53 protein-coding genes and 1 riboswitch (1 of these 54 running past the window's edge) are annotated in these 57,671 nt (G+C 39.0%); of the genes, 41 read left to right on the top strand and 12 right to left on the bottom strand.

The features are described 5' to 3' along the window. A protein-coding gene (locus AC3E9U_RS06990) for a deoxynucleoside kinase (protein WP_325201461.1) crosses the window boundary here: on the bottom strand, positions 1 to 135 show its 5' portion. It extends 480 nt beyond the left edge of the window; only the first 135 of its 615 coding nucleotides appear in the window; its start codon is at positions 133 to 135; its stop codon lies beyond the left edge, outside the window. Further along, positions 135 to 926 (bottom strand): hypothetical protein, encoded by a 792-nt coding sequence (locus AC3E9U_RS06985; RefSeq protein WP_488746193.1) that lies wholly within the window; start codon positions 924 to 926, stop codon positions 135 to 137. The genes AC3E9U_RS06990 and AC3E9U_RS06985 overlap by 1 nt, the downstream gene beginning before the upstream one ends. A 176-nt stretch (positions 927 to 1,102) precedes the next feature. On the opposite strand from AC3E9U_RS06985, the gene AC3E9U_RS06980 reads away from it, so the two are divergent. Both AC3E9U_RS06980 and AC3E9U_RS06975 read left to right on the top strand, forming a co-directional pair. Continuing rightward, a complete protein-coding gene (locus tag AC3E9U_RS06980; RefSeq protein ID WP_488746192.1) occupies positions 1,103 to 2,008 on the top strand; it encodes a GLPGLI family protein in 906 nt (301 codons plus the stop codon). 49 nt (positions 2,009 to 2,057) lie between these two features. Further along, the gene (locus AC3E9U_RS06975; protein ID WP_488746191.1) at positions 2,058 to 4,835 is read left to right on the top strand and encodes a carboxypeptidase regulatory-like domain-containing protein; all 2,778 of its coding nucleotides are present in this window, start codon (positions 2,058 to 2,060) and stop codon (positions 4,833 to 4,835) included. Between the two features lie 373 nt (positions 4,836 to 5,208). Here AC3E9U_RS06975 and metK read toward each other — a convergent pair whose 3' ends face one another. After that, positions 5,209 to 6,459 carry a methionine adenosyltransferase gene (gene metK / locus AC3E9U_RS06970; protein ID WP_488746190.1) on the bottom strand — a complete coding sequence of 417 codons (1,251 nt, stop codon included), beginning with the start codon at positions 6,457 to 6,459 and terminating at the stop codon, positions 5,209 to 5,211. A 697-nt stretch (positions 6,460 to 7,156) separates the two neighbouring features. On the opposite strand from metK, the gene AC3E9U_RS06965 reads away from it, so the two are divergent. The 12 genes from AC3E9U_RS06965 to AC3E9U_RS06910 all read left to right on the top strand — a co-directional run bounded on the left by AC3E9U_RS06965 (position 7,157) and on the right by AC3E9U_RS06910 (position 20,595). Next, positions 7,157 to 7,333, top strand: a complete 177-nt coding sequence (locus tag AC3E9U_RS06965; RefSeq protein WP_488746189.1) for a hypothetical protein — start codon at positions 7,157 to 7,159, stop codon at positions 7,331 to 7,333. 25 nt (positions 7,334 to 7,358) lie between these two features. Further along, the gene (locus AC3E9U_RS06960) at positions 7,359 to 7,544 is read left to right on the top strand and encodes a hypothetical protein (protein ID WP_488746188.1); all 186 of its coding nucleotides are present in this window, start codon (positions 7,359 to 7,361) and stop codon (positions 7,542 to 7,544) included. Between the two features lie 24 nt (positions 7,545 to 7,568). After that, positions 7,569 to 8,027 carry an OsmC family protein gene (locus AC3E9U_RS06955; protein ID WP_488746187.1) on the top strand — a complete coding sequence of 153 codons (459 nt, stop codon included), beginning with the start codon at positions 7,569 to 7,571 and terminating at the stop codon, positions 8,025 to 8,027. A gap of 419 nt (positions 8,028 to 8,446) precedes the next feature. Then, on the top strand, positions 8,447 to 9,445 hold the full coding sequence (locus tag AC3E9U_RS06950) for an alpha/beta fold hydrolase (protein WP_488746186.1): 999 nt from the start codon (positions 8,447 to 8,449) through the stop codon (positions 9,443 to 9,445). Further along, entirely contained in the window at positions 9,442 to 11,859 is a 2,418-nt protein-coding gene (thrA, locus tag AC3E9U_RS06945; RefSeq protein WP_488746185.1) for a bifunctional aspartate kinase/homoserine dehydrogenase I, read from the top strand. The genes AC3E9U_RS06950 and thrA overlap by 4 nt, the downstream gene beginning before the upstream one ends. A 23-nt stretch (positions 11,860 to 11,882) precedes the next feature. Beyond that, a complete protein-coding gene (locus AC3E9U_RS06940; RefSeq protein ID WP_488746184.1) occupies positions 11,883 to 13,055 on the top strand; it encodes a trans-sulfuration enzyme family protein in 1,173 nt (390 codons plus the stop codon). A 124-nt stretch (positions 13,056 to 13,179) separates the two neighbouring features. Continuing rightward, positions 13,180 to 13,282: riboswitch (SAM riboswitch) on the top strand. A 168-nt stretch (positions 13,283 to 13,450) separates the two neighbouring features. Next, positions 13,451 to 14,437, top strand: a complete 987-nt coding sequence (locus tag AC3E9U_RS06935; RefSeq protein ID WP_488746183.1) for a homocysteine S-methyltransferase family protein — start codon at positions 13,451 to 13,453, stop codon at positions 14,435 to 14,437. Continuing rightward, positions 14,437 to 17,115, top strand: coding sequence for a methionine synthase (gene metH / locus AC3E9U_RS06930; RefSeq protein ID WP_488746182.1), 2,679 nt, complete (start codon positions 14,437 to 14,439; stop codon positions 17,113 to 17,115). Before AC3E9U_RS06935 ends, metH begins: the two co-directional genes overlap by 1 nt. Before the next feature lie 28 nt (positions 17,116 to 17,143). Beyond that, on the top strand, positions 17,144 to 18,100 hold the full coding sequence (gene metF / locus AC3E9U_RS06925; RefSeq protein WP_488746181.1) for a methylenetetrahydrofolate reductase [NAD(P)H]: 957 nt from the start codon (positions 17,144 to 17,146) through the stop codon (positions 18,098 to 18,100). 111 nt (positions 18,101 to 18,211) lie between these two features. Next, positions 18,212 to 18,652 carry a hypothetical protein gene (locus tag AC3E9U_RS06920; RefSeq protein WP_488746180.1) on the top strand — a complete coding sequence of 147 codons (441 nt, stop codon included), beginning with the start codon at positions 18,212 to 18,214 and terminating at the stop codon, positions 18,650 to 18,652. Positions 18,653 to 18,766: 114 nt separating this feature from the next. After that, entirely contained in the window at positions 18,767 to 19,858 is a 1,092-nt protein-coding gene (locus AC3E9U_RS06915) for an acyloxyacyl hydrolase (protein WP_488746179.1), read from the top strand. After that, positions 19,855 to 20,595 (top strand): head GIN domain-containing protein, encoded by a 741-nt coding sequence (locus tag AC3E9U_RS06910; protein ID WP_488746178.1) that lies wholly within the window; start codon positions 19,855 to 19,857, stop codon positions 20,593 to 20,595. The genes AC3E9U_RS06915 and AC3E9U_RS06910 overlap by 4 nt, the downstream gene beginning before the upstream one ends. A 114-nt stretch (positions 20,596 to 20,709) precedes the next feature. Here AC3E9U_RS06910 and gldA read toward each other — a convergent pair whose 3' ends face one another. Beyond that, positions 20,710 to 21,612, bottom strand: coding sequence for a gliding motility-associated ABC transporter ATP-binding subunit GldA (gene gldA, locus AC3E9U_RS06905; RefSeq protein ID WP_488746177.1), 903 nt, complete (start codon positions 21,610 to 21,612; stop codon positions 20,710 to 20,712). Positions 21,613 to 21,897: 285 nt separating this feature from the next. Between gldA and AC3E9U_RS06900 the strand changes: the two genes are divergently transcribed. From AC3E9U_RS06900 to AC3E9U_RS06855, 10 genes are all read left to right on the top strand, one after another. Next, positions 21,898 to 22,725 carry a prephenate dehydratase gene (locus AC3E9U_RS06900; protein WP_488746176.1) on the top strand — a complete coding sequence of 276 codons (828 nt, stop codon included), beginning with the start codon at positions 21,898 to 21,900 and terminating at the stop codon, positions 22,723 to 22,725. Next, the gene (locus AC3E9U_RS06895) at positions 22,722 to 23,867 is read left to right on the top strand and encodes a pyridoxal phosphate-dependent aminotransferase (protein WP_488746175.1); all 1,146 of its coding nucleotides are present in this window, start codon (positions 22,722 to 22,724) and stop codon (positions 23,865 to 23,867) included. Before AC3E9U_RS06900 ends, AC3E9U_RS06895 begins: the two co-directional genes overlap by 4 nt. A 17-nt stretch (positions 23,868 to 23,884) precedes the next feature. Then, positions 23,885 to 24,751 carry a prephenate dehydrogenase gene (locus AC3E9U_RS06890; protein WP_488746668.1) on the top strand — a complete coding sequence of 289 codons (867 nt, stop codon included), beginning with the start codon at positions 23,885 to 23,887 and terminating at the stop codon, positions 24,749 to 24,751. Continuing rightward, entirely contained in the window at positions 24,751 to 25,833 is a 1,083-nt protein-coding gene (locus AC3E9U_RS06885) for a chorismate mutase (protein ID WP_488746174.1), read from the top strand. The genes AC3E9U_RS06890 and AC3E9U_RS06885 overlap by 1 nt, the downstream gene beginning before the upstream one ends. A gap of 344 nt (positions 25,834 to 26,177) precedes the next feature. Beyond that, positions 26,178 to 27,158: a ribosome small subunit-dependent GTPase A gene (gene rsgA, locus AC3E9U_RS06880; RefSeq protein WP_488746173.1), complete on the top strand. Its 981-nt coding sequence runs from the start codon at positions 26,178 to 26,180 to the stop codon at positions 27,156 to 27,158. Between the two features lie 18 nt (positions 27,159 to 27,176). After that, on the top strand, positions 27,177 to 27,629 hold the full coding sequence (dtd, locus tag AC3E9U_RS06875) for a D-aminoacyl-tRNA deacylase (protein ID WP_488746172.1): 453 nt from the start codon (positions 27,177 to 27,179) through the stop codon (positions 27,627 to 27,629). A gap of 27 nt (positions 27,630 to 27,656) precedes the next feature. Then, positions 27,657 to 29,558, top strand: coding sequence for a DUF3858 domain-containing protein (locus AC3E9U_RS06870; protein ID WP_488746171.1), 1,902 nt, complete (start codon positions 27,657 to 27,659; stop codon positions 29,556 to 29,558). Between the two features lies 1 nt (position 29,559). After that, positions 29,560 to 31,491 (top strand): DUF3858 domain-containing protein, encoded by a 1,932-nt coding sequence (locus AC3E9U_RS06865; RefSeq protein ID WP_488746170.1) that lies wholly within the window; start codon positions 29,560 to 29,562, stop codon positions 31,489 to 31,491. Position 31,492: 1 nt separating this feature from the next. Further along, entirely contained in the window at positions 31,493 to 31,819 is a 327-nt protein-coding gene (locus AC3E9U_RS06860; RefSeq protein ID WP_488746169.1) for a nucleotide pyrophosphohydrolase, read from the top strand. A gap of 2 nt (positions 31,820 to 31,821) precedes the next feature. After that, positions 31,822 to 33,045 (top strand): 3-phosphoshikimate 1-carboxyvinyltransferase, encoded by a 1,224-nt coding sequence (locus AC3E9U_RS06855; RefSeq protein WP_488746168.1) that lies wholly within the window; start codon positions 31,822 to 31,824, stop codon positions 33,043 to 33,045. Here AC3E9U_RS06855 and AC3E9U_RS06850 read toward each other — a convergent pair whose 3' ends face one another. Both AC3E9U_RS06850 and AC3E9U_RS06845 read right to left on the bottom strand, forming a co-directional pair. Continuing rightward, entirely contained in the window at positions 33,046 to 33,792 is a 747-nt protein-coding gene (locus AC3E9U_RS06850) for a LytR/AlgR family response regulator transcription factor (RefSeq protein WP_488746167.1), read from the bottom strand. A gap of 4 nt (positions 33,793 to 33,796) precedes the next feature. Continuing rightward, entirely contained in the window at positions 33,797 to 36,682 is a 2,886-nt protein-coding gene (locus AC3E9U_RS06845) for a sensor histidine kinase (protein ID WP_488746166.1), read from the bottom strand. Between the two features lie 569 nt (positions 36,683 to 37,251). On the opposite strand from AC3E9U_RS06845, the gene queA reads away from it, so the two are divergent. The 4 genes from queA to AC3E9U_RS06825 all read left to right on the top strand — a co-directional run bounded on the left by queA (position 37,252) and on the right by AC3E9U_RS06825 (position 42,400). Further along, on the top strand, positions 37,252 to 38,301 hold the full coding sequence (gene queA, locus AC3E9U_RS06840; RefSeq protein ID WP_488746165.1) for a tRNA preQ1(34) S-adenosylmethionine ribosyltransferase-isomerase QueA: 1,050 nt from the start codon (positions 37,252 to 37,254) through the stop codon (positions 38,299 to 38,301). A gap of 267 nt (positions 38,302 to 38,568) precedes the next feature. Continuing rightward, a complete protein-coding gene (gene kynU, locus AC3E9U_RS06835; protein WP_488746164.1) occupies positions 38,569 to 39,864 on the top strand; it encodes a kynureninase in 1,296 nt (431 codons plus the stop codon). Between the two features lie 13 nt (positions 39,865 to 39,877). Continuing rightward, a complete protein-coding gene (locus AC3E9U_RS06830) occupies positions 39,878 to 40,954 on the top strand; it encodes an agmatinase family protein (RefSeq protein ID WP_488746163.1) in 1,077 nt (358 codons plus the stop codon). Between the two features lie 102 nt (positions 40,955 to 41,056). Then, entirely contained in the window at positions 41,057 to 42,400 is a 1,344-nt protein-coding gene (locus tag AC3E9U_RS06825; RefSeq protein WP_488746162.1) for an FAD-dependent oxidoreductase, read from the top strand. Positions 42,401 to 42,421: 21 nt separating this feature from the next. Here AC3E9U_RS06825 and AC3E9U_RS06820 read toward each other — a convergent pair whose 3' ends face one another. Genes AC3E9U_RS06820 through AC3E9U_RS06805 form a run of 4 tightly spaced genes read right to left on the bottom strand, consistent with a single transcriptional unit; the run spans position 42,422 to position 45,153 of the window. After that, on the bottom strand, positions 42,422 to 42,784 hold the full coding sequence (locus AC3E9U_RS06820; RefSeq protein WP_488746161.1) for a cupin domain-containing protein: 363 nt from the start codon (positions 42,782 to 42,784) through the stop codon (positions 42,422 to 42,424). Positions 42,785 to 42,813: 29 nt separating this feature from the next. Further along, positions 42,814 to 43,260 carry a DUF4440 domain-containing protein gene (locus AC3E9U_RS06815; RefSeq protein ID WP_488746160.1) on the bottom strand — a complete coding sequence of 149 codons (447 nt, stop codon included), beginning with the start codon at positions 43,258 to 43,260 and terminating at the stop codon, positions 42,814 to 42,816. Between the two features lie 7 nt (positions 43,261 to 43,267). Beyond that, entirely contained in the window at positions 43,268 to 43,636 is a 369-nt protein-coding gene (locus AC3E9U_RS06810; RefSeq protein WP_488746159.1) for a DMT family protein, read from the bottom strand. Further along, positions 43,636 to 45,153 carry a helicase HerA-like domain-containing protein gene (locus AC3E9U_RS06805; RefSeq protein ID WP_488746158.1) on the bottom strand — a complete coding sequence of 506 codons (1,518 nt, stop codon included), beginning with the start codon at positions 45,151 to 45,153 and terminating at the stop codon, positions 43,636 to 43,638. The genes AC3E9U_RS06810 and AC3E9U_RS06805 overlap by 1 nt, the downstream gene beginning before the upstream one ends. A 352-nt stretch (positions 45,154 to 45,505) precedes the next feature. Between AC3E9U_RS06805 and AC3E9U_RS06800 the strand changes: the two genes are divergently transcribed. The 10 genes from AC3E9U_RS06800 to AC3E9U_RS06755 all read left to right on the top strand — a co-directional run bounded on the left by AC3E9U_RS06800 (position 45,506) and on the right by AC3E9U_RS06755 (position 52,986). After that, positions 45,506 to 46,339, top strand: a complete 834-nt coding sequence (locus AC3E9U_RS06800) for a MotA/TolQ/ExbB proton channel family protein (protein WP_488746157.1) — start codon at positions 45,506 to 45,508, stop codon at positions 46,337 to 46,339. 89 nt (positions 46,340 to 46,428) lie between these two features. Continuing rightward, a complete protein-coding gene (locus tag AC3E9U_RS06795) occupies positions 46,429 to 47,043 on the top strand; it encodes an ExbD/TolR family protein (RefSeq protein ID WP_488746156.1) in 615 nt (204 codons plus the stop codon). A gap of 19 nt (positions 47,044 to 47,062) precedes the next feature. Next, entirely contained in the window at positions 47,063 to 47,623 is a 561-nt protein-coding gene (locus AC3E9U_RS06790; RefSeq protein ID WP_488746155.1) for an ExbD/TolR family protein, read from the top strand. Positions 47,624 to 47,653: 30 nt separating this feature from the next. Continuing rightward, positions 47,654 to 48,481 (top strand): energy transducer TonB, encoded by an 828-nt coding sequence (locus AC3E9U_RS06785; protein ID WP_488746154.1) that lies wholly within the window; start codon positions 47,654 to 47,656, stop codon positions 48,479 to 48,481. A 1-nt stretch (position 48,482) separates the two neighbouring features. Further along, on the top strand, positions 48,483 to 48,704 hold the full coding sequence (locus AC3E9U_RS06780; RefSeq protein WP_488746153.1) for a hypothetical protein: 222 nt from the start codon (positions 48,483 to 48,485) through the stop codon (positions 48,702 to 48,704). After that, positions 48,705 to 49,112 carry an energy transducer TonB gene (locus AC3E9U_RS06775; protein WP_488746152.1) on the top strand — a complete coding sequence of 136 codons (408 nt, stop codon included), beginning with the start codon at positions 48,705 to 48,707 and terminating at the stop codon, positions 49,110 to 49,112. 16 nt (positions 49,113 to 49,128) lie between these two features. Next, positions 49,129 to 50,043, top strand: coding sequence for a PstS family phosphate ABC transporter substrate-binding protein (locus AC3E9U_RS06770; RefSeq protein ID WP_488746151.1), 915 nt, complete (start codon positions 49,129 to 49,131; stop codon positions 50,041 to 50,043). Between the two features lie 31 nt (positions 50,044 to 50,074). Further along, entirely contained in the window at positions 50,075 to 51,745 is a 1,671-nt protein-coding gene (locus tag AC3E9U_RS06765; protein WP_488746150.1) for a tetratricopeptide repeat protein, read from the top strand. Between the two features lie 177 nt (positions 51,746 to 51,922). Continuing rightward, the gene (locus AC3E9U_RS06760) at positions 51,923 to 52,555 is read left to right on the top strand and encodes a 7-carboxy-7-deazaguanine synthase QueE (RefSeq protein WP_488746149.1); all 633 of its coding nucleotides are present in this window, start codon (positions 51,923 to 51,925) and stop codon (positions 52,553 to 52,555) included. Positions 52,556 to 52,578: 23 nt separating this feature from the next. Next, positions 52,579 to 52,986, top strand: a complete 408-nt coding sequence (locus tag AC3E9U_RS06755; protein WP_488746148.1) for a DUF2059 domain-containing protein — start codon at positions 52,579 to 52,581, stop codon at positions 52,984 to 52,986. 54 nt (positions 52,987 to 53,040) lie between these two features. On the opposite strand, the gene AC3E9U_RS06750 is transcribed toward AC3E9U_RS06755, so the two are convergent. Beyond that, on the bottom strand, positions 53,041 to 53,760 hold the full coding sequence (locus AC3E9U_RS06750; protein WP_488746147.1) for a class I SAM-dependent methyltransferase: 720 nt from the start codon (positions 53,758 to 53,760) through the stop codon (positions 53,041 to 53,043). A 92-nt stretch (positions 53,761 to 53,852) separates the two neighbouring features. Between AC3E9U_RS06750 and AC3E9U_RS06745 the strand changes: the two genes are divergently transcribed. Next, positions 53,853 to 54,350: a YkgJ family cysteine cluster protein gene (locus AC3E9U_RS06745; RefSeq protein WP_488746146.1), complete on the top strand. Its 498-nt coding sequence runs from the start codon at positions 53,853 to 53,855 to the stop codon at positions 54,348 to 54,350. 10 nt (positions 54,351 to 54,360) lie between these two features. Beyond that, on the top strand, positions 54,361 to 54,729 hold the full coding sequence (locus tag AC3E9U_RS06740; protein WP_488746145.1) for a VOC family protein: 369 nt from the start codon (positions 54,361 to 54,363) through the stop codon (positions 54,727 to 54,729). Between the two features lie 26 nt (positions 54,730 to 54,755). Here the strand turns inward: AC3E9U_RS06740 and AC3E9U_RS06735 are convergent, their stop codons facing one another. Then, entirely contained in the window at positions 54,756 to 55,985 is a 1,230-nt protein-coding gene (locus tag AC3E9U_RS06735; protein ID WP_488746144.1) for an exo-beta-N-acetylmuramidase NamZ family protein, read from the bottom strand. Positions 55,986 to 55,990: 5 nt separating this feature from the next. Between AC3E9U_RS06735 and AC3E9U_RS06730 the strand changes: the two genes are divergently transcribed. Next, a complete protein-coding gene (locus tag AC3E9U_RS06730) occupies positions 55,991 to 57,223 on the top strand; it encodes an ABC transporter permease (protein WP_488746143.1) in 1,233 nt (410 codons plus the stop codon). Positions 57,224 to 57,671 lie beyond the last annotated feature (448 nt).

Below are 57,671 nucleotides of genomic sequence, written 5' to 3'. Positions count from 1 at the left end.
GGAATGGTAAAAATCATCCAGATAGGGATTGTCAACCACATCTTCAAAATGCGGTTCCCATTTAAAATGTTTGGATAGAAGTCGGGTTAAAGTTGTTTTTCCGGCACCAATGTTTCCTGCTACAGCTATATGCATTATGGTAATATTAATTTATAATTCCTGATTTCGTCGTCGGTAAAAATAGATAAAATTTGTTCTCTGTAATAGAAACTTTCAATGCTTTTTTCATGAAGCGGAAGGATTTCTGAAGTTTCTTTTTCCAGATTATAAATACTCAAAACAGTGCCCTTTTTTAGCAATAGTTGTTTTGAAGATAAAATTTGAATACTGTCATATTCCGGGACATTGCCAAGGAAATTGATTTTACCGAAAATATTGGAGGCGAACAATTGATGCTCCTTATTGATCCAGTAAAAATAGTTGTAATCGGACTGTGTTTTTACGATAGGGACTTCAAAAGTTACGGTAATAGGGTTAAAGGTTCTTTTGAGATAATTGTAAAGGCCTAATTTCTGTGTGGCGAAATCAAACAACCAGAGTTGGTTTTGAGAAGCCATGCTTACCCATTGCGGCTGAAGCTCCGTATTGGTTTCCGAAAAATTGATTTTGACGGTTTCGTTCAGTTGGTTGTCCAATAAAACAACAGAATTCATTTCCTTGTAAAAAACCACCAATTGCAATGGGTTTTGCAGATCGATCCGATCTATTTTGCCTAAAGCGACATTCTTATATTCCAGTTTTTTTTGATTGTTCTCTTTTTTAAGGACATTGTCTTTTATGGTATAATAAAAACCAAACGCATCCTGACCGACAAATGAATCCGCTTCTTTTTTTTCGGAAGCGATAAATGTGACGGTGTTGTTTTTATCCTGACCGAAGCCAAAGAAAAAAAATAAAAGAAAGGCGATGTTCAGAAAATTGCGCATAGACGACCAAAGTACAAAAAATTGGTGTGAAAATTTAATGAGATGAGAAACAGGCTTTAATTATCATATTTTTTTTGGCGGATTAAACCTTTTGTTAAAGTGGCGGTCTAATAAAACAATTTGTAACAAAGCGATGTTATAATCGTCTAATCTGTTCTATATTAATTTAAAAAATTATGAAAAAACTTTCGTTAGCATTAATAGCAATATTTTGTTCTTCAGTGACTTCATTTGCTCAGGATTTTCAGGGTATGGCCGTGTATGAATCCAAAACAAGTACTGCCGAATTCAAATCCAGAATGGACGGGAACAAAGACATTACTCCGGAAATGAGAAAAATGATGGAGGAACGGATGAAGAAAATGTTTGAAAAAACATTCATTCTTAATTTTGATAAAACCACTTCGATCTATAAAGAAGAAGAAAAACTGGAAGCTCCGGGACAAAACGCCGGGCGATTCAGAATGATGAGCTCTATGATGGGTGGTGGCGGAACTTACTATAAAAATGTAAAAGAGAAAACGTATACCGTAGATAAAGAATTCATGGGAAAAGAATTTTTAATCGTCGATTCTTTGCCGAAACTGAAATGGAAAATGACAGGTGAAACCAAGAAAATCGGTGATTACAATTGTTTTAAAGCTACTGCGGTCATGCCGGTAAGCGCTTCCGATTTCAGAAATGCACGTCTGAAAAAAGAGGAAGAGGCTAAAAAAGGAGATGAAGCGAAGAAAGAAAGTGATAAAGAAAAGAAAACAGGTTTTATGACCGAATTCGATATGCCGAAAGAAATCGAAATCACGGCATGGTATACGCCTGAAATTCCTATTAACCAAGGACCTGAAGGTTATTGGGGATTACCGGGGTTAATCCTTGAGGTTAACGACGGAAAAACAGTAATCATGTGTTCGAAACTGGTTATGAATACTAAAGATAAAGTGGAAATAAAAGCACCTAAAAAAGGTAAGGTTGTCAAACAAAAAGAGTACGATGAAATCGTAACCAAGAAAATGGAAGAAATGCGTGAGCAATGGCAGTCGCAAGGTGGAAACAGAGGTGGCGGAGTAAGAATGGTACACTAATTCATAAATTGTTTAAAAACCATTTAATCTGTTATTTCAAAACCACTTTATGAAGAATATTTTTCTTGTTGTTATACTATTTGCGACAACAATCGCTTTTTCACAAGATGTGAAATTTGAAGGTGTAATCAAAGATACTACCGGAGTTGCTTTGGAGATGGCTAACATTATGGCTGTCAACCAGGCAACAAAAGCAATGGATGGCTACTCCATTACCAATGAAAAAGGACGTTTTCAGATTGTATTGAGTCCCAATACTACTTACGATATAAAAGTAAGTTATGTGGGGTATCAGCCTTATGAAACCACAATAAAAACAGGAACGCAAAACATCGTAAAAAATATCACTCTGAAAGAGGGAACGATGCTTAAGGAACTTGAAATTGTAAAAGAGATGCCCGTTTCCATTAGTGGAGATACTATCATTTACAATTCGGATTCCTTCAGAAACGGGACGGAGCGAAAGTTAGAAGACGTTCTGAAAAAGCTTCCCGGGGTTGAGGTAAACAAGGATGGCGAGATTCAGGTTGAAGGTAAAAAAGTGCAAAAAATAATGGTAGAAGGCAAGGATTTCTTCGATGGAGATACCAAAATTGCTACCAAAAATATCCCTGCCGACGCATTGGATAAGATCCAGGTGCTCCGAAATTATAATGAAGTGACCAATCTGAAAGGTCTTGAAAACAACGAAGAAAATGTTGCGATCAACATCAAGCTAAAAGAAGGGAAAAAGAACTTCTGGTTTGGGGATATGACTGCGGGTATTGGTGTCGGCCATGAAGAAGACCGGCATATCATCAATCCGAAGTTGTTTTATTACAATCCGAAATACAGCGTGAATGTCATCGGAAACTTCAATAACATAGGGGAATTACCACTCACCATGCAGGATTATTTCAAGTTTACCGGCGGATTCAAGAACATGATGCGAAGAGGAGGGACCAGCTTTAATGTGGCTTCCAACGATTTGGGGATTATGGGCTTACGAAACAATCAGGCGAAGGAAATCGATACGAAATTCGGAGCAGCCAATTTCAGTTACAATCCTTCAAAAGCTTGGACCATAAGCGGTTTTGGTATTTTAATGGGAAGTCAGACTGATTTGCTCACCAATGTAAAATCAACCCGTGTTGATGAAAGGCCAAATGAGGCCGGAGGAGTCGATAAATCAACCACCTTCAATGACGAAACTTCCGCCACAAAACAAGATAGTAAGTTAGGGTTTTTAAAATTGAGTTCGAGTTATGTGCCTTCGGAAAAAGTACATTTCGACTACGATGCTTTGGTTAAAGGCTCTAAACAGGATGAAAATACAGTATTGCTTTCCAATGCGACTACGACGGATAATACAGGATCGGTTACGTTTTTTAATGATATTTATTCGAAAAAGAAACAAAATCCGTTCTCTTTTAATCAGAACCTGAATTACTATTATACGCTGGATGACAAGAATGTTTTTGCTTTCGAGATGCAACATTTGTATCAGGACGAAGATCCTTTTTACAATGCGAATCTGGCCATTCAACCATTCGTCTTACCGGGTTACATTACCGGACAGGATCGTAATGATGTAAGTCAGAATCGCTTTGTGAAAACCAACAAGGTTGATGCTAAATTTGATTATTACTATATGGTAACGCCAAAAAGTAATATTAATTTCACTGCTGGTAATACGTATTCGTATCAAAACTTCAACTCCGGTATTTTCCAGATTTTGGATAACGGTTCACAAAACGACCTGACTGATCCTGCCAATAACAATGATGTGAATTATGCATTTAATGATGTGTTTCTGGGACTTCATTACAAGTTTATAACCGGTAAGTTTACCTTTAATCCCGGATTCAGCATGCATAATTATCATACGAATGATGAGCAGTTAGGAACATCAAATACAAATTCATTTAACAGAATCCTTCCTGATTTCTACGCGTTATGGCAGTTGAAGAAGTCGGAAACGCTGACTTATAATTATTCCATGACGAATAATTTTACCGATATCAACAAATTGGCTGAAGGTTTTGTGTTCTCAAATTATAACAGTTTGTTTAAAGGTAACAGAATGTTGGAAAATTCACTTTCTCAGGTGCATTCCCTGCGTTATTTCAAATACAACATGTTCAATTTTGAAAATATCTTCGCCAATCTTACTTATACCAAACAGGTGGATGCAATTAAAAACAGAGTTTTGTTTGCGGGAATCAACCAGATTTCCTCGTCCACGAATATGAGTTCGAATTTTGCGGATGAAACGATATCAGGAAGTGGAACTTACGGGCGTTCGTTCCTTCGCTATTATAAGGCTTCGTTCGGTGCGAGTCTGAATTGGAGTAAGTTTAACAATATTCGCGTGTTCCCGGATGCGGACACCAACCCGGATAACAATCCAAGTGAGGTACAGACAACGGAATCGTATACGCAAAACTATAACCTGAAGTTTTCAACTAATTTCAAAAAAATTCCGAATCTGGAGTTAGGGTATAATTATACGGTTAATGATTTTTCGAATGATACGTATTATGTTGACAGTCCGTCGGTGACTTTAGAATACTATTTCCTTGACGCCTTCTCATTTACATCGGAATATTCATTCTACCACAACCGAAATAAATCGGAAACCTCGGATACGGAATATGATTTCCTGTCGGCAACTTTAATGTATCAGAAGAAAGACAGTAAATGGGAGTGGAAATTATCAGGCACGAATTTATTGGATACAAAATCGATTAACGACAGTAGTTTTAATCAGTTAGGAGGAACAAGCAGTTTCTCCAGTTATGCAGTGCAGCCAAGATATCTGATTTTAAGTCTTAAATACGCATTGTAAATTGTAAAGGTTATCGAAAAACGTCATGAAATAGTCGTAAGTACTACTCGTGTGGTAGTGTTTGTGAATTTAGGATTAATAGTTTTGATTCAGTTTTTAGACAGAGGGAATTATTCTGAAATCAATTTGAATATTACCATGGGATTGGCAAGCTTATCTTTTTCAGCATTCCTGTATAGGCTTTATTTTGAGGTCCGGAACGGGATATTTGATTTAAAAAAGAATTGGCCCTTATTGGCTTTTTTAGTACTGACGATCGTGGTCTTCGTATTGTTTTATTTTTTTTCGAATCTTTAATTTTTGAATTAGTTATATAAAAACAAAAAACCATTCGCCGCGACGAATGGTTTTTTTATTTGAACTAATGATTAAATTATAATCCGAAAGCGGCTTTTACCTGATCAACATAGTCAAGTTTTTCCCAAGTAAATAACTCAACAGTTACTGTTTTTTCTTCACCTCCCGGAGATTTGAAAGTTTTGGTAACTGTTTCTGGTTTACGTCCCATGTGGCCGTATGCTGCAGTTTCACTATAGATAGGATTTCTTAATTTTAAACGTTGTTCGATGAAGTAAGGGCGCATATCAAAAATAGCTTCCACTTTCTTAGCGATTTCTCCATCGGTCAAACTTACTTTAGCAGTTCCGTAAGTGTTAATGTAGATTCCCATTGGTTTTGCAACACCGATAGCATAAGAAACCTGAACTAAAATCTCGTCAGCGATTCCTGCAGCCACAAGGTTTTTAGCAATGTGACGTGTGGCATAAGCTGCCGAACGATCTACTTTAGAAGGGTCTTTTCCAGAGAAAGCACCACCACCGTGAGCACCTTTTCCGCCGTACGTATCTACTATGATTTTTCTTCCCGTTAATCCTGTGTCACCGTGAGGTCCGCCAATAACGAATTTTCCGGTCGGGTTGATGTGGTACTGGATTTTGTCATTGAATAAATGAGCGTACTGAGGATATTTTGCAATAATTCTCGGAATCAAAATTTCAATAATGTCTTTTTTGATTTTTGCCAACATTTCTGCTTCTGCATCGAAATCGTCGTGTTGTGTAGAGATTACGATAGCATCAATACGAACCGGTCTGTTGTTGTTATCGTATTCTAATGTTACCTGAGATTTTGCATCAGGACGCAAATAAGTGATTGCCGAATTTTCTCTTCTTAAACCTGCAAGCTCCTGTAATAATTTATGAGACAGATCCAAAGCCAAAGGCATGTAATCGGCAGTTTCGTTGGTTGCGTAGCCAAACATCATTCCCTGGTCACCTGCACCTTGCTCTTCTTTGCTGGCACGGTCAACACCCTGGTTGATATCCTGAGACTGCTCGTGAATTGCAGATAATACACCACACGAGTTGGCTTCAAACATATATTCGCTTTTTGTATATCCGATTTTACGGATTACATCACGCGCAATTTGCTGAACATCCAAATAGGTTTTAGATTTTACTTCTCCTGCAAGTATAACCTGTCCTGTTGTAACTAAAGTTTCACAGGCTACTTTAGAATCGGCGTCAAAGGCCAAGAAATTATCGATTAATGCATCTGAAATTTGATCCGCAACTTTGTCCGGATGCCCTTCGCTCACTGATTCTGACGTAAATAAATAAGCCATAATTTAAGTTTTTTAAATTTTAAGCGAGGAAAAATAATTGCAGGGATTGCCTAAAGGAGTAGTGGTTACTGCTTTAGCATTTTTTATTGAGGTTGCAATCAGTTCAAATTTTTCCTCTGTTTCGGATGCAAATGTATGAAAGAAATTTAATATTTAGATAAAACTTGTCTTTTTTTTAATTTTTGTGAATTCGCAATAAAAGAGTCGTTATGAAGGGTTTGAATGCGTTTCTGTAAGTGAAAATGTTAAAATTTGTTTTTTTATTTGGTGGTTTGAAAAATAGTTTCCAATTTTGCACCATCAAAACGAAGAAAAAATGAACTCAATTAAACGAAATATGCATACTTGTAAGTGGAATATATCCGCAGGGGACGCTATTGTTTAAATTGAAAGTAAAATTTAAAATATAGAATCAAGCCTCTGCTAACCGCGGAGGCTTTTTTTTTGAATCAAATCGACGTAAAGCGATACAACAACAACAACAACATAGAAGTTAAAAAATGAAAACGACAACCATCAATAATAAGTTTATGAAACGAATGAAGTGGAATTGTAAACACTCCATGCATCATTATTGTTACCGACATCGGATGAGTTAATCTCAAGTTATAGTTCAAACTGTAAAAGTCCTTTTGGTAGCAAATCCGAAAGGACTTTTTTATTTACAATTAATATCAATCATATAAAAAATAAAATCATGACAGCTTTAAAAAATAAAATCAGAAGAATACAATCTATAGTTTCATCAATAGAAAATGCACCAAACGCTTTGTTAGAAGCTCAATTTGTGGAAGTAAGTGAAGATTTGGTATCGGATTCAGAACTACTGATCGTGCAAATCAATGAAGAGGAAAATGAATTCCTGTTCATCTAATAACAATCAATAAAAAATTAATATCATGACAGTTTTAGAAAATAAAATAAAAAGAATTGAATCGATAGTGTCGTCAATCGAAAATGCGCCAAGTGTTTTCTTTGGAAGCCTATTTACTACAGTTGCTGCAGTAAGTGAAGGATTGCTTGCTGATTCAGAATTGTTGATCCTTAAAATCAACGCGGAGGAAAACGAATTCCTGTTCATCTAATTGTTAAATAATAATCCAGAAGGTATGAGTAACAGAACAGTAATAATAACAGGGGTTTCCGGAAATGACAATCAGTTTTTGGTAAAAACCAACGGTTTTAATGTGACAATAGGTAACTCAGTTTCGTCACAATCCGGTGAGGTGCCAAGTCCAACCGATTTCCTGCTGGCAGGTTTTGCAGGGAGTATCAATGCAGTGGGCTTGCTTGTTGCGAAGGAACTCGGAATTGAATTACAATCCCTGGAAGTGGAAATCGCCGGTGAACTGGAAACAAAAAAAACAGAAGGCGTCCAAACGCGTTCAAGAGCGGGTTTCCGAAAAATTGAAGTGGTAGTGAAACCAATTTCGGAAGCGCCATTAGCGTTGTTAAAAGAATGGATCGATACCGTGAAAGAAAGGTGTCCGCTACGTGATAATCTGATCAATTCCACGCCGGTCATGCTGACTTTAGTAAAAGAATACAATCAGCACAATGCTGCTTAGTTAAAAATTGTTTGTTTGTTTTTTAAACTGCCTCCTGATGTGTATTTATGGGAGGCAGTTTTATTTTAAGGGAGTAAATGAATTACTTGTCAATAGAAAAAATAACTACAAAATGACTTCAAAAGATATTTTTTTAGAAAAAATAACTGTTTTATTTTTTTATTTAGAAAAAACATCTAAATTTGTCGCGAAATTAAAATAATGGAAATGAAACGAAATGAGCAAATGATGATGCATATGATGTGGAGAACCAATCCGCAGGGGATGCTTTTTGCTTAATTCGAACTTCATAGAATTTACAGCTGAAACCTCTGCACCTGCAGGGGTTTTTTGTTACCATAAAATGAGTTAAGAAATTGAAGAAGTAAACTAATAGTCGGGTCTCCTTTGAAGGCGGCAGTTTTAAAAGAGAAATAAAAATGAGCACATTAAAGAAAACAGATATTTTCGATTTTACATTGCAAAATGGCGTTGGCAAAAGTTGGTTGCCATTGTATTATCAGGTGTTCGGACGGTCAATCGGGACAGCTCCGGTGGTTTTGGTCAATCATGCGTTAACCGGAAATTCTGAGGTAACAGGAGAAAAGGGCTGGTGGGCAGAAGTGATCGGAGAAAATAAAACTATTGATACAACTATTTATACAGTAATCTCTTTTAATGTTCCCGGAAATGGTTTTGACGGAAATCCGGAAAATCTGATTGAAAACTATAAAGATTTCTCCATGAAGGATATCGCTAAACTCTTCTGGAAAGGGCTAAACTCGCTAAATATAAAACAACTTTTTGCAGTAATCGGCGGAAGTGTTGGTGGAGCGATTGCTTGGGAAATGGCTTTTTTACAACCTAAGAACATTCAGCATCTCATCCCGGTTGCATCCGACTGGAAATCCTCGGACTGGCTGATTGCGAACGTGCTCGTTCAGGATAAGATTCTGAATAACTCCAACAATCCGATTCACGACGCCCGAATGCACGCCATGTTGCTGTACCGAACACCTGAATCATTAAAAGCCAAATTCAACCGAAGCAAAAATGAAAATCAGGAAATGTATCAGATTGAGAGTTGGCTGAGACATCATGGAAAAAAACTGGAAAACCGATTTGAATTGGCCGCTTACAAACTAATGAATCATCTGTTGAAAACCATAGGAGAAGATATGGACAGCGAACAGTTTTTAGCTTTCGCAGAAGAAACATCCGTTAAGATCCATTTAATAGCCGTGAATTCGGATTATTTTTTTACGGCTGAAGAGAATAGGGAAACGTATAAAATTCTGAAAACAATAAAAAATGACGTCGAATACAACGAAATACAATCCATCCACGGACATGATGCTTTTCTAATTGAATTCGAACAGCTGAACAGCATTCTCAAAAATATATTTACAACAACTAAACTGGAAATACTACAAGCATGAAAATTTTAAAATTTGGAGGAAAATCATTAGCCTACGGTGAAGGTTTTGATAAAGTAATCAATATCATTTTAGATAAAGTCAAGAAGCAGGAGAAAATCGCGGTGGTCGTTTCGGCCATCGGAAATGCAACGGACGAACTGGAAGAAATTCTGGAGAAAGCAAAGAAAAATGAAGTTTATCGGGAGCAGTTGGAGAACTTCAAGAACTATCAGAAAGGGAATTCTTCGGTGGATCTGACATCGGAATTCACCTTATTGGAAAAACTTTTCGAAGGAGTTGCACTTTTAGGCGATTACAGTAAAAAGATAAAAGACAATGTGTTGGCTCAAGGCGAAGTGATTTCAGGAAAAGTTGTAACTCAAGCGCTGAAGGAAAAAGGGATCAACGCAAACTTCTCCGACACACGTAATCTGATTAAAACCGATGGTAAATTCGGGAATGCTCAGCCGGTCGACATCGTTTCGCGTAAAAATGTGCAAACGCACTTCAAAAGCAATAACGGCACGACGGTAAATATAGTGACAGGTTTCATTGCTTCTACCATCGATAATGAAACAACTACGTTGGGTAGAAACGGAAGTAATTTTACAGCTTCTTTATTGGCCAATTACCTCGAAGCCGAAGAACTGCAGAGTTTTACACATGTCGACGGAATCTTTACCGCCAATCCGGATTTAGTGCCGGACGCCCAAAAAATAGATCAATTGTCTTTTGAGGAAGCCAATGAGATTGCCACTTTCGGCGCAACGATTCTCCATGCCAAAACCATCATCCCACTTATCGAAAAGAAAATTCCGCTTCGAATTTTAAACACCTTCAACAGCACACATAACGGGACATTGATCAATTCCGAGAATTCAAGAAAGGGAATCAAATCGCTTTCGGTTTTGGAGAACGTTACTTTGGTGAATTTAGAAGGTCGTGGTCTGTTAGGGAAACCAGGTATCGATGCTAGGATTTTCAGGGCTTTGGCTCAGAATAATATTAGTGTGAGCATCATTTCGCAAGGTTCGTCCGAACGCGGTATCGGTTTGGTGGTGGAGTCGAAAGATGCGCAACGGGCCAAAGACGCGATTGAATCCGAATTCGAACTTGATTTTTACACGCATGACGTAAGCAGTGTTTATCTGACTGAAAATGTTTCGGTTATTTCCATCATCGGACAGGAACTGGCGACTTTCAACAAGCCATACGATGCTTTAATCCGCAATCAGATTATCCCGATTTTGTTCAACAACACCGTTACCGGAAAGAATGTGAGTTTGGTGGTGGAAAGAAGCCAGCTGAAAAAAGCCTTGAACGTGATTCATAGCGAGATTTTCGGAATCTCCAAAAAAGTGAATCTGGTGATTTTCGGACACGGGACAGTGGGAAAAACCTTGATAGATCAGTTGTTGGAAAGCCGTGAAAACATAATCCAGCGCAAGGGAATCGAATTAAATATTGTGGCGATTGCTAATTCACGTCAGTTTATTTTTGATGCCAAAGGTGTTTCGGGAGCATGGCAGTCGGAATTACAAAATGCCGGAAAGGAATCCTCGGTTGAAGCGATTTTAAGCGCTGTGAAAGAACATCATCTGGGGAATTTAATCGCGATTGATACGACGGCCAGTAAAGATTTTGTAGCCAATTATGTGGAACTCATCAAAAATGGTTTTGATTTGGTTTCAGCCAATAAAATTGCCAATACGAAAGAATACAGTTTCTACAAAAACCTACGCGAAAACCTTAATTTCTATCAGAAGAATTATTTATACGAAACCAATGTGGGCGCCGGATTGCCATTGATTGATACAATCCGTTTATTACATCATTCGGGCGAAAACATTACCAGAATCCGTGGCGTTTTCTCGGGAACGCTAAGTTACCTTTTTAATGAGTTTTCGGTTTCGGATAAAAAATTCAGCAATGTGTTGAAGGAAGCAATTGAAAAAGGATTCACCGAACCCGATCCGCGTGAAGATCTGAATGGAAATGATGTCGGTCGAAAACTATTGATTCTTGCCCGAGAATTGGATTTGATCAATGAATTCTCCGAAGTGAAAATCCAAAACCTGATTCCGGAAAACCTGCGAGAAGGCAGTGTGGTGGAATTCCTTGGCCGATTGGAAGAATTGAACCCGATTTATCAAAACACTAAAGTAAACCAATCCGAAAATCATGTATTGCGTTATGTTGGTGATTTGTCGGGCGATTTATCAGTGGAAAATGGTGCGAATCTGGAAGTGAGCTTGGTATCGGTTCCGCAGGAAAGTTCGTTGGGACAACTCAAAGGTTCGGATTCGATTTTTGAAATCTACACCGAATCCTACGGCGAACATCCGATAGTGATCCAAGGCGCAGGAGCGGGAGCGGCAGTAACAGCCCGCGGAGTCTTTGGTGATATATTGCGATTAGCCGAAAAAATTAAATAAGTATAATAAACAACAGCAATATAATGAGTAATACAGAATTTGGTTTCGAAACCCTAGCCATACGTACCCAAACAGAGCGCTCGCAATACCTGGAGCATTCCGTTCCGCTTTATTTAACTTCAAGCTTTGTTTTTGAAGATGCGGAAGATATGCGTGCCTCTTTTACCGAAGAAAAGGATCGTAACATTTACAGCAGATTCACCAACCCGAATACCAGCGAATTTGTGGAGAAAATTTGCCAGATGGAAGGTGCAGCGGCAGGTTATGCTTTTGCCACGGGAATGGCAGCTATTTATTCGACTTTCGCGGCGTTGCTGGAATCGGGTGACCACATTGTTTCGGTAGGTAGTGTTTTCGGATCGACGCATACGTTGTTTACGAAATACTTCCCGAAATGGAATATCACAACCAGTTATTTCGATATCAACCAGCCTGAAACTATAGAGGATTTTATACAACCCAATACTAAAATCCTTTTTGCCGAATCACCAACCAATCCGGCTGTCGATATCATCGATTTGGAATTGTTAGGGCAGATTGCTAAAAAACACAGCCTGATTCTGATTGTCGATAACTGTTTCGCAACACCTTATATTCAGCAACCGATAAAATTCGGAGCCGATTTGGTAGTGCATTCAGCGACAAAATTAATCGACGGACAAGGACGTGTTTTGGGTGGAATTACGGTAGGTCGCGAAGATCTGATCCGTGAAATTTATCTGTTTTCAAGAAATACCGGACCTGCTTTATCACCGTTCAATGCGTGGGTATTGTCCAAAAGTTTGGAAACCTTGCCGATTCGTGTGGAAAAACACTGCGAAAATGCATTGAAGGTAGCCGAGTTTCTGGAAAGTCATCCCAATGTGAATAAAGTAAAATACCCGTTTTTAAAATCGCATCCGCAGTACGAAATTGCAAAAAAACAAATGCTTTTGGGAGGAAGTATTGTGGCTTTTGAAATCAAAGGCGGAATAGAAGCAGGAAGACAGTTTTTGGATAAAATCCAATTGTGTTCTTTGTCGGCGAACCTTGGCGATACGAGAACCATTGTTACCCATCCGGCTTCGACAACGCACAGCAAATTGACTGAAGAAGAACGTCTGGCAGTAAGTATCACCGATGGTTTAGTGCGAGTGTCTGTTGGGCTGGAAACTGTTCAGGATGTTATCAATGATTTAAAACAGGCTTTAGGATAAAAATCTGTAATAATTAAAAATTGCGGAATAAAATTCTAAATCGACTCCACACATTGTCAATATGTAGAAAATATTTCTAAATTTAAAAATTATTGTTAGCTTTGCAGCGTTCTTAAACATGCTGATGTTATCACGAAAGGCAGAGGGAATAGACCCGATGAAGCCTTAGCAACCCTACTCTTGTAGAAGGTGCTACATTCTACCTCGCTATGCGGGACAGATAACAGGATACTTTTTTCGGTATCTCTCTGATTTCACGATAACATACATTTTTAGGATTTGAAGCGAAAGGTCTCGATAGCTATCGGGACGGGGCTAAATAATAAACAAATCGATTTTTGGTAACAATTTTCAGGACTGAGAACTGTTAACCGTAAACTGAGAACTCAAAAGTTATGTCAAAAATAAACGAAGCGATAAAAGAAAGAATCCTCGTGCTCGACGGAGCGATGGGAACTATGCTGCAACGCTACAAATTCGAAGAAGAAGATTTTCGAAGTGAGCGTTTCAAAGATTTTCCGCATCCGTTAAAAGGGAATAACGATTTGCTTTCCCTTACCCAACCTGAGGCAGTAAAATCAGTACACCGTGCTTATTTTGAAGCGGGTGCCGATATTGTGGAAACCAATACGTTCTCAGGAACGACTATCGGTATGGCAGATTATCACATGGAGGATCTGGTATACGAGCTTAACTACCAATCGGCAAAAATCGCCAGAGAAGTAGCGGATGAATTCACAGACCGACCGCGATTTATAGCCGGTTCCATCGGACCAACAAACCGAACCGCCTCCATGTCGCCCGACGTGAACGACCCGGGCTATCGTGCCGTAACGTTTGACGAACTTCGAATTGCCTACAAAGAGCAGGTAGAAGCTTTAATCGATGGAGGTTGTGATGTGTTGTTGGTGGAAACAATTTTTGACACCTTAAATGCAAAAGCAGCTTTGTTTGCCATCGAAGAAGTGAAAGAAGAACGCAATATCGATATTCCCATCATGGTTTCGGGTACGATTACCGATGCGTCGGGTAGAACCTTATCGGGACAAACCGTAGAAGCGTTCCTGATTTCCATTTCGCATATACCATTATTGAGCGTTGGTTTCAATTGCGCTTTGGGAGCCGATCAGCTAAAACCGTATTTGAAACGGTTGGCGCACAATACTTCGTTTAACATTTCTGCGCATCCGAATGCCGGTTTGCCAAATGCTTTTGGACAATACGATCAAACGGCAGAAGAAATGCAGGCATTAATCAAGGAATATCTGGACGATAATTTAATCAACATAATAGGCGGTTGCTGCGGAACTACTCCGGAGCACATCAAGCTAATTGCTGAAGTAGCCGCCAATTACAAACCAAGAGTACTGGAGGAAGCATAATGAGCGAAGGAGTAAGCCACAAATATTTAAAACTATCGGGGTTAGAGCCCTTAATTGTTACGCCCGAGACCAATTTCGTGAATGTAGGGGAACGTACCAACGTAACCGGTTCGCGAAAGTTCCTGCGTTTAATCAAGGAAGAAAAATACGAGGAAGCATTGGACATCGCCCGTGCCCAGGTGGAAGGCGGTGCGCAGATCATCGATATCAATATGGATGAGGGAATGTTGGACGGCGTTTATGCGATGACCAAATTCCTGAACCTGATCGCTTCTGAGCCTGATATTTCACGTGTTCCTGTGATGATCGACAGTTCCAAATGGGAAATCATTGAAGCAGGACTGAAAGTCGCACAAGGAAAATGTGTGGTGAATTCCATCAGTCTGAAGGAAGGTAAAGAAGCTTTTCTTCATCATGCAAAACTGATAAAACGTTACGGAGCCGCTGTAATTGTCATGGCGTTTGATGAGATGGGACAGGCGGATACTTATGAGCGCCGCATCGATATCTGTAAACGTTCGTATGACATATTGGTAAATGAAATCAACTTCCCTGCGGAAGACATCATTTTCGACCCGAATATTTTTCCGGTAGCGACCGGTATGGAAGAACACCGCCGCAATGCGTTGGATTTCTTCTTAGCGACCAAATGGATCCGTGAAAACCTTCCGTATGCAAATATTTCGGGAGGAGTAAGTAATGTGTCATTCTCATTCCGTGGTAACGATAAAGTTCGTGAAGCAATGCATTCGGCGTTTTTGTATCATGCCATAAAACACGGTATGACCATGGGAATCGTGAATCCGGAAATGCTGGAGGTGTATGATGAAATCGATGCTACGTTATTGGAATATGTAGAAGATGTTTTGTTAGACCGACGTGATGATGCTACCGAAAGACTTTTGGAGTTAGCTGAAAGTTACAAAGGCGATGTCAAATCTCATGAGAAAGCGGTGCAGGAATGGCGCAGTGGTTCGTTACAGGACCGAATTACACACGCGTTGGTAAAAGGAATCGATGAATTTATCGAAATTGATGTGGAAGAAGCACGTCAGTCCGTAACCCGTCCGATCGAAGTCATTGAAATCAATCTGATGGCCGGAATGAACGTAGTGGGCGACTTGTTCGGAAGCGGAAAAATGTTCCTACCGCAAGTGGTAAAATCCGCCCGAGTGATGAAAAAAGCCGTGGCTTATCTTCTACCCTATATAGAGGCAGAAAAAGACGGGGCAACTTCTTCAGCCGGAAAAGTATTGATGGCGACCGTTAAAGGAGATGTGCACGACATCGGAAAAAATATTGTTTCGGTGGTTTTGGCCTGTAACAATTTCGAAATCATTGATTTAGGGGTGATGGTACCGCCGGAGAAAATCATTGAAACAGCTATTAATGAGAATGTAGATATCATCGGTTTGAGTGGACTGATCACGCCATCATTGGATGAAATGGTTTATCTTGCTAAGGAAATGGATAAACGCAACATCAAAATTCCGATCATGATTGGTGGTGCGACAACATCCAGAGCGCATACAGCGGTGAAAATTGCACCAGAATACAGAGAAACTGTGGTGCACGTAAACGATGCATCTCGTGCGGTAACCGTAGCCGGAAATTTATTGAATAAGGATAAAAAGATATACGCCAGCACGATTCGGGCGGAATACGAAGCCTTTCGCGAAACCTTTTTGAACCGACAACGTGACAAGAGTTATCTGAAGATCGAGCAGGCAAGAGCCAATAAATTAAAACTGGATTGGGAAGCCTATCAACCCAAAAAGCCAAATTTCATCGGAGTAAAAACCATTGAATTGAAATTGGAAGAATTGGTTCCGTACATCGACTGGACGCCGTTTTTCGGATCGTGGCAGCTTTTCGGAAAATATCCGGCGATATTGACGGATAATGTGGTAGGCGAACAGGCGACGATTTTGTTTGCTGACGCTCAGAAAATGCTTCAGCAGTTACTGGAAGAAAATTGGCTAACGGCAAAAGGTATTTACGGGATTTTCCCGGCGAATCAGGTGAATGATGATGATATTGAATTGTATGACGAAAACGGAAAGGTGTTGGAAACTTTCTTAACACTTCGTCAGCAATCACAAAAAACCATAGGGGCGCCTAACATCGCTTTGTCTGATTTCATTTCCCCAAAGGAACTTAGTAAAGAGGATTACATGGGCGCCTTTTGTGTTACAACCGGTTTTGGTGTGGATGAAAAAGCCAAAGCCTTTGAAGACAATAACGACGATTACGCTTCCATTATGGTTAAAGCTTTAGGAGATCGATTTGCAGAGGCTTTTGCGGAATATCTGCATGAGAAGATCCGTAAGGAAATCTGGGGTTATGCTTCAGAAGAAAAGCTTTCCAACGAGGATCTGATTAAAGAAGAATATAAAGGGATACGTCCGGCTCCGGGCTATCCTGCCTGTCCGGATCATTTGGAGAAACCTACGATCTGGAAATTGTTAAACGTAGAAGAAAACATAGGGGTAACATTAACGGAAAGTATGGCCATGTGGCCGGCTTCTTCGGTTTCGGGATATTATTTCGGACATCCTGAAAGTAAGTATTTCGGACTCGGAAAGATCAAAGAAGATCAGGTACGCGATTATGCCAAAAGAAGAAATTGCACCTATGAATATGCGGAGAAATGGTTGAATCCGAATATTGCGGATTAGCCATAAACCATAAACTGTAAACTAAGAAATGAAAGTTACACAACATTTAGAAAAAGCCAACGGGAAACCTTTGTTCTCCTTTGAAATATTGCCCCCGTTGAAGGGCCAGAACATCAAATGCATTTTTGATAACATTGAACCTTTGATGGAATTCAAACCGCCTTTCATCGATGTTACGTACCATCGCGAAGAGTATGAATTCAAAGAACTTCCAAGCGGATTACTGGAAAAGAAAATCGTAAAGAAACGCCCCGGTACGGTTGGAATCTGTTCGGCGATTCAGAATAAATACCAGGTAGATGCCATTCCGCATATTTTGTGCGGCGGGTTCACAAAGGAAGATACCGAGAATTTTCTGATTGATATGGATTTTCTTGGGATTGACAATGTAGTTGCACTTCGAGGTGATGCCGTGAAAAGCGAAATCTACTTCAAACCCGAAAAAGAGGGACATTCCTATGCTTCGGAATTGGTAACGCAAATCAACGATCTGAATAATGGCGTTTATCTGGATGCGGATCTGCAAAACACCAACAAGACAAACTTCTGCATCGGTGTGGCCGGTTATCCGGAGAAACACATGGAAGCGCCAAGTTTGGACAGCGATATTTATTTCTTGAAACAAAAAATTAAGAATGGAGCCGATTATATTATCACACAGATGTTTTTCGACAACAAGAAATTCTTTGATTTTGTGGATAAATGCCGTGCTGCCGGAATTACAGTGCCTATTATTCCCGGGTTGAAGCCAATTTCAACCAAAAAACAATTGAATCTTATTCCCCACCGCTTCAAAGTGGATTTACCGGATGATCTGATTATGGAAGTGGTGAAAGCAAAAGACAATGAAGCGGTTTCGCAAATCGGGATCGAATGGTGTATTCAGCAAAGTAAAGAATTACAACAGGCCGGAATTCCGGTTTTGCATTATTATTCTATGGGTAAGTCGGAGAATATCAGGCAGATAGCGTCAAATGTGTTTTAATTGTAAGATTTGTCGACTTTTCAAGTTGCTTGTCGTAAATTAATTGTTTTTGAGATTTAGTTTAATAAATTTATTTCGTACAAGAAGAAAATTAATCTAAATTTTGTGGCTATGAGATTAACGATTCTAATGACGACCGTCTTATTGTTTGCGGCAGGGTTATACGCAAATAATTACGATCCAGTGTACGAACAGGCGTTGAAGTTGAAGAAGGAGGCTAAGTATTTTGAAGCAGTCAGATGTTTTTTAACGGTTTTGAAACAAAATCAGCAAAATCATGATGAAGCAAAGAAAATTTGTTTTGAAATTGCAGATTGTTACGTTAAAGAAGGGAAAGAAGGGCGAGCCCTTTATTTCATGAAGATTGCCATTTACGATTACGGAGCAACGTTCGAAGACTTTAAACAAGCCGGAATTCTGGAAACAGATTTTTTAGCGTTCGCCTGGAACAGTATCGCGCCGGATTATAACGATTTGCGGCGAGATTACGTATCTGGATTGAAAAACGTGGACGAGTACATGAACAAAAAACAGGCGACTGTGTCGAAATGATTTTTGTTTTTGTATTCTCCTTTAAAACCGCTGAAACCAGCGGTTTTTTTTATTTCATAAAAAGAAGGGTAAACCGAAATATCTGCTATATTTGCCTGATTTTCAAAACCCGAAATGCGATTACTAACCTACATTCTACTTTTTATTTCCGTTACCCTCTTTGCTCAGGAAGAAGAAATGAAGCAATATTCGGTGGATGCAAACTACTTTTACGGAAGTATTCTGCCGCATCATACCAACATCATGCACTTGATCAAGGGGCATCCGGAAGGAACCGTTTTAAGTTTCAATAGAAAAACCTTCGGCTCGCAAAAATGGGAATCCTGGTATAATTATCCGGATTACGGAGTCTCGTTTCAATATCAGGACAATAAGAACCCAGAGTTGGGCAACTTATATGGCTTGTACGGACATATGAACTTTTACTTTTTCAGCAGAAGAATGCAGCTGCGTGTTGGACAAGGCATTGCGTACTGCACTAATCCGTATGACAGGGAAACCAATTACCGGAATTTGGCTTACGGGGCACGATATATGCCGTCGACCTATTTTATGCTGAATTACCATCAGCCCAATATCTGGAAAGGTTTTGGCGTTCAGACGGGTATCAATTTCATACACCATTCCAATGCTAATCTTCAGGCGCCAAATACGAGCACAAATACAATCGCTTTCAACATAGGTTTGAATTATGATATTGAGACTAAAGATTCAGTTAAGTATATAGTACATCCGAAAGAGAAATTCACGGAACCAATTCGTTATAACATTGTTTTCAGAAGCGGAGTAAATGAAAGTGATGTGGTGAACAGCGGACAATATCCGTTTTATGTGGCTTCGTTTTATGCGGATAAGCGAATCAATCATAAAAGTGCGATTCAGTTCGGGACCGACTTTTTCTGGATGCTGTATCTGAAGGAATTTATCCGATACCAATCGATTGCCTATTTTGAAAATAATTATGATGCCAATACGGATTACAGAAGAATCGGTGTTTTTGTCGGTCATGAGCTATTTATCAATAAATTAGCGGTCGATACGCAATTCGGATTCTACGTATATGATCCTTCTGATAAATTTGGGCCATTGTACCAGCGTTTGGGATTGAAATATTATATTGCTAAAAAGATATCGGCCGGAGTGAGTCTGAAAACCCACGTTTCCCGCGCGGAAGCCCTTGAATTTAGTTTAGGAGTACGATTATGAGAACAAAAATAGTTTCAATTATCCTGCTAGTTTTTCTGTCGTTTTCGTGCAGTTCGGATATCGTTCCGGATTGTTATCGCGAGCCGGGAGCTACTATTTCACGAATTGATGTTGTTGCGACCTTCAATCAGATCAATATCGGGGAAGGAATCAATTTAGTGGTGAAGCAGGGAGAAACTGCTGAGGTAAAAGTTGAAACCGGAGAAAATATCATTAGTGATGTTACTACAGAAGTAAAAGACGGAGTTTTGTACGTGAAAAACAATATGCAATGCTCGTTGGGAACTACTGTGCCGGCCCGTGTTACCGTTACCGCTCCGGATCTCATTAAAATTTATTCGGCATCGCAATATGATGTGGTGTCGGAAGGTGTTCTGAATTTTCCATACCTCAATCTGCAACAAGGGCTGTTTGGAAAAACCGCTTCAAATATTTTTGATCTGAATCTTAATTGTGAGACCGTGGTGGTTGAAAATAACAATACGACCATCTTTAGGATCAAGGGAACTGTTAATTCTCTGAATGTTTCTTTTTATGCTGGCGATTCCCGCTTTGAAGGGGGCAATTTGTCGGTTCAGGATGTGTTTGTTTTTCAGCGCAGTTCAAATGACATGATTCTGAAACCAAGCAATAAAATTGAAGGGAATATCTATAGTAACGGAAATATTATCTTATTGAGTCGACCAACGGTAATGACTGTTGTACAGCATTACACCGGGCATATTATTTATCAGTAATTTGTTTATGGTTTAACCGCAAAGCGCGCAAAGTACGCGAGGGTTTCATCGATTACTAAAATCCGTAAAAATCCGCGTTGCCCGCATCCGTTTTATCCGCGTTCCAATAAAAAACTATTTCTTCTTGGTTTTCTCGCGGAAGATCTGCTCCAGGTTTTTACTTTTTAGGGTAAGCTGTAAGGTACGGTAACCGTTGTTATGCGCAAAATCGAAAACCTTCGGACGCATGTCGTCATTGGTTTCAAACGTAAGTTCCCAAGTAGTGTTCTGAATGTTTTTTGAAGATTTCAGGTTCGGAATCGTAGCCAGTAATTCGGAGGAGATCTCTTTGTCGAACTCCACTTCAAGAACCTGTTCGGTCACATCTGAAACTAAGTTTTCCAGATTTTTGTCGGTAACGATTTTTCCGTTGTTGATAATGATTACACGGTCACAAATCGCTTCCACTTCCTGCATAATGTGCGTGGACAGGAAAACGGTTTTGTCTTTTCCGATGTTGCGGATCAAATCACGGATTTCAACCAATTGGTTCGGATCCAGACCCGTGGTAGGTTCGTCTAAAATCAACACATCAGGATTGTGAAGCAAGGCTGTGGCCAATCCCACACGCTGGCGATACCCCTTAGATAATTCACCAATTTTTTTATGACTTTCAGGCGTAAGACCTGTTAAAGCAATCACTTCGTCAATGCGTGATTTGGCAACTTTATATACATCGGCATTAAAAGCCAAGTACTCACGAACGTACAAATCCAGATACAACGGATTGTGTTCCGGCAAATAACCTACCGATTTTTGTACGTCTTTCGGAGTCGTTGCTACATCATGTCCGTTAACGGCAGCTGTGCCTTCATCTGATGTAATATAGGTAGTCAGAATTTTCATTAAGGTCGATTTTCCGGCGCCATTCGGACCCAAAAATCCTACGATTTCTCCTTTTTTTACCGAAAATGAAACGTTATCCAGCGCTTTTTGATCGCCGTAATTTTTTGAAATATTCTGAACTTCAATAGACATAACTCGTGATTTGACGCAAAAATAAGAAGAAAACCAAGTACAAGATTTCGAAAAAACCTAAAATTTTGTAAAAAGATGCAATCAAAACAATTTTTTACTAAGTTTGTAATTCAAAATCGCTCAAAAAGCAATGAATTTAAATAACACATTTTTTAGCAACAATTCTTTTTATTTCTATTGGAAAGTAGGAAGGGATTGTCGTATGGTTATTTAACTGAAAAGTAAATTATAATTATCACTATACAATCCCGATGTCTCATCGGGATTTTTTTTTGCTCAAAACTTATGGAAACACGAATTGCAATTCAGGGAATCAAAGGCTCATTTCATCATCAGGTAGCTGAAGAATACTTCAGTGAAGCTACTTTTTTTGACGAATGCATGTCGTTTGAAAACCTGGTAAGCAGTCTGAAGGAGAGCAAAACGCAAAAAGGAATTATGGCGTTGGAGAATTCGATTGCCGGTTCTATTATTCCGAATTATGCGCTGATCGATAATAATGATCTCCACATAATCGGTGAACATTATTTGGACATCAATATGAACCTGATGGTCATAAAAGGACAGAAAATCGAAGACATAAAAGAAGTGCATTCCCATCCGATCGCCTTATTGCAATGCGCGGTTTTCTTTAAGCGATATCCCCATATTAAATTAGTGGAAAGCGCGGACACCGCAGAAACCGCAAAACGGATCAGGGAAGGTAATTTATTGGGAATAGGTGCTGTTGCAGGTCCGATTGCAGCGAAGATGTACGATCTGGAAATAATCGCTTCAGGCATTCATACCGCGAAACCCAATAAAACAAGGTTTGTGGTGGTGAGAACTAAAAGTGTTGAAGTTTTAAAAGAGGAAATCAATAAAGCATCCTTGAAATTCGAATTGGAGGACAAGCGCGGAAATCTATCTACGGTATTAAATGTCATGAACAACTGTAAGCTGAACTTAACCAAAATACAGTCGATGCCGGTGATTGAAACACCTTTTCAGTATTCCTTTTTTGTGGATGTGGTTTTTGAAAAGTACGAACACTATGAAGAGGCAAAGAAAATTTTAGAATTAATGACAACCCATTTTAAAGTTTTGGGGGAATATAAAAGCGGACGACTATGATAGTAGCAGCAAAAAGATTGGAACAGGTACAGGAATACTACTTTTCGCAAAAATTGCGCGAAGTCGGTAAGTTGCTTGCCGATGGAAAACCGATTCTCAATATGGGAATTGGGAGTCCTGATTTGAAACCGGCACCAAGTGTGATTAGGGCGATTCAGAATTCGATGGATGATTCGAAAGCGCACCAGTATCAGAGTTATCAGGGATTGCCTGAACTGCGAAAGGCCATGGCTGATTTTTATGCCGAAAACTTTAATGTTGCCGTGGATTTTACTTCCGAAATTTTGCCTTTGATGGGTTCTAAAGAAGGAATCATGCATATTTCACTGGCTTTTTTGAATGAAGGAGACGCGGTTTTAATTCCGAATCCCGGTTATCCGACCTATGCTTCAGTAACGGAATTGGTGGGAGCCGAATCCATTTTTTATGATCTAAAAGCTGAAAACAACTGGGAGCCTGATTTTGATGCTTTGGAAAACCTGGATTTGTCCAAAGTGAAAATTATGTGGGTGAATTACCCAAATATGCCGACAGGAGCGTCCGGGAGTTTGCATTTGTTTGAAAAACTGGTCGCTTTTGCCAAGAAACACAACATCGTATTGGTCAATGATAATCCGTACAGTTTTGTTTTGAATGACAATCCGATTTCGATTCTGCAGATTGAAGGAGCAAAAGAAGTGGCGCTAGAACTGAATTCGCTCAGCAAAACGTTCAATCTTTCCGGTTGGCGTGTAGGAATGGTTTTGGGAAACCCGAAATTGATAGAAGCAGTTCTGAAAGTGAAAAGTAATATGGACAGCGGAATGTTTTACGGCATTCAGAAAGGCGCGGTAGAAGCCTTGCAGTTAGGGAAGGAATGGTTTGAGAGTCAGAATGAGATTTATAACAAACGAAGAATGCTCATTTTTGAATTGGCAAAGAAATTAGGGTGCACTTATGATGAAAAGTCGGTAGGCATGTTCGTTTGGGCGAAACTGCCTGTGGGAATTATTTCAGCTAAGGATTTTGTGGACGAACTGTTATATGATAAAAATCTGTTTCTCGCACCGGGAACTATTTTTGGCAGCAATGGGGAAGGCTATATACGGTTTTCATTGTGTGTGGATGAGGTCTTGATTAAGGAAGCATTAAAACGATTCTGATGGAAAATAATGAAAAGATAAACGTATTTGTTCTCGGTTTAGGACTCATTGGAGGTTCTTTGGCCTTGGATATGAAGGCGATTAACCCTCAGGTAACTATTTTCGGGATTGATGCTAATGAAGTCCATCTCGATAAAGCTTTGGAATTAGGAATCATCCAAGAGAAAGCCACTTATGCCGATTTGTTGAAAGCCGATTGGGTGATTTTAGCGATTCCGGTAGACCAAATGGTAGAAGTTCTGCCGCGGGTTTTGGATGTGATTAAGGAAGATGCGGTGGTTTTAGACGTAGGTTCGACAAAAGGACTGATTTGCGAATCCATTGAAAGCCATCCCAAAAGAAGAAATTTCATTGCAACACATCCGATCGCTGGAACAGAATTTTCAGGACCAATGGCAGCACATCGGGGATTGTTTATGGGTAAAACGAATATTATCTGTGAAATAGAAAAAACGGCTCCGGGCTTTCAGCAAAAAGTACTGCGCTTTTTTGAGGATATCGGAATGCATATTCGTTATATGGATCCGAAATCTCACGACAAACATATTGCCTATGTCTCGCATTTGTCGCATATTAGCTCTTTTATGTTGGGGAAGACCGTGATTGAAAAAGAGAAGAATGAGCGTGATATTTTTGACATGGCAGGAAGTGGTTTTGAGAGTACGGTGCGTCTGGCAAAAAGTTCACCCTCGATGTGGACACCCATTTTCAAGCAAAATAAAAAAGAGGTCCTGCAGCCATTAACGGAATATATTGAGAACCTGAATCGGTTTAAAGAATTTCTGGAAAACGAAGATTTCGAATCAATATACACGGAAATGGAGCAAACCAACAGAATAAAAGAAATATTAGAAGGGATTAACCTGAAAAAAAAGAAATTGTAATGGAAAATAATAAAAATATGCGTGCCTGGTTGGATGACTTCAAATTATCACATCCGTTAGTTATAGCCGGCCCGTGCAGCGCCGAAACCGAAGAACAGGTCTTGGCGATCGCTCACGAATTAAAAGGTTCAGATGTAACGATATTCCGAGCAGGAATCTGGAAACCGAGAACGCGTCCTGGCGGATTTGAAGGCATCGGAGAAATCGGCCTGAAATGGTTGCAGAGAGCCAAAGCTGAAACGGGTTTGTTAATGGCGGTAGAAGTTGCCAATGTAAACCACGTGAAACTGGCATTGGAACACGATATTGATGTGTTATGGATTGGTGCCCGTACTGCCGTGAATCCGTTTGCCATTCAGGAAATAGCCGATGTTTTAAAAGATACCGATAAAATCGTGTTGCTGAAAAACCCGGTAAATCCAGACTTATCGCTATGGTTAGGAGGGTTGGAACGTTTGTACAATGCGGGAATTAAGAAATTGGGCGTAATTCACCGAGGGTTTTCAACCTACGAAAAATCCAAATACCGAAACAATCCGGAATGGCAGGTTGCGATCGATCTGCAAAACCGTTTCCCGGATTTGCCGCTCATTTGTGACCCTTCCCATATCGCCGGAAAACGCGATATGATTCTGGAAGTTTCACAACAGGCATTGGATTTAAATTACGACGGACTGATTATCGAAACACACAACGATCCGGATCATGCATGGAGCGATGCGGCACAACAGGTAACTCCGGCGGCTTTAAAACAGATTTTTGTTGATCTGCGCGTGCGCAAAGAAACTGACGAAGCGGATGATTTTAATATGAGAATGAATAAATTGCGTACCCAAATCGATGATATTGATGCCAAATTGCTTGAAATTTTAGGAAAACGTATGAAGATTGCCGAAAAAATCGGAGCGCTCAAAAAAGAGAAAAACGTTGCTATTTTACAAAGCAGCCGTTGGCATGAAATCTTAGGGAAAATGGTGTTGGAAGGAGAGGAAAAAGGACTGAGCGAAGAGTTCATACTGAAATTGTTCAAGGCGATCCATCAAGAGAGTATTTCACATCAGGAGAAAATCGTTAATAAATAATTTCACAGGTCAAGGTAAAGTAGTGAATAAAATATCCGGCACTTGCTTTTTGCAGTGTTAAATTGTATTCTTGATTTTTAATAGATCAGTTTTAGTAAATGAAAAAATATTTTGCGCATTATCGTAAATTTTTTCTTTGAGCAAGTGTCTTTTGGCCAGTTTAAGTTTCCTAAAAGTGTTGCATCAGAATCTGTGCAGGTGATTTGGTTGAAGCAGTTGAAATACAATAAAACAGCAATTCGGGAAGGACAATTAATTGGGCATCTTTTCTGAATTTATTAAATACTATCTTTGCAAAACCATTTAAAGTATTGTTTGTCTTATGTATAACTTCTAATTTAAAAATGACAGGAACCGTTTATAAATCTACAGGGAGCTGGTACACCGTAAAAACCGAAGATAATTCGTTTTTAGAATGCCGTATTAAGGGTAAATTCCGCATAAAAGGAATCAAAAGTACCAACCCGATTGCTGTGGGTGATATTGTTGATTATGAATTGGAGGAAACCACAGATGTAACGAAGGGGACGATTACGAAAATCCACGACCGCAAGAATTATATTGTACGTAAATCGGTAAATTTATCGAAACAGACCCATATAATCGCATCGAATATCGATATGGTTTTTCTTTTAGTGACCATCAACAATCCGCCGACAACGACCAGTTTTATAGACCGGTTTTTGGTTACAGCAGAGGCTTACGGGATTGAGGCCGTTTTGATTTTCAACAAAATTGACACTTTTGACGAAGCCACGTTGGACGAGCAGTTATACTTGCAGTATATTTATTCGAATATCGGCTACAAATGCCTTCGCGTTTCCTCTACGGAAGGAAAAGGGACCGAGGAGCTGAAAGCCATGATGAAAGGAAAAGTGTCTATGTTCTCAGGGCATTCCGGTGTGGGGAAATCAACATTAGTGAATGCCCTGGAGCCGACGCTGAACCTGAAGACCAAACAGATTTCAGAACAGCATCAGCAGGGACAGCACACCACCACTTTTGCCGAAATGTTCGATTTGTCTTTCGGTGCGCAAATCATCGATACGCCCGGTATCCGCGGATTCGGGATCGTCGATATGGAAAAACAGGAGATCGGAAACTATTTTCCGGAGTTTTTTGCCTTGAAGGATAAATGTAAGTTTAATAACTGTCTGCATAAGGAAGAGCCCCACTGTGCTGTTAAAGAAGCTTTGGATAAAGATGAAATTGCCTGGTCACGATACAAAAGTTATCTTCAGATTCTGGAAGGTGATGATGAGAATTACCGTTCCGATATTTACGGTGATGACCGCGATGCCAGTGACAGAACAAGACAATCGTAATTCCTATTCCTAATTATTTTGAAAGCTGTAATACAAAGGGTTTCCGAAGCATCGGTTACCATTGAAGAAAATAAAGTAGCCGAAATCAAAAACGGATTTTTGATTTTAGTGGGAGTTGAAGATGCTTCCAATCAGGAAGATATTGTGTGGTTGTCCTCGAAGATTGTTAATTTAAGAGTTTTTGGCGATGATACCGGGGTAATGAATTTGTCCGTGAAAGATGTCGACGGCGATATTATAGTCGTTAGTCAATTTACCCTGCACGCATCGACTAAAAAAGGAAACCGTCCCTCGTATATTAAAGCTTCCAAACCTGATATTGCCATTCCGGTTTACGAAAAATTCGTAGCGCAATTAGAATCAGATTTAGGGAAAAAAATCCAAACCGGAGAATTTGGAGCCGACATGAAAGTGGCCCTGATTAACGACGGACCGGTGACTATAGTTATTGATACTAAGAATAAAGAGTAACAGAAATTTTAGTAAGAAATATTTTTAATGAAAAGATACCCAATACTCCTGTTTTTCCTTTTGTTTTTTGCAGGAATCGCTTTTTCGCAAAATGCTGAGCTGACGGCCTTAACAATTCCCGATAGTTTAAAGCAAGATGCTAATGCAGTTATTAGAAATGAAGAAGTTGCCATTGAAATTAAATCGGTAAGCAGTTACAGAATAAGTAAGGTTAAAACCATCACAGTTTTTAATGAAGCCGGTTTAAATGCTGTTGAAGCAAGTGAATACTATGGAAAATCCATGTCCGTAAAAGAAATTGAAGCTGTTGTTTATGATGCTTTTGGTAAAGAGTTGAAGAAAATAAAGCGAAAAGATTTTAAGGATAACTCTGTTTCTCAAGGTTCGGGGGTTACAGATGGGAGAATTGTTTTTCTTGATTTTACGCCTCCACAATACCCTTTTACCATAGTTTATAAATCGGTAGTAGAGAGTTCCAATACAGCCTTCCTTCCGAAGTGGGTACCTGTAACCTCATTTTATTGCGGTGTTCAGAAATCATCTGTCCGTTTGGTAAATAACTCTGGGGTGCCGTTGAGGTTTAAAGAGAAAAACTTTAATAATATAGTCACAAATCAAAGTGCCGGAGGTGTTTACGCGTATCAAATAAATGGCTTTAAAGCTATGAAGAAAGAAGAGCTTTCGCCTGCGTTCTCAAAACTAGTCCCTTCTGTATTGTTTGCTTTGGATGAGTTTGAACTTGAAGGGGTCAAAGGGTATGCAAGTAATTGGAATACTTTTGGCAGATGGATTTTTGATAATTTTCTCAAAGGAACTGACGAGTTGGATGAAAAGGAAAAAAGCGAAATCAGAACAGTGGTTGGGAATGAAACGGATAATCTGCGCAAGGCAAAACTTGTTTACGAGTACGTTCAGAAAAAGACCAGATATGTTAGCATTCAGTTGGGGATTGGCGGATGGAAACCTATGCCGGCAAAAGATGTTTCAAGGTTAGGATATGGGGATTGTAAGGCGCTTACCAATTACACAAAAGCGCTTTTAAAAGAAGTAGGGATTCCTTCGTATTACACTATAATTTATGGGGATGATGAAATTATTGATTTGGAAGAAGATTTTGTTTCACTACAGGGAAATCATGTGATTTTAGGAATTCCAAATGAAAATAATATAGAATGGCTTGAATGTACCAGCCAGACGCAGCCTTTTGCTTTTCAAGGTGATTTTACGGATAACAGAAAGGCCTTGATCGTTGATGCGGATAAAGCTGAAATTGTACGAACAAAAGTTTTTGCCAGTCGGGACAATGTGAAGCAAACTAAATCGAATATTCTATTGGATGAATCTGGGAACATAAAAGCTGAGGTGACAATAAACTCGAAAGGTCTTATTTATGATGATCGGTTTAGCCTTAATTCGATGTCCAAAGAAGAACTTAATAAGTTTTATAAAGGGGAATTTTCCGACTTAAGCCCTTTGAAAATTGAAAGTGTAGTTCTCAATAACAACAAAGAGGATATAAACCTGATCGAAAATGTTAAGTTATTTGCAGCCGGTCACGCTAACTTGTCGAAAATTACTTTGTTAACCATAAATCCAATAAATCAGTTTCTGTATTTGCCGGCGAAATATAAATTCAGAAAGAATCCGTTTGAAATTCAGCGTTCACGAAAATACATTGATGAGATCGCCTATACTATTCCGACGGGCTATGCAATAGAAGGGGTGCCGGAAAAAAATGAATTCACATCGGAATACGGAAGTTATAAAGTCAGTTTTACCAAAAAAAGCAATACCGAATTCCTGATGACACGGGAAGTAGTTTTTAATAATGGATTTTACGGAAAGGAAAAATACGAAGATTATAGAAAATTTAGAGAAAAAATAGCCAAGGCTGAGGCTTTAAAATTGGTCATAATTAAAAACAATTAGCATGAAAAAAATTCTCGTTATCCTGATTTTGATCAGTCAGTTGTCATTTGCTCAAAAGTATGAGTTGGGTAGGGTTACCGTTGATGAATTAAAACAAAGTGTTCATCCACTTGATTCTTCTGCATCCGCTGCAATTTTATTCAAAAAAGGTAAAACTACTTTTCTTTTGGATCAAGACGGAAGTTGGAAAATCAATACCGTCGTGGATATGAAAATAAAAATCTACAAAAAGGAGGGCTTTGAATTCGCCAATCAGCAAATGAATTTGTATATTGGAGGTAATATGCCAGAAGCTGTTTCCTATTCCGACGCTGTGACCTATAATCTGGTTGATGGAAAGATTGAAAAAGCAAAATTAAAATCAGACGGTGAATTTGTTGAAGAAGTAAATGCAAACTGGAAAACAAAAAAAATTGTGATGCCTGCAGTTCGAGAGGGTTCCATTATTGAATTCAGCTATCGTTTTGTTTCGCCGTATATCACCAATTTTAACGACTGGTATTTTCAGAATGAAATTCCGGTGAATTGGGTAGAATATGAGGTGACAATACCAAAATACTTTCAATATAACTATGTTATCACTGGCTTTGAAGAAATTGAACGAAATTCGAAAGCAATTGGAACATCAAAACATGGGGAAGTAAAACATACTTATTCAAAAAAGGATGTTCCGGCTGTTAAAGAGGAGGAATATGTAAATAATATTAGAAATTACATGTCTATTCTGAAATTTGAATTGGGTTCCATCCAATATCCCGATCAGCCGGTGAAGAATTTATCATTGGATTGGGCAGGGGTGACAAAGACTATTTATGAGAGAGATGGTTTTGGGCGAGAACTTTTGGCTAAAAATTACTTCGAAGAAGAACTGAATCCGCTCATAGCTAATATAACAGATAGAGACCAAAAAATTTCCGCAATATTGAATTTTGTCCAGAATAAAATGACATGGGATCAAAGAACTGGTTATTTATGTGACAAAGGGGTGAAAAAGGCATTTAAAGACAGGACGGGAAATTGCGCCGAAATTAATCTGATGTTGGTGGCAATGTTAAGATATTCCGGTATTGAAGCCAATCCTATTATTCTTAGTACAAGATCAAATGGTATTTCAGTTTTCCCTAACACGTCGGCTTATAATTATGTAATTGCGGGCATTGAAATTGAAGATGATGTCATTCTCCTGGATGCAACCAGTAAATACTCGACTTTGGATATAATACCGCTTCGTGCGTTAAACTGGGCAGGGAGAATTATAAGAAAAAATGAAAGTTCGGCAGATATCAATTTATACAGCGATATAGTGTCTAAAGAACAGATTCAGGCTATGTTGGAAGTTGATGCCCAAGGGAATATGAATGGTCAGATTCGAAAGCAGTATTTTGATTACAATGCCTTGAATTTCAGAGAAAATTATATAAATCTTTCCAACGAGTCCTTAGTGGAAAAATTGGAAAGAAAGCATCAGGGACTAACTGTTAATGAATATTCGATTTCAAATAATAAGGATTTGAATAAGCCGGTTGTTGAAAATTACAAAGTCCGTTTGGAGAATGCTTCAGAACTTATGGCGGACAGAGTTTTGTTTTCACCGCTTCTTCTTTTTAACATAGGAAAAAATCCGTTTGATGACGAAGTGCGAAAATATCCTGTAGATGTAAACTTTCCTTTCAGGGATTCCTATACGGTTTCCGTTAAAATTCCGGAGGGTTATATTGTAGAATCGACACCTAAGCCTATCAATATTACAATGGATAATGAATGGGGGCAGTACACATACAATATTACACACAACAATAATATCATTCAGATTGCGTGTAATTTTAGTATTAATACCTCTATTATACCGGCGGAAAATTACGCCATGTTAAAATCTTTCTTTGATGAAGTAACAAAGAGCCAGGCGGAAAAAATCATCCTTAAAAAAGCTTAAAATGGACATAAAAAACGCCCAATTAGACGTAGACAACTGGATTAAAAATCACGGAGTGCGCTATTTCAACGAACTGACTAATATGGCACAACTTACCGAAGAAGTAGGGGAAGTGGCACGAATCATTGCGCGTCGTTATGGCGAACAATCCGAAAAGGAAAGCGATAAAAACAAAGATTTAGGTGAAGAACTGGCCGATGTGGTCTTTGTGGTTTTATGCTTAGCCAACCAGACCGGTGTGGATTTACAGGCCGCTTTCGACAAGAAATTGGATCTTAAAACGAAACGCGATCACGACCGTCATCAGAATAACGAAAAACTGAAATAAGAATGAACCTGCGTCTGCATTTATCAAATACTAATAATCGGTCGACCATTCGTATCTCCGGTTCCAAATCAGAGACGAATCGTTTATTGTTGTTGCAGGCGCTGTATCCCAATCTTGTTTTGGAAAACGGTTCCGATTCGGATGATTCCAAAGTAATGACAAAAGCATTGCAAAGTACTGATCCTGTGAAAGATATTCATCACGCAGGTACAGCCATGCGTTTTCTTACTGCTTTTTATGCGATTCAGCAAGAAAAGGAAGTGATTCTGACCGGCTCTTCGCGTATGAAAGAACGCCCGATTAAAATTCTCGTGGATGCTTTACGTCAGTTAGATGCCGATATCGAATATGTTGAAAATGAAGGTTTTCCGCCCTTGCGAATCACCGGAAAAAAGATCACCCGAAATAAAGTTACCCTAAAGGCCGATGTCAGCAGCCAGTATATTTCAGCTTTGCTGCTGATTGCTCCAAAACTGGAAAATGGATTGGAACTGATATTGGATGGTACCATTACTTCGGTTCCTTATATCAAAATGACATTAGCCTTGCTGAATGAAATAGGAGTGAAGACTTCTTTTGAGGGCAATACAATCAAAGTTGCTCCGTTGGAAACAATTGATTCCAAGGTTGTGACCGTAGAATCCGACTGGTCGTCCGCCTCTTATTTTTATTCCATTGTAGCCTTGTCTGATATCGGAACGGAAATGAAATTGTCCAGTTATAAACAGAATAGCCTGCAAGGCGATAGTTTGCTGGCCGAAATCTATGACGCACTAGGCGTGACAACGACTTTTGCAGATAATTCGATTGTGCTAAAAAAGGTGAGCAGCTCAGAACAAGTTATAAGCCGCAATCTGAATGCCTCGCCAGACATCGCACAAACAATCGCCGTAACTTGTTTTGGTTTGGGGATCGGCTGTCATTTAACCGGATTGCACACGCTCAAAATAAAAGAAACCGATCGTTTGGAAGCCCTGAAAAACGAGCTTACCAAATTAGGGGCAAACATTTCGGTAACCGATGATAGTCTGACTTTGGAACCTTCTTCGCGAATTAATGAAGGCATAACAATAAAAACCTATCAGGATCACCGAATGGCAATGGCCTTTGCACCGTTGGCTTTGAAAACGATGTTAATTGTTGAAGACGCCGAAGTGGTTTCAAAATCGTACACTGCCTTTTGGGAAGATTTCAGAAGCCTTGGTTTAAAGGCCGATCTAGTTTGATTATCGTTTTACAATCTGAATCCTGTCTAAAATAATCTGTGTTTTATCCGGTGAAATCGGAATCTGAATGTTGGGTTCTAATTCCAGAAAACCGCCGTCGGATTTATTAAAGGCAATCACATGTTCAAAATTCACGATATACGATTTGTGTACCCTGATGAAACGGTTGTCCGAACGTAAAATGTCTTCAAAATTCTTAAGATTCCGACTCACTAAACGTTTCGGACTGTTGCTGCAGAATACTTCAGAATAGGCACCTTCTCCTTTTATATACTGAATCTTGCTGCTGTCCAGAAAAATAAGACTGTTTCCTGAAGGAACGGCAATTTTGGGTAAAGTCTCTGTTTGCAGATTTTCTTTTAAAACTTTAAAATTTTCCAGTTTGTGTTTTTGTTTTTCCACACGTTTAACCGCTTCGGCCAATTCTTCCGGAACAATCGGTTTCAGTAAATAGTCGATCGCGGAAAACTTAAAGGCCTGAAGCGCATATTCGTTATAGGCTGTAGTGAAAACAATAGAGAAATTGATTTCTTCTTCATTGAAGAAATCCAATAGTTCCAAACCGCTGTGCCCCGGCATTTCAATGTCCAGGAAAACCAGATTCGGCTGAAGCTTTTTAATAGCTTTTACGCCTTCTGAAAGATTTTCGCATTCGCCGATCAATTCGACCGTCGGGCAATATTCTGCCAGAAGTAAAGAAAGGGTTACCCGGGCTCTTTTTTCGTCATCTATAATTATTGCTTTCATAAGTTTAGTGCGTTATAGGGATCGTAAAAATTACGGTGGTTCCCTCTGGTTCGTTGGTTGTTGTTGTCTTGTCTATAAAAGATATCGTAATGTTTTTCTGCGTGAACTGGTTTAGGAGATCCACCCGGCTCTGAATCGCTTTTGTAGCAAACGAACGGTGATTCTTATTTTTAACCGCATTCAGTTCGGCGCTTTTTGCACGCCCGATACCATTATCGTCGATGCTGATTTTTAAATCGTCACCGGTTTTTTCAAAAATTATCTCAAGCATTTTTTTGCCCGACTTATGAAGAAGCCCATGTTTTACGGCATTTTCAACATAAGGCTGCAAAAGCATGGAAGGTATTTTTATGTTTTCCGAATCCACATTGTCTTTTACAGTGATTTCGTAATGAAAATCATCTTCAAAACGCGCTTTTTCTATATCCAGATACAAACGTAATGTTTTTACTTCTTCGTATATCGTAACGGTTTCTTTTTCGGTCATTTCCAGAATTGTTCGGGTCAGACTGGAGAATTTCGAAAGATAATTTACTGCCTGCTTTTTGTCGTTGGACAAAATATAGGACTGGATTGTGTTCAGGGCATTATAAAAGAAATGAGGGTTCATTTGCGATTTTACCGCTTTTAATTTTGACTGGTTCAGATTCTTTTCCAGATTGATTTTGTCAAGTTGATCCTGGTTTCTCTTCTCAATCTTGTGGATCTGCTTTTTATAATACCAGAAAAGAAGGAAAATCAATACCGCCGAAGCCAAAATGACAATGATGGGATTCAACCATATCGGGTTTTTAATGGTGAATTCAATTTCCTCCATGGTCAGTTTTTTGTTTTCCGAACCTATTTTTAGGGAAACTGTATATTTTCCAGGTGATAGCGACGATAATATCAGACTACGGCTGTTGGGGTCCAGCGGGTCCCAATCGGAATCATTCACCTTGTAATACACTTCATATTTCTCATTTGGTATGAAGGACAACAGTGAGAAATTTATCTTGATATCATTTTGGTTGTATTTTAAGGTCGGAATGCTGTCGGGACTGAAACTGTCTTCATTGGCAACGAGCTCATTAATGCTTAATTGCGGCTGAACCGGCGCTTTGTAACGGTTGACATCCTTAACAATGATTCCTTTGGATGCGGCCAGGTAGATTTTGTTGTCGACCAGCGAAACATCCGTTATTTCAATGTCTTGCGTTAAATTGATTATTTTTTTGAATCGGTTTGTATTTAGATTGATTTCATAAATAGCATTATCGCTGAATAAAAAAAGTGCGTTGTCTTCCAGATCGATTTTCTCGATTTTTTCGTTCTGAAGGGTTTTCGGCAAAAGCGACGATTTTGGGAAGAGATACGGTTTTATGTTGTTGTGACTGTCAATTGTGTAGACTTTTTCATTATTGGACACGGCATAGACAACCGAATTAAAACACCTTAATTTCGTGAAATAAATGGTTTTATTGTTGAATTTGATTTCTTTACTTCCATTAAGGGAATAGCTTATCAAGCCATTATTGGTGGCATAGTAAATGGTTTTGTTTGCCGGATTGTAAGCAGTTGATTTACCGTTGTGGTTTTTTAAAAGGTAGGATTGATTGAAGTTAGGAGCGGTTTCGGCTTTATATCGGTTGAAAACCTCGTCCCAATCACTTTTTTCCGTGTCACTGATTTTGAAGATCCCGGAAACGCCCGTTGCGGCAAATGAATAGTACTTTGTGTCAATCGGCGCAATGTCCTTAATGGAGATTTTAAATTCGTAACGGATCTTTCCTTTGAGATTCTTGAATTTTGCGGCAGTAAAAAACAGCTGATCGTTGTTTTTATCGTAGGTCAACTGATTGATGGAATGACTGCTGTTTCCCCTGTAAAGGAGGGATAAGTTGTTCCGGTACATATCCATTTTCCACAGTTCGTCTTTGTCTGTTCCGATGAATAAGTCGGATTCTGATGCATCTAAGACGATTGGTCGTGGCGATATTTCGTATAGTTTTGTGTCAAAATTTTCTATGAAATATAGACCTTTGTTTAATGTGGAAACCCAATAATTCTTCTGGTTGTCCATGAAAACATACGAAATATTGTCTCCTTTGAAATACGCTTTGTGATCATTCGTCTTCGTGTTGATCCGGAAAATTCCGCCTGTGGTACAAAGCCAGTACTTGTTTTCTATGAAAGCTGAATTCTGAATAAAGTCGGCCTTGAAAGGAAACGTTTTTTTTGTGAACGTCCCGTTTTTATACAGATGATAAATAGAGGAATATTTGGATGCGATCAATAATCCGTCTGACGTACTTTGCATGATCGGCGCTTCAAAATATTTTGTGTTTTGAGGAAGAGGGATGGTTTTTTTGTTTCCGTTCCTGTCAAATTCATAAAGTTGTTTTTCCAATATATAAAAGGTAGTACCATCGCAAAAACTCGCATGGAATTCATTCAGGCCCAGTTGGATTTTTTTTTCGACTTTCAGGTTTTTTAAATTGTAGATGAAAAGATGTCCGGATTTAACGGCAAATAATTTGTCTTTGATGATGCCGTAAGCAAAATATCCCGAAGAAGCCGGTTGCGGTAATGTTTTTAATTTTCCTTTTTCCACATAATAGAGGTAGCCATCGAAATTTTCGTACCAGATCCTTCCGTAAAGGTCTTCCCAGAGACATGCACCTGCTTTAGAGGTTTGGAAATCGTCAGTAAAGGTTTTGAAAGTATTGCCGTCATAACGACATAGTCCTTTGCCGGTAGCAAACCACATAAATCCTTTACTGTCCTGAAAAATATCGTAAACACTGTTGGATGGAATTCCGGATGTTTTGTTGATGTTGTGATAGTATGGGTCTTGGCTCATAGCCAGTCCCGAAGTAAGCAAAAAGAATATGGAAAGGAGGAATTTCAACCGCTGCACTGATTTCTAACAAATATATAAAAATACAATTCGAAAAACAGGCAGTTTATTAATCAATTGCTTGCTTTGATTGGTAAAAAGATAGGGGCTGTGAAATTTGTGAGGCGTTTCGTAAACTGAAAGCGGTCTTTGGTTAACTAACTGTTTTCAGGTTGGAACAGTAAAGTATCTTTGGTACAGATTCTAAGATTGCAATTCGGTTAGAATTGTAGGGTTAGTTTTTTTGGGGAAATGAAAACTTTTGAAACATTGGTTTCTGTTGCTGGAAATCAGTGTTTCGGGTTTTTATACAAGCAAGGTCTTCTGCTTTTATAGTTTTTTTAGTCCCGCCAGCCATTCTAAATCTTCCTTTATTATTTTCTTTTTAGTTGATTTTCAGAATACGTTTTTGAGAAGCGAATTAATGAAAAATTTGTGCCATAATTACGTTTTACTGTGTCTTTTTTAAAAATAAAAGCTAAAACACTTGACAACGCCTCTTTCGCGATAGTATATTTGCATTTTTTATTATTATTCGGGAAATACCGAATTCTAACTTCTAATTTCAAATTAAATAAAACATGAAGTTATCCAATTTTAATTTTAATCTTCCGGCAGAACTTTTAGCCGAATTTCCTGCAGAAAACAGAGACGAAGCACGTCTGATGGTTGTAAACAGAAAGACACAGACAATCGAACACAAATTATTCAGAGACGTTCTGGATTATTTTGGGGAAGGTGATGTGATGGTCTTGAACAATACTAAAGTTTTCCCGGCAAGATTGTATGGTAACAAAGAAAAAACCGGTGCCAGAATCGAAGTTTTCCTGTTGCGCGAATTGAATGCAGAACAACGTTTATGGGATGTATTGGTTGATCCGGCAAGAAAAATACGTATCGGAAATAAATTGTATTTCGGTGATGATGATTCATTGGTAGCGGAAGTTATCGACAATACAACATCGAGAGGAAGAACATTACGTTTCTTATACGATGGTTCTTACGAAGAATTCCGTGCGAAATTATTGGAATTGGGTGAAACACCTATACCTAAATATATTAACCGTGAAGTAACTCCGGAAGATGCGGAGCGTTACCAAACGATTTATGCTAAGGAAGAAGGGGCGGTTGCTGCGCCTACTGCCGGTCTGCATTTCTCAAAACACCTGATGAAAAGACTTGAAATTAAAGGTGTGGAGTTTGCGGAAATTACACTTCATGTAGGATTAGGTACTTTTAACCCTGTGGAAGTGGAAGATTTGTCAAAACACAAAATGGATTCTGAAGAATTGAAAATTACTCAGGAAGCCTGCGACATTGTCAATAAGGCAAAAATGGGTAAAAAACGTGTTTGTGCTGTAGGTACTACGACAATGCGTGCGATGGAAAGTTCTGTTTCATCTTCAAAAACATTAAACCCTTATGAAGGTTGGACTAATAAATTTATTTTCCCTCCTTACGATTTTAGTGTGGCTGATTGTATGATCACTAATTTCCACACACCAAAATCAACGTTATTAATGATGATTTCAGCATTTTGCGGTCATGATTTAATGCGTAAAGCATATGATGAAGCAATAAAAGAAGGTTATAAATTCTATTCGTACGGTGATGCGATGCTGATCTTATAAATCAATAAGATATTTACTTGAAAAACCGGTCCGAATAAGGCCGGTTTTTTTGTTAAAGCCCTGATTAACATAATAGTTGTCTTTTGTTAAATTAATTGATTTTCAGGCTTGTTTTGGTGAGAAGGTCACAATAAGCTATGCATTCATACTATTTTATAGGCTGTCTGTTAGTTATGAGTTGAAAATGTGTTGAATATCAAGTGAAATTTATGATTGTGAGTATTATTTTTTTCTTATTTTTACGCCCCCTTTTAAAAACAGATGTCGATGAATTTCGAAAATACACGTGAATATGCACGAGGATTAGACGCTAACGATGCGTTGCGAGGCTACAGAGATGAATTTATTTTTCCGAAAGTAGATGGAAAACAAGTGATTTACTTTACAGGAAACTCACTTGGGCTACAGCCAAAGCGAACGAAAGCTTATGTGGATGAAATTATGAATGACTGGGCAAACCTAGCCGTTGAGGGTCATTTCTATGCGGAAAAACCATGGTGGGATTATCACGAGCGTTTTGCAGAACCGCTTAGTAAAATTGTTGGTGGATTGCCAAGTGAAATATCGGTAATGAATACCTTAACCGTTAACCTACACTTGATGATGGTTTCCTTTTATCAGCCTACTGCTAAAAGATATAAAATCATCTGCGAGGAAAAAGCATTCCCTAGCGATCAGTACATGTTCCAAAGTCAGGTTAAGTTCCATGGCTACGATCCTAAAGATGCGATTGTGGAAATCAAACGTCGTGAAGGAGAACACAATATCCGATTAGAAGATGTTTTAGCTAAGATTGAAGAAGTAGGTGAAGAATTGGCACTGGTTTTAATCGGCGGTGTAAATTATTATACCGGACAGGTTTTCGACATGAAAACGATTACTGCCGCAGGTCATAAAGCTGGAGCTTTTGTAGGTTGGGATTTAGCGCATGCTGTTGGTAATATTAAATTAGAATTACACGATTGGGACGTTGATTTCGCGGCTTGGTGTAGTTATAAATACATGAACTCAGGACCTGGAAATGCTTCGGGTTGTTTCGTTCATGAAAAACATCATGAGAATAAAGATTTGCCAAGATTTGCAGGATGGTACGGTCATAATAAGGAACGTCGCTTCAAAATGGAGCCGGAATTCAACCCGGTGAGTGGTGCAGACGGATGGCAAATAAGTAACTTACCGGTTTTATCTTTAGCGCCTTATTTAGCTTCTGCGGAAATGTTCGCCGAAGTGGGAATGGACAAACTGATCGAAAAACGCAATCTGCTTACCGCTTATCTTGAATTCATACTTCGCGAAGTAGATAAAGAAATTGAATGCGCCGAATTTGAGATTATTACGCCTTCAAATCAGGCAGAAAGAGCTTGCCAGCTTTCCGTTTTCCTTCATGGACAGGGAAGAACTTTGTTTGAGTACTTAATGAGAAGCGGAGTGATTACCGATTGGAGAGAACCGAATGTGATCCGTTTGGCGCCGGCACCTTTCTATTGCTCGTTTGAAGATATGTATGAATTCGGACAGGTACTTAAAAAAGGGATTTTGGTAAAAGATAAATCTTTGGTTTAATTGATGCGATAAAATGACAAAAGAACAAATTATACAGAATTTTGACCCATCACAGCCCGGATTGGCAGATGCTACCGTTTTCGGACTTCCTTTCTCGGCAGACCAAAGCGAAATCATAGTTATTCCGGTGCCGTGGGAAGTAACCGTAAGTTATGGTGCAGGAGCTTCTGAAGGTCCGGCAGCTATTATGGATGCGTCTTTTCAGGTGGATCTAAATCATCAGGAATTTCCGGAACTATGGAAATTAGGGATTTACATGGATGAAGCGCCAAGTCACTGGGAGAAAAATTCTGAAAAATATAAAGGATTGGCACAGCCAATCATTGAAGCTTTAGAAGCAGGTGAAGATGTTTCGACATTTCCGGCTTTGCAAGCTGACCTTGATAAAATCAACAAGGCTTGTAAGGATATGAATGAAGAAGTGAAAAACCGCACGCTTCATTGGATGAATCAGGGCAAAAAAGTGGTTCTTTTAGGAGGTGATCACAGTACGCCACTTGGGTATTACCAGGCTATGGCGACAAAACACGATTCATTTGGTATCCTTCATTTGGATGCACATATGGATTTGAGAATTGCTTATGAAGGTTTTACGTATTCACATGCATCGATAATGTATAACGCTTTGCAGATACCTCAGATTTCAAAAATCGTTCAGGTAGGTATACGCGATTTTTGTGAGCAGGAAGTGGAAGTGGCTTTGAAAGACCGCGTTTTGGTTCATACCGATATGGATCTGAAACAGGAATCGTTTGAAGGTAAGACCTGGCAGCAACAATGCGATCATATCATTGCTTCATTACCGGAGAAAGTACTTATTTCTTTCGATATCGACGGAATGTATCCTTGGTATTGTCCAAATACAGGTACGCCGGTACCGGGCGGATTCTCATTCGAACAGGCAGCTTATCTTTTAAGTCGCTTAGCTGAAACCAATAAGGAAATTATCGGATTTGACTTAGTTGAAGTAGCTCCGGGCGAAGATGATTGGGATGGAAACGTAGGTGCAAGAATGTTGTTCCACATGTGTGGTGTTCTTGCCAAATCCCAAAAAATGTCGGTTGGACAAAAAATTAAATTTAATAGATAGAAAGCAAATCCTCCTTAGTGAGGATTTTCTTTTTTTAATAAAATTTAAAGGTTCAGTAAATAAATATTTGAGTAAATTTACGCTCTATTCAAGAAAATTTCGATGCAGACTCCCCAGAAAATAGCAGTAGTGGGTTCCGGATTGGTTGGGACGCTATTGGCAATTTACCTTAAGAAAGCAGGTCATGCCGTTCATGTTTACGACAGAAGTCCCGATATCAGAAACGTTGCCTTTTCAGGGCGTTCCATTAATTTGGTAATGTCAGACAGGGGATGGCGCACACTTCAGGAAATCGGCTTGGATGAGGAGATAAAGAAGATTGGTATTCCGGTGGACAAACGCGCTATTCACATGCTGGATGACGGAATTAATTATCAGTACTACGGAAAAGACGGCGAAGCTATATTTTCCTTATCCAGAGGTGTTTTGAACCGTAAGATGGTCGATCTGGCCGAAAAAGCAGGGGTGGAATTTTTCTTTAATAAAAAAGTCTGGGATGTGACGCTGTCAACAGCTACATTGCACGAAGGTGATACGGAACGGGGAGAATGGGAAGAATTGGATTACGATATTGTTTTCGGTGCGGATGGTGCCTTTTCTAGGGTTCGCCATCGTATGCAGCGTCAGAGTATGTTTAATTATTCGCAGGACTTCATCAGGGTAGGATATAAGGAACTCCATATTCCTGCCAACGCAGACGGTACGCATAAAATTGATAAAAACTCACTTCATATCTGGCCCCGTGGTGAATTTATGCTGATGGGCCTGGCCAATCCGGACGGAACGTTCACCTGTACGCTTTTCATGCCGCATGAAGGAGAAAATTCATTTGAAAACCTAAAAGACAAAGAAGCTCTTGAAGCATTTTTTGCTAAATATTTCCCAGATACCAAAGAAGTGATTCCTGATTTAGTGGAAGATTTCTTTAAAAACCCTACTAGTTATCTGGTGACTATGAAATGTTATCCATGGACCTATGAAGATAAAGTTGCTCTTATTGGTGATGCAGCCCATGCGATTGTTCCTTTTTATGGTCACGGAATGAATGCCGGTTTTGAAGATATTACCATTTTAAATCAACTGATGGAAAAATACGGCGACGATTGGAAGACCATCTTTAAGGAATACCAGATGTCACGTAAACCGAATACCGATGCAATAGCCGAACTTTCCTTCCGTAATTTTATGGAAATGAGTACGAAAACCGCGGATGCGAAATTCCATTTGCAGAAAAAAATAGAAAAATGGTTCTCCGACAAACATCCCGATAAATGGATTCCGTTATACAGTCGCGTGACATTTAGTCATCACCCTTATTCTGAAGCGCTGGCCGAAGGAGACAAGCAAAATAAAATCATGGGAGAAATCCTGAATATGGATAACATCGAGCAGAATTGGGAAACCGACGAAGTTGAACGGAAAATATTAGAGTTATTGAAAAAATAAAAGAGGCGTTAGCCTCTTTTTTTATTCTTCGCGATGAACCAGATCCATGCTGAAGGCCGGTGTGCAAACTGCAAGGTATTCGCAGGGTTCTTCAAATGGATTGGAGTATTGTACCCTGATATTCTTTTCGATTTTTATCGATTGCCCTGCTTCCAGAATAACTGTTTCACCGTCAATGATGAATTGTTTTTTTCCTTTGATGATATAGGTGTATTCGTCGAATTCCGGCGTCTGAAACGGTTCGCTCCAATGTGGCGGCGCAATCATATGGGCGATGGATATTTCTGAGTTAGCGGTCGTTGCCATGCCGTGGTGCTCTTCGATTACTTTACCATCCGTAGTAGGAACTACAAAAGGTGCTTTTTGAATAAAATATTTTTTCATGATATGTTTATTAGTGTTGCTGATGATAATTAATCCCAGACATATTTCCAGGTGCCGTCGGCCTGTCTTTTCCAAACCGTATGAAAAACGCCGGTCGCCTGTTTTGTATTTCCAAGAGAGTCTTTAATCGACCAATTGTATTTTCCGTACGTATAGGCTAAATCTCCTGAATCGGACACGCTGATAAAATCAGGGGACCACGTAACGGTAGCTTTTTTATACTTCGGATTTGAATAATAATTTTGGATGTTCTCTTTTCCTTTAATCAAAGTGTCATTTTCTCTTTTGATGGTCGCGCTGTCATCGGCAAAATGATAAAATCCCGCTGCAATGCCTTTTTCGGCAACCATTTTTTCAAATGCTTTTTCGGCTTTCGCAATTTCGTCTTGGTATTCTTTCTTGGTTCTAATTTCGGCTTTCTCTGTGCAACTTGTCAGTGTGGCAATTGCTGAAAACAAGAAGATTATTTTTTTCATTGAATCGTTATTTCTTAAACATAAAATATACTGCCAGTACCAAAAAACAAAATCCAATGACATGATTCCAACGGAAGCTTTCTTCTTTGAAGAAGAGCAGCGAGAAAATTACGAAGACAATCAAGGTGATAACTTCCTGAATTACTTTTAACTGCATCAGTGAAAAAGGTCCGCCGTTGCCCTGAAAACCTATTTTATTGGCCGGAACCTGAAAGCAATATTCAAATAAGGCCAGTCCCCAGCTGATCAGAATAATACTGATTAGTCCGGCGTTTTCAAACCATTTCAGTTCTTTGAATTTTAAGTGCCCATACCAGGCAAGCGTCATAAAGACATTGGATAAAATCAATAATCCTACAGTGAAAAAAGACCTCATTACTTCTTAAACATTTTCATTAAGATACCAAATGCTCCTCTGATGAAGGTGGCGCTGGTTACGACTTTAACTACTGATTTGCCTATTACTTCGCTGGTGTTGGGCTCGCTTTTTCTTTGTTTTTCTTGCGTTTTTGCAGTTTCTTCCTGTTCGGCCTGTTGAGTTGCTTTTTCTATTTTGGCGGATAAGATTTCGTAGGCACTTTCATTATCGATGACCTGATTGTATTTTTTGGCTAATTTCGAATTATTGATAATGGTGCTGATTTCCGTATCGGTCAGAATGTCCATCCGGCTCATCGGGGCGCGCATCATACACGCTACCAGTGGAGTGGGTATTCCTTTTTCGTTTAAAGCCGTTACAAACGCTTCGCCGATTCCTAATTGGGTAATCACGTCCTCTGTTTTGTAATATTCGGATAGCGGGTAATTTTCGGCGGTCATTTTTATCGCTTTTCGGTCATTGGCCGTAAACGCGCGTAAGGCATGCTGGATTTTAAGCCCTAATTGTGCCAATACACTTGCCGGTACATCCGTCGGATTTTGTGTGATGAAATAAACGCCTATTCCTTTCGAGCGTATAAGTTTTATTATCGTTTCGATCTGGTCTAATAATGCTTTGCTTGCCTGATCGAAAATCAGGTGCGCTTCGTCAATAAAAATTACCAGTTCGGGTCTTTCACTGTCACCGACTTCAGGCATTTGCTGATACACCTCGGCCAACAAACTCAGCATGAATGTGGAAAACAATTTAGGTTTGTCCTGAATGTCTGTTAAACGGATGATGTTCACATAACCATTTCCGTTTTCGTCGATGCGCATCAGATCGTCAATATCAAACGAGAGTTCTCCAAAAAATAAATCTGCGCCTTGTTGCTCAAGTTCGATCACTTTTCTCAAAATGGAACCGGTGGATGCCGTTGAAATCCTGCCGTAATTCGCTTCAAACTCATCTTTGCCTTCGTCGGTTGCGAACTGGAGTACTTTTTTAAAGTCTTTTAAATCCAAAAGCGGAATCTGGTTGTCGTCACAATATTTGAAAATTACGGAAACAACTCCGCCTTGTGTGTCATTAAGATCAAGGATTCGAGAAAATAATACCGGACCGAATTCGGAAACCGTAGCCCGTAAACGCACACCGTTCTGCTCCGATATAGTCATCAATTCCACAGGGCAGGCCTTTGTCTGGTATGGGATGCCGATCTTTGCATGACGTTCCGTGATGAAGGACTTTTCTTCACCGGCTGCGGCAATCCCTGAGAAATCCCCTTTGATGTCCATCATTAAAACCGGGATTCCGTTTGAAGACAACTGTTCGGATAGTACCTGAATTGTTTTAGTTTTACCGGTTCCGGTGGCTCCGGCGATTAATCCGTGCCGGTTAATGGTTTTTAATGGGATTTTAATAATCGTGTTGGGGACGGCTTCCCCGTTTAAGATGCCTCCGCCTAATTCTATGGCTTCTCCTTTGCAATTGTAACCATTATTGATTTCTTCGATAAATTTTTCTGTAGACATAGGTAGTAGTTTTCTAAGGATTTGATGAATTCGCATTAAATTCAACGAATAGTAAAGCTAAAAAAATAATAGTAACCTTTGCTAAAGATCTTAAAAAAAAGCCAAGAGTAAGAATAATATTAGGAATTAAACGTTATTTTATTTACATTGGCTTAACAGTTGCATAGTGAAATCAAACTAAACCCGTTCGCAGTGTTAAATTATTTGTTTTGATGGCGGAAAAAAAAACAATTTTATTTTTTTTTTTACGTTAAAAACATAAATTTGCGACACTCATAAACAGATTTTGACTTCAGATTTTGACTTATGGGACAATAGTTATAACAAAATAGAAAAACTAAAAATTAAAAAAATGACAAAAGTATCTAACGAAACTGTTGAAAATGGAGGAAGCTCAAAAGGAACAAGCATGTTTGCTGCCTTTGCAATTGTAATCTGTTTATTGATCGGATTCCTAATCTGGAAATTCGTAATGGGACATCCATCAAACTTTCAAAATGGAGACAATACAGGTCACCCGCTACCAGGAAATTATTTAGGGATGGTTTACAAAGGAGGATTCATTGTACCTGCTTTGATGGGATTATTCTTAATGGCGGTTGTTTTTTCTTTTGAGAGATTCTTCGTTATCAGCAAGGCTGCTGGAAAAAGTAATGTTGAGAAATTCGTTAAAAATGTACAGGTTTTAATCGGTCAGGGGAAAATTGAAGAGGCTATCGCCGAGTGTGATGCACAACAAGGTTCTGTAGCTAATGTAGTTAGAGCTGGTTTGACTAAATATCAGGAAGTAAGAAAAGAAGGTTTCGATAGCGAAAAAGCGACTGAAACTATCCAAAAAGAAATTGACGAGGCTACTTCATTAGAAATGCCGATGTTAGAGAAAAACATGACGATCATTGCTACATTGGTATCAATTGGTACGTTAATGGGATTATTAGGAACAGTATCGGGGATGATCAAAGCGTTCTCCGGATTAGCTGCTGCAGGTGCTCCTGACCAGGCTGCATTAGCAACAGGTATTTCTGAGGCACTTATTAACACGGCTACAGGTATTGGTACTTCTACGTTATCAATCATCATGTATAACGTGTTTACATCTAAAATTGATAAATTAACTTACTCTATCGACGAGGCTGGTTTTGCTATCACGCAAGCATACAGACGTATGAAAGGTCGTGCAGCATAATCACTGCACACTTTGTTAGAGAGTTAATTATTAATTTGTTGCAAGTGAGAAAGCTTGACTTGTCTCCTTGTGACTAAAATCAAAAGAAAATGGCAAAAGCAAAAATGTCAAAGAAAAGTACGAAGATCGATATGACGGCTATGTGTGACGTAGCGTTCTTATTGTTGTCTTTCTTCGTAATGACATCTACAGCTAAAGTACCTGAGCCACTTCCGGTTGATACGCCGGCATCTACTGTGCAAACGAAATTGCCGGATGCTGACTTGGTGACCATTACCGTAGGTAAAGAGAAAGTGTTCTTTGGTATGATTGGTCAAGACATTCGTAAAGATGTTTTGGGCAGAATAGCTGAAAAATATAAAGTCAATTTTACAGATGAGGAGACAAAACGTTTTTCGCTGATTGATGGATTTGGAGTTCCGGTTGGAAATTTAAAGCAGATAATCAAAATGTCTGGAGAAGAGCGTAATAAAGAAGGCCTACAGCCGGGAATTCCTTATGATTCTGTTGATAATCAATTGAATGAATGGATTTTGGCAGCGCGTTATGCAACAAAAGATTTACATAATCAGGAGTTGAAAGTAGCTATCAAGGCAGACGGAAAAGAAGAGTATCCTACCGTTAAGAAAGTAATCGATATTCTTCAGAAACAAAGAATTAATAAGTTTTTCTTAGTCACCGGTTTACGAACTGATGATTTTTAATTAAAAAAAATACTGTAAAATGGCAGAATTAAATACCGGCGATGGCGGTGGCAAGAAGAAAGGTCATATTAGAAGTAAAAAACAGAATGCGGGTGTCGATTTGACAGCGATGGTGGATTTGGCATTCCTTTTGATTACTTTCTTTATGTTGACGACTTCATTGTCAAAACCACAGTCTATGAACTTGGCTATGCCGGATAAGGATCCGAATGCACCGAAGCCACCAGTAATTGATGTTGCTGATGACCGTTCAATGACCATACTGTTAGGTGAGAAGAATCAAATTGTTTGGTATTATGGTCTACCGGATAACCCAATTGAAGGGCCTAGTAAAATTGGTTACGGAAAAAATGGGATTAGAAAAGAATTGTTAGACAAGGAGAAAAAAGTTTTGGAAAAATACGGTACGCCTGAAAAAGGATTGATTGTACTTATTAAAGCTAGTAAAAAATCTAATTACAGAAACCTTGTTGATATTCTAGATGAGATGGCTATCGCTAAAGTGCCAACTTATGCGATTGTTGATATTACACCAGAAGAAAACGCAATGTTGAAAAAAGAAGAAATCCTGTCGGAGTAATTCTTTTCAAACATTTAAAAAGTAAAAATCATGTCAAAATTAAACTTATTTAAGACAGAGTGGATTGATATAATCTTTGAAGGTCGTAATAAGGCATATGGTGCATATCAATTACGTTCAGACAGTCCTAAAACCACGTCAAGAGCTTTGTTGATCGGAGCATTCTTGTTTGCTTCTGCTATTGCGGCACCGGTAATTCAAAATATTATCAGTCAGCGATTGGCAGAGGGTGAAAAGGAAAATATGGATAAAGTGATTGAGACCGCATTGTTGCCTCCGCCTCCTCCAAAAGAAGATTTACCTCCACCACCACCGCCTGAGCCACCAAAATCGGTAAACGATCAGGTAAAATTCCCACCGCCTGAAGTGGTGAAAAAGGAATTGGTTCGTGATGAAGATCCTCCCACAGTAGAAGATCTGAAAGAAGCTGATCCGGGTCAGAAAAATATTAAAGGTGATAAAGATGCAGATATCGTTATCAACCAGCCTGCCGGAGAAGGTGAAAAAGCTGCAGAAGTTGTGGAAGAAGATAATACCGTTTATAAATCTGTTGAAATTATGGCAGGTCCAACGGGCGGTATGGATTCTTTTTATAAAAAATTCGGAAGCACTTTACAGTCTCAAATTCCTGAGGTTGACGAAGGAGTGGGCCAGTTAAGGTTTATTTTAGTTTTCGTTGTCGAGAAAGACGGAAGTTTTTCAGACGTAAAAGTAGCGAGAGATCCTGGTTATGGAGTGGGTAAATTGGCGATTAAAGTACTTAACGGTATGCCAAAATGGAAACCTGCTATCCAAAACGGACGTCCAGTACGTTCGCAGTTCTCTATGCCAATTACAATTGCAGTTGGACAACAGTAATATGAAAATATTTCAAAATTTTAAACAGAAATCGCCTCAACAGCGATTTCTGTTTGTTTTAGGACTGGTCTTTTTAGGATTATATGTCTTTTTAGGCGTAACTTTGTTTATCTGGAAAAGTATGCCGGTAGAGATTTCCTATGCACGAAGAGTGATTTTAGGGGTGATATTAATTGTTTATGCGGCGATTCGTTTTGTACGTCTGCAGCAATCTAAAGAGTAAATGAAGAAAATTGTTTTAACGTTAGTTCTTAGTTTACTATGTTGTATGGGTTTTGCCCAGGAGAAGTCCGAAAGCGATTCTGTTGAAGATAACGCAGTATATGTTCAGGTAGATGAAATGGCAAAACCTGCTGAAGGAATGCAGGACTTTTACGTCAAATTTTCCAATAGAATGAAAGCGCCGGAAATAAAGGATAGGAGTATACGTGAGGTAAGAGTGATGCTTAGTTTCGTTGTTGAAAAGGACGGCAGTTTCAGTGATATAAAAGTACTAAGAGATCCTGGTTATGGTTTCGGCGACGAAGCAGTGCGGGTTATGAGATCTATGAATAAATGGAAACCCGCAATGAAACAAGGTCAAAAAGTACGTACTCAGTTTACGATGCCTATAACAATACGGATAAATTAATTACGTTAGCTATATTATGAAAAAGTACATTTCAGTTATTGCGCTGATACTTATTTTAACAGGATGTAATAAAAACAGTGAAACAGCCAACGCGAAAGAAACGGCTGTAGCCGGGACGGCCACCATAATGGTGGACGAGACTATTTTTCCCATCATTGAAGACGTTGCAATACTTTTTGAGAATGAATATAGCAGAACCAAAATTAATTTAGTCAGTAAGTCGGAAACGGAAATACTGAATTCCATACATAAGAACAAGGGACAAATTGCTATTTTGGCGAAAGATCTTGATTCGACAGAAATCAGTTATTTCAATAAGACTAAAAAAGTGTATCCGCGAATCACTGAATTCGGTGTTGATGCTGTAGCGTTTATCAGCAACAGGAACCGTATCGATTCTACTTTGGTTTTGAACGATGTTTTACAGATTTTAAATGGAAAGCCTAATGACAAAATAAAGTCATTGGTTTTTGATAATCCGAATTCGAGTACAATAAGAACATTAAAGTCACTGGCAGGAATCAAGGATTTGCCAACCAAAAATATTTTTGCCCTGAATTCTAATAAAGAAGTGGTGAAGTTTGTTACAGAAAATGAAGGAGCTATTGGAATTTTAGGAATAAACTGGTTATTACAACCAACCCCGGATCTTGAGGCTTATGCCAAAAAAGTGCAGGTCTTAGCGATTGAAAATGTTAAAAATAACGCAAACAACCGGTTTGTTAAACCGAATCAGACTAATATTGCAGATGGCAGTTATCCGGTCACCCGAAAATTGTATATGTTAAATTTTCAGGGCACTGCCGGTTTGGGCATGGGATTTGCTTCGTATCTTGCAGGTCAACAAGGACAACGGATTATTCTGAAATCCGGATTAGTTCCGAAACATTTCCCAACCCGTCAGATTGCGGTGAGGGATAAAGTTGAATAGTAAAGAAATAACCATAAAAACTAAGTTAGAAATGAAAAATGCTAAAGTTTTAAGTTTAATGTTGTCTGTGCTTTCGACAGCGGTCTTTGCCCAGGATTTGCAACAGGCAAAGAAAGCTATTGATGCTGAACAATATGACAAAGCAAAAAAAATACTAAAAGGGTTGGTGAAATCTAATCCGGACAATGGTAAAAATTTCTTCTACTTAGGTGATGTATACCTAAGAGAAGCGAAGACCGATTCTGCAACGATGATTTTCAATAAGGGATTGGCCGCTAAAGATAAAGGGACATTAAATTATATCGGTTTAGGACAAATCGATTTGGATAATAATAAATCAGCGCAGGCTAATTTTGATAAAGCAGCTGCTAATATTAAGAAAAAAGATGTTGAAGAATTGTTATTAATTGCGAAAGCATATATCAATTCCGAAAACCCCGATTATAAAAAAGCGATCGAAGTTGCCAATAAAGCATTGTTGATCGAAGATAAAAATCCTACTGCTTATTTGGTATTAGGAGATGCGCAGGTTGGAAATAAGGCTGCAGGAGAAGCGTACCGCGCTTATGAATCGGCATACGATTATGATAAATCAATGTTGATTGCGCGTGTAAAATATGCGTCCATCAACAAGAGTGCAAAAAATTTCACAGACGCTGTGAAGATATTAAATGGTGTTATTGCTACGGATGCAAATTTTGGTCCAGCCTATCGTGAATTAGCGGAAACATATTATTTCATGGGAGCTAATGAGCCTGCAAAATATGATGAGAATATCAAAAAAGCATTGCAGTATTATGAGAAATACATGGCCCTAACAGATTATTCAGTCGAATCACGTATGCGTCATGCGGATTTTCTAATCTTAGCTAAAGATTACAAAGCATTGGAAATCGAAGCTAACGAGATGAAAAAACTGGATAAGGTAAATCCGCGTATTCTGCGTTATTTAGGTTATGCGGCCTATGAGAACGGAAACTATGCTGAAAGCTCAAAAGCAATGACCGAGTTTTTCGCAAAAGTTGAACCAAAAAGAATCATCGCGAGAGACTACCTTTATTTAGGCTTAACCAAAATGGCCGAAGCTAAAAAAGCGGACGGTACCTATGATGAAAAAATCTTCAATGAAGGTGTGGTTGAATTGAACAAAGCAGTCGAGAAAGATCCGGTAATCGCAAGTGAACTGAATCCACTTGGACAAAAAATGTTCAAAGAGAAATTATACAAAAACGCTTCAAAATTGTTTGAAGTGGCGATCAAAAATCCAAAATCTAAAAATTACTTCGCAGATAATTTCTATTTAGGATATGCTTTATACTTTGATTATGATGAAAAAACATCACCGAAGGACCAATTGGTAAAAGCGGATGCAGCGTTCTCGAAAGTTATCGAACTAAATGCGGCAACTCAGGATGCGCACTTGTTCAAAGCAAGAACTAACGAGGCAATCGGTACACCGGAATCCAAAAAAATTGCGTTGACAGCCTATGAAGAATACGTGAAGTTAATAAACGCTAAAGGGGATGCGGAAAAATCAAAACCGGCAGTAAAGAAAAACATGATCGAAGCTTATACTTTTGTGGGTGCTCATTATGCTAACAGTGCAGAAAAAGCCAAAGCTATTGAAAATCTTGAAAAATTATTGGTGATCGATCCGACTAATGCTTACGCTACAAAAACATTAAAAGCGCTTAAAGCTTAAAAAGAATAAACCATAAAATAAGACCGACAACTTAAGTTGTCGGTTTTTTTTTGGAGCGTCCCGATAGCTATGGGTACAGAGCCGGAAGATAATCGTCGGACTACTTGAAATGGTATGTTAAATAGCTAATAATCTAATTATCAAATTGCTTACCTTTGCAGACTATTTTTATACAAAATGCTTAAAAAAGAAATACAAATTGCGGTTGAAAAAGGCGAAATGCTGCCTTTAATGGAGGAGTTTTATACCATTCAGGGTGAGGGTTATCATACGGGAACAGCGGCGTACTTTATCAGAATCGGCGGTTGCGACGTAGGTTGTCACTGGTGTGACGTGAAAGAAAGCTGGAACGCCGAACTACATCCTCCAACCACAACGGACGTGATTGTAGCCAATGCTAAAAAATACGCAGAAACTGTGGTGGTGACAGGTGGAGAGCCTTTAACCTGGGACATGACAGCTTTAACAGCGAAACTAAAAGCGCAAAATTTACGCGTGCACATAGAGTCTTCAGGAGCTTACCCCGTGACCGGAAGCTGGGATTGGTTTTGCCTTTCTCCTAAGAAAACAAAACTTCCTGTTGATGATGCCTATGAGATCGCACACGAACTTAAGGTGATCATTCATAACAAGCACGATTTTATTTTCGCAGAGGAACAGGCAGCTAAAGTAAACACAAATGCTATTTTGTTTTTGCAGCCCGAATGGAGTAAAAAAGAAGAAATGACTCCATTAATTGTGGATTATGTTATGAATAATCCAAAATGGCGTGTATCTTTACAAACACATAAGTATTTGAATATCCCTTAATTTTATAAACTAGCAAAAAAAAAATGAAAAAACTGATTTTAGCATTCGCTTTTCTTTTAGTGGCGAATTTAGGAATGGCTCAGGCAAATGAGGCCTTCAAAAAAGACGTAATGAAAATGATTGAAGTAACGGGTTCGTCTGCTCAGATGAATTTGGCAAAAGATCAAATTTTGAAAATGGTTCCTAAAGAAAAACAAGCGGCTTTCCTTGTTGAATTTGATTCAACCTTACCGGCGCTTTACAGTAAAATGGCTGACGTATTCATGCAGGAGTACACACATGATGATGTGAAAGCTATTTTAAAGTTCTATGAAACTCCGGTTGGAAAGAAAATGAAAGAAAAAGCGCCTGTACTTGCGGAAAAAAATATGGCTGCAAGTCAGGAGTGGGCTATGGGCTTACAAGGGATGATGGCTAAATATATGCAGTAATCAATCACTGGAAAATAAAAAAAATCCCGAGTTTTTACTCGGGATTTTTTGCTTTTATACAGGCTGAAGATGTGTGAGTCTCGCAAGATAGTCGTAATGTTCGCCTTCCTGCATAAGTTCACACCTCAGGCCGTTGGCATAAGCCGCATTCTGTAATGTGTTGTAATCAATATACATCCAGTCAAACGGATCTTCCTTTTCACCTTTGTAAGAAACGTAGAAAACCAATTCACCATAATAATCGGTTTGGCTCGGAATCCATTTTCCACCGTCTTCATCCTCATCAAACATGTAGATGATGTCCGAACTGTCCAGTAAAATCTGACCATTCTCGCTTAACAGGGATTTGAGTTTTTGAAGAAATCCGGCTATTTTGTTTAGTTTTCCACACATTCCGGCGCCGTTCATCATTAGTAAAATGGTGTCGAAAGTTTCCCCTTCCATCGCCATCACATTTTCAACCCGTGCCTTTTTTACGCCACGAAGCTCGCAAGCCTTAATTGCATTGGCGGAAATATCTATGGCAGTAACATCAAGGTTTTTCTGATTCTGAAGGTATAGGGCATGACTTCCGGCCCCACAACCGATATCCAATACTTTACCTTTTGAAAGGTCCAATGCTTTTTGTTCCATTTTCGGCATGGCGGAATAATCGCGGAACAAATAGGCAACACTCATTTCATCGGCTTCCGATATTGAGGTTTCCGTGATTAAATCTTCCGGCGAATTATTGGTCTGATAATCTAGTATGGCTTTCCCGAAAAGGTCTTTCATTGTTGTCAATGTGTTAATGTGTTTATTTGTTTTGTGCGAATTGAGTAATTTTGCCAGGTAATTTTTCGAATAAACGAATAATCAGATCACAAATGCTCAAACCATCTTTAAACGAACTTTCAAAATTAGCCAAAGATAAGCATAACGAAAACAAAAAGTATTTCGATAAGCTGAAAAAGAAAACGCCCAAAAATTTGGATTATGTAATGCAGGATCTGCACGATGCCGAATTCAGAAGAACCGACTGTCTGCAATGTGCGAATTGCTGTAAAACTACGGGTCCGCTTTTCACTTCGGCCGATATTGAGCGTATCGCAAAACATTTTAAACAAAAACCGCAGCAATTCATCGATCAGTATCTTCGAGTTGATGAAGATAAGGATTATGTATTGCAAAGCGTGCCGTGTACATTTTTGGATGCGGAGAATTATTGCATGATTTATGATGTTCGTCCGAAAGCCTGTCGCGAGTTTCCGCATACCGACAGAAAAAAGTTCCAGCAGATTTCAAATCTGACCCTGAAAAATGTGGCTATTTGCCCGGCGGCATATAATATTGTGGAGGAAATGAAAAAAAAGCTACCTTTATAAAAAACGAATCATGGCAAAATTCCAACCGATCCGTCCCATGTTATGGACCAACGAACTAAAAGAAACCATTGCATTTTATGTAAACATGCTTGGATTTACCTGCGGTGAGTATAATGAAGATTGGGGATGGGCCTCCTTATGTAAAGACGATGCCGAACTCATGCTGGCAAAGCCCAACGAACATACGCCGTTTCAAAAGCCTTTGTTTACAGGTTCGTTTTATATTAATGTAGATAATGTTGATGAACTTTGGCTTAAATTAAAAGATAAAACCAAGCTATGTTATGAAATAGAAACCTTCGAATGGGGAATGCGGGAATTTGCCATTTATGACAATAATGGATATCTCCTGCAGTTTGGTCAGGATGTAAGCGAATAAAAAAAGAGCTCATTTGAGCTCTTTTTTTATTCGCTATATATAAGGTAGGATTTTCGCATTGTTTTGAAATTGGCGAGTCCTTTTGCCCAGCTTTTTCGTATTTCTGCTTCGGATACGCCGGTTTCAATCTGCTGTTGTAATTTTTTAGTTCCTGCCAGCTTTGTAAAAAACTCATTGAAGAACTTTGATTTATCTGAAGTGGTTTGATAGGCACTAATCAGCCATTTTAATTCCAAACGACTCACTTTATCGATTTTTGATAGATCTTCGCCATAACAAAGTTTTCCGTTATGTGTCGGATCTTTTGCACCTGCATTAGGACCCGGAGTGAAACTGAAGTTGCTTTTTGGCAAAAAAGGTGATCCGTAAATCTGGAACTGTTTATCGGTTCCGCGGCCCACACTTACATTGGTTCCTTCAAACAGGCACAAACTGGCATATAAATTAATAGCTTGATCGTTTGGTAAATTCGGTGACGGTTTCACGGGTAAGCTATAGCTCATGCTGTGCTTATAGTTCAGGCAAGGAATTACGGTTAGCTCACAATGCGCGCCGTTTTTCAGCCATTTTTCGCCGTTTATCATTTTGGCGTACTCACCAATAGTCATTCCGTGTAAAACCGGAATCGGATGCATGCCGACAAAACTCGCATATTCGTTTTCTAAAACCGGCCCGTCAATAATACCGCCATTCGGATTTGGTCGATCCAAAACGATAAGCGGAATATTATTTTCCGCGCAGGCTTCCATCACATAATGCAACGAAGAAATATAGGTATAGAAACGGGCGCCCACATCCTGTAAGTCGAAAATCATAATGTCAATCCCTTCTAATTGTTCCGGTTTCGGTTTTTTATTGTTGCCATAAAGCGATATGATTGGTAATCCGGTTTTGCTGTCTTTTCCGTCCTTAATCAGTTCGCCTGCATCGGCGGTTCCTCTGAAGCCGTGTTCCGGAGCGAATATCTTTTTAACATCATGGTTGAATTTCACGAGAAAATCGATCAAATGTGTGTTGTTAACGGAGATGCTTGTCGCATTAGCAACCACGCCAATTTTTTTGTTCTTAAGCAGCGGTACGAACTGTAAATTCTCTGCTCCGGTTTTAATGCCTGTAGTGATTGTTTCCGTTACGATTTCTTTTTTGGCGGAATTTTTATTTGCAGGTTCATTTTGGGATTTAATCTTTTGCGAACAAGAAATTGTTATCAAACAAAAAAATAAAAATGTACTTTTGAACATCGAATTTGAAATCATATACTTTGAGGTTAGAATATTTTATAGCCAGACGACTTGTTACTACTAGAAACTATAAAAGTAGTATATCTGCACCAATTATAAAAATTGCCATCGCCGCGATTGCTATTGGAATGGTTATGATGATTGTTTCCATCGCGACCGGTATGGGATTGCAGCAAAAAATACGCCAGAAAGTCTCGGCTTTTAATGGGCACGTGATTATTTCCAACTACGACGATAACCAATCGGAAGTCAGTGTGGCGCCCATTTCGATTCACCAGGATTTTTATCCGAAGTTTCAAAATATTGAAGGGATCAGTCATATTCAGGCGGTAGCGACTAAGGCTGGTATCATTCGAACCGAAAGTGCATTCGAAGGAATTGTTTTTAAAGGTGTAGGAAAAGATTACCAATGGCAGAATTTACAGGAATATATTGTGTCGGGTCGTATTCCAAATCTAAAAAGCAATTTAAATCCGGAAGTGGTCATTTCGCAATATTTGGCAAACCGACTAAATTTGAAAGTAGGCGATAAGTTTAATACTTTTTTTATGAAGGAAGAAGGTAAGTTGCCCAATCTTCGTAATTTTAAAATTGTCGGGATTTACAATTCCGGTTTTCAGGAATTTGACGCTACCTATATAATAGGAGATATCCGCCATCTGCAGCGAATCAACAAATGGCAAAAAGATGAAGTGGGTGCTTTCGAAGTTTTCATTGATGACTTTTCGAAGATCAAAGAAAAGGGTGATGAGATCTATGCCGAAATTCCACCTACCTATAATAGTATCACCATTGAAGAAAAGTACTTCAATATTTTTGAATGGCTGAAATTGTTTGATTTTAATATCGTAGTGATTTTGATTATTATGATCGTGGTGGCGACCATTAATATGGTAGTGGCGTTGCTGGTCCTTATATTGGAGCGGACCCAAATGATCGGAATCATGAAAGCGATTGGTGCGAACAATTGGGTAATAAGAAAAATATTTCTCTATAATGCAGGTCATTTGATTCTTCGCGGGTTGTTTTGGGGGAATCTGGTTGGTATAAGTGTCCTTCTCGTTCAGAAATATTTTGGCGTAATCAAACTCAATCCGGAAAATTATTATGTGACCGAAGCGCCGGTTTCAATTTCCATACCTTATATAGTAGCATTAAATCTCGGAACGGTTTTCGTTTGTCTTGTGGTTTTATTGGTTCCTTCCTATATTATAACTAAAATTTCTCCGGTTAAGGCTATTCGATTCGATTAGAAGCGAAAGTTTTGGGCTTTTTTGGGGACTTCGTTCCCGCTTTCCGTTGCAATTCCGTCTCGTTTTTGGTAAACGAGCCGGGATTTCCACTGTAATCGGGGCTAGGAGGGTAGCTTTTTTGATTTATCTGTAAAATTTTGGGCTTTGTTTAGAGGGTTATCATGAGGAGGAACGATGAAGTAATCTCATAGTATATATAATATATAGTATAGTAAATCCGACTTTGCCACTTAGTGACTCTGCAACTCTGTAACTTTCTAAAAAAAAAACTTTCCCGGGTTACAAAATGGTTATCAGTGAGTTATGGGAAACCTCTGAAAAACTTTAAAAAAAAGGTTGAAAATAATTAGGAGTTATGGAAAAGAGTGCTACTTTTGCACCCGCAATCAAGGCACAGTTCTTTAGAAATTTTGAAAATGACAAGTCGAAAAGATTTTGAAAAAAATCG

The sequence above is a fragment of the Flavobacterium sp. 21.1 genome, from assembly GCF_057801535.1.
This window is presented reverse-complemented; position numbering and strand designations above follow the sequence as displayed.

Bases quoted from the DNA above. Each gene is read 5' to 3' on its own strand.
- AC3E9U_RS06870 (WP_488746171.1), top strand. From the start codon at position 27,657: ATGAAAAGATACCCAATACTCCTGTTTTTCCTTTTGTTTTTTGCAGGA.
- AC3E9U_RS06770 (WP_488746151.1), top strand. From the start codon at position 49,129: ATGAAAAAGTACATTTCAGTTATTGCGCTGATACTTATTTTAACAGGA.
- gldA (WP_488746177.1), bottom strand. From the start codon at position 21,612: ATGTCTATTGAAGTTCAGAATATTTCAAAAAATTACGGCGATCAAAAA.
- AC3E9U_RS06885 (WP_488746174.1), top strand. From the start codon at position 24,751: ATGGAAAATAATAAAAATATGCGTGCCTGGTTGGATGACTTCAAATTA.
- thrA (WP_488746185.1), top strand. From the start codon at position 9,442: ATGAAAATTTTAAAATTTGGAGGAAAATCATTAGCCTACGGTGAAGGT.
- AC3E9U_RS06785 (WP_488746154.1), top strand. From the start codon at position 47,654: ATGTCAAAATTAAACTTATTTAAGACAGAGTGGATTGATATAATCTTT.
- AC3E9U_RS06790 (WP_488746155.1), top strand. From the start codon at position 47,063: ATGGCAGAATTAAATACCGGCGATGGCGGTGGCAAGAAGAAAGGTCAT.
- AC3E9U_RS06775 (WP_488746152.1), top strand. From the start codon at position 48,705: ATGAAGAAAATTGTTTTAACGTTAGTTCTTAGTTTACTATGTTGTATG.
- AC3E9U_RS06795 (WP_488746156.1), top strand. From the start codon at position 46,429: ATGGCAAAAGCAAAAATGTCAAAGAAAAGTACGAAGATCGATATGACG.
- AC3E9U_RS06760 (WP_488746149.1), top strand. From the start codon at position 51,923: ATGCTTAAAAAAGAAATACAAATTGCGGTTGAAAAAGGCGAAATGCTG.
- AC3E9U_RS06805 (WP_488746158.1), bottom strand. From the start codon at position 45,153: ATGTCTACAGAAAAATTTATCGAAGAAATCAATAATGGTTACAATTGC.
- AC3E9U_RS06935 (WP_488746183.1), top strand. From the start codon at position 13,451: ATGTCAAAAATAAACGAAGCGATAAAAGAAAGAATCCTCGTGCTCGAC.
- AC3E9U_RS06745 (WP_488746146.1), top strand. From the start codon at position 53,853: ATGCTCAAACCATCTTTAAACGAACTTTCAAAATTAGCCAAAGATAAG.
- AC3E9U_RS06825 (WP_488746162.1), top strand. From the start codon at position 41,057: ATGCAGACTCCCCAGAAAATAGCAGTAGTGGGTTCCGGATTGGTTGGG.
- AC3E9U_RS06965 (WP_488746189.1), top strand. From the start codon at position 7,157: ATGACAGCTTTAAAAAATAAAATCAGAAGAATACAATCTATAGTTTCA.
- AC3E9U_RS06765 (WP_488746150.1), top strand. From the start codon at position 50,075: ATGAAAAATGCTAAAGTTTTAAGTTTAATGTTGTCTGTGCTTTCGACA.
- AC3E9U_RS06750 (WP_488746147.1), bottom strand. From the start codon at position 53,760: ATGAAAGACCTTTTCGGGAAAGCCATACTAGATTATCAGACCAATAAT.
- AC3E9U_RS06985 (WP_488746193.1), bottom strand. From the start codon at position 926: ATGCGCAATTTTCTGAACATCGCCTTTCTTTTATTTTTTTTCTTTGGC.
- AC3E9U_RS06830 (WP_488746163.1), top strand. From the start codon at position 39,878: ATGACAAAAGAACAAATTATACAGAATTTTGACCCATCACAGCCCGGA.
- kynU (WP_488746164.1), top strand. From the start codon at position 38,569: ATGAATTTCGAAAATACACGTGAATATGCACGAGGATTAGACGCTAAC.
- AC3E9U_RS06915 (WP_488746179.1), top strand. From the start codon at position 18,767: ATGCGATTACTAACCTACATTCTACTTTTTATTTCCGTTACCCTCTTT.
- AC3E9U_RS06975 (WP_488746191.1), top strand. From the start codon at position 2,058: ATGAAGAATATTTTTCTTGTTGTTATACTATTTGCGACAACAATCGCT.
- AC3E9U_RS06850 (WP_488746167.1), bottom strand. From the start codon at position 33,792: ATGAAAGCAATAATTATAGATGACGAAAAAAGAGCCCGGGTAACCCTT.
- AC3E9U_RS06740 (WP_488746145.1), top strand. From the start codon at position 54,361: ATGGCAAAATTCCAACCGATCCGTCCCATGTTATGGACCAACGAACTA.
- AC3E9U_RS06820 (WP_488746161.1), bottom strand. From the start codon at position 42,784: ATGAAAAAATATTTTATTCAAAAAGCACCTTTTGTAGTTCCTACTACG.
- AC3E9U_RS06810 (WP_488746159.1), bottom strand. From the start codon at position 43,636: ATGAGGTCTTTTTTCACTGTAGGATTATTGATTTTATCCAATGTCTTT.
- AC3E9U_RS06815 (WP_488746160.1), bottom strand. From the start codon at position 43,260: ATGAAAAAAATAATCTTCTTGTTTTCAGCAATTGCCACACTGACAAGT.
- AC3E9U_RS06895 (WP_488746175.1), top strand. From the start codon at position 22,722: ATGATAGTAGCAGCAAAAAGATTGGAACAGGTACAGGAATACTACTTT.
- queA (WP_488746165.1), top strand. From the start codon at position 37,252: ATGAAGTTATCCAATTTTAATTTTAATCTTCCGGCAGAACTTTTAGCC.
- AC3E9U_RS06955 (WP_488746187.1), top strand. From the start codon at position 7,569: ATGAGTAACAGAACAGTAATAATAACAGGGGTTTCCGGAAATGACAAT.
- AC3E9U_RS06735 (WP_488746144.1), bottom strand. From the start codon at position 55,985: ATGATTTCAAATTCGATGTTCAAAAGTACATTTTTATTTTTTTGTTTG.
- AC3E9U_RS06980 (WP_488746192.1), top strand. From the start codon at position 1,103: ATGAAAAAACTTTCGTTAGCATTAATAGCAATATTTTGTTCTTCAGTG.
- AC3E9U_RS06940 (WP_488746184.1), top strand. From the start codon at position 11,883: ATGAGTAATACAGAATTTGGTTTCGAAACCCTAGCCATACGTACCCAA.
- AC3E9U_RS06900 (WP_488746176.1), top strand. From the start codon at position 21,898: ATGGAAACACGAATTGCAATTCAGGGAATCAAAGGCTCATTTCATCAT.
- AC3E9U_RS06855 (WP_488746168.1), top strand. From the start codon at position 31,822: ATGAACCTGCGTCTGCATTTATCAAATACTAATAATCGGTCGACCATT.
- AC3E9U_RS06920 (WP_488746180.1), top strand. From the start codon at position 18,212: ATGAGATTAACGATTCTAATGACGACCGTCTTATTGTTTGCGGCAGGG.
- AC3E9U_RS06865 (WP_488746170.1), top strand. From the start codon at position 29,560: ATGAAAAAAATTCTCGTTATCCTGATTTTGATCAGTCAGTTGTCATTT.
- metK (WP_488746190.1), bottom strand. From the start codon at position 6,459: ATGGCTTATTTATTTACGTCAGAATCAGTGAGCGAAGGGCATCCGGAC.
- AC3E9U_RS06860 (WP_488746169.1), top strand. From the start codon at position 31,493: ATGGACATAAAAAACGCCCAATTAGACGTAGACAACTGGATTAAAAAT.
- AC3E9U_RS06950 (WP_488746186.1), top strand. From the start codon at position 8,447: ATGAGCACATTAAAGAAAACAGATATTTTCGATTTTACATTGCAAAAT.
- AC3E9U_RS06800 (WP_488746157.1), top strand. From the start codon at position 45,506: ATGACAAAAGTATCTAACGAAACTGTTGAAAATGGAGGAAGCTCAAAA.
- rsgA (WP_488746173.1), top strand. From the start codon at position 26,178: ATGACAGGAACCGTTTATAAATCTACAGGGAGCTGGTACACCGTAAAA.
- AC3E9U_RS06910 (WP_488746178.1), top strand. From the start codon at position 19,855: ATGAGAACAAAAATAGTTTCAATTATCCTGCTAGTTTTTCTGTCGTTT.
- AC3E9U_RS06755 (WP_488746148.1), top strand. From the start codon at position 52,579: ATGAAAAAACTGATTTTAGCATTCGCTTTTCTTTTAGTGGCGAATTTA.
- metH (WP_488746182.1), top strand. From the start codon at position 14,437: ATGAGCGAAGGAGTAAGCCACAAATATTTAAAACTATCGGGGTTAGAG.
- metF (WP_488746181.1), top strand. From the start codon at position 17,144: ATGAAAGTTACACAACATTTAGAAAAAGCCAACGGGAAACCTTTGTTC.
- AC3E9U_RS06960 (WP_488746188.1), top strand. From the start codon at position 7,359: ATGACAGTTTTAGAAAATAAAATAAAAAGAATTGAATCGATAGTGTCG.
- AC3E9U_RS06780 (WP_488746153.1), top strand. From the start codon at position 48,483: ATGAAAATATTTCAAAATTTTAAACAGAAATCGCCTCAACAGCGATTT.